The organism is Leptotrichia sp. HMT-225, assembly GCF_030644325.1.
GTDB classification, from domain to species: Bacteria; Fusobacteriota; Fusobacteriia; order Fusobacteriales; family Leptotrichiaceae; genus Leptotrichia; species Leptotrichia massiliensis.
Genome location: NZ_CP130323.1, coordinates 1787810 through 1845480, shown reverse-complemented (window position 1 = coordinate 1845480; position 57671 = coordinate 1787810). Strand labels below are relative to the sequence as shown.

45 protein-coding genes and 1 pseudogene (2 of these 46 running past the window's edge) are annotated in these 57671 nt (G+C 30.8%); 43 read left to right on the top strand and 3 right to left on the bottom strand.

Annotated elements, in window-relative coordinates; all coding sequences use genetic code 11:
* The 9 genes from QU666_RS08945 to QU666_RS08905 form a co-directional block, all read left to right on the top strand.
* On the top strand, positions 1–85 hold the end of the coding sequence (locus QU666_RS08945; RefSeq protein WP_021768287.1) for an SNF2-related protein. Its footprint begins 3443 nt before the window's first position; only the last 85 of its 3528 coding nucleotides appear in the window; its start codon lies off the left edge, out of view; its stop codon occupies positions 83–85.
* Positions 86–180: 95 nt separating this feature from the next.
* Positions 181–402, top strand: coding sequence for an acyl carrier protein (locus QU666_RS08940; protein ID WP_026748316.1), 222 nt, complete (start codon positions 181–183; stop codon positions 400–402).
* 635 nt (positions 403–1037) lie between these two features.
* The gene (gene fabF, locus QU666_RS08935) at positions 1038–2270 is read left to right on the top strand and encodes a beta-ketoacyl-ACP synthase II (protein ID WP_036069873.1); all 1233 of its coding nucleotides are present in this window, start codon (positions 1038–1040) and stop codon (positions 2268–2270) included.
* A 97-nt stretch (positions 2271–2367) separates the two neighbouring features.
* Positions 2368–3081, top strand: a complete 714-nt coding sequence (rnc, locus tag QU666_RS08930) for a ribonuclease III (protein WP_021768290.1) — start codon at positions 2368–2370, stop codon at positions 3079–3081.
* Between the two features lie 15 nt (positions 3082–3096).
* Positions 3097–3600, top strand: coding sequence for a pantetheine-phosphate adenylyltransferase (gene coaD, locus QU666_RS08925; protein ID WP_021768291.1), 504 nt, complete (start codon positions 3097–3099; stop codon positions 3598–3600).
* A 118-nt stretch (positions 3601–3718) separates the two neighbouring features.
* Positions 3719–5083 (top strand): DNA repair protein RadA, encoded by a 1365-nt coding sequence (gene radA / locus QU666_RS08920; RefSeq protein WP_036069875.1) that lies wholly within the window; start codon positions 3719–3721, stop codon positions 5081–5083.
* A gap of 34 nt (positions 5084–5117) precedes the next feature.
* Positions 5118–6191: a DNA integrity scanning diadenylate cyclase DisA gene (disA, locus tag QU666_RS08915; protein WP_021768293.1), complete on the top strand. Its 1074-nt coding sequence runs from the start codon at positions 5118–5120 to the stop codon at positions 6189–6191.
* A 60-nt stretch (positions 6192–6251) separates the two neighbouring features.
* Positions 6252–7160: a DUF1385 domain-containing protein gene (locus QU666_RS08910; RefSeq protein WP_021768294.1), complete on the top strand. Its 909-nt coding sequence runs from the start codon at positions 6252–6254 to the stop codon at positions 7158–7160.
* A 367-nt stretch (positions 7161–7527) separates the two neighbouring features.
* The gene (locus QU666_RS08905; RefSeq protein ID WP_021768296.1) at positions 7528–8037 is read left to right on the top strand and encodes a PD-(D/E)XK nuclease domain-containing protein; all 510 of its coding nucleotides are present in this window, start codon (positions 7528–7530) and stop codon (positions 8035–8037) included.
* A gap of 125 nt (positions 8038–8162) precedes the next feature.
* Here the strand turns inward: QU666_RS08905 and QU666_RS08900 are convergent, their stop codons facing one another.
* Complete coding sequence (locus tag QU666_RS08900) at positions 8163–8585, bottom strand: pyridoxamine 5'-phosphate oxidase family protein (RefSeq protein WP_021743981.1); 423 nt, start codon at positions 8583–8585, stop codon at positions 8163–8165.
* 87 nt (positions 8586–8672) lie between these two features.
* On the opposite strand from QU666_RS08900, the gene QU666_RS08895 reads away from it, so the two are divergent.
* The 30 genes from QU666_RS08895 (at position 8673) to QU666_RS08750 (ending at position 49569) form a co-directional block, all read left to right on the top strand.
* On the top strand, positions 8673–9392 hold the full coding sequence (locus QU666_RS08895; RefSeq protein ID WP_021768297.1) for a YafY family protein: 720 nt from the start codon (positions 8673–8675) through the stop codon (positions 9390–9392).
* A gap of 255 nt (positions 9393–9647) precedes the next feature.
* Complete coding sequence (xseA, locus tag QU666_RS08890) at positions 9648–10988, top strand: exodeoxyribonuclease VII large subunit (RefSeq protein ID WP_036069880.1); 1341 nt, start codon at positions 9648–9650, stop codon at positions 10986–10988.
* An 85-nt stretch (positions 10989–11073) separates the two neighbouring features.
* Positions 11074–12378, top strand: coding sequence for an ATP/GTP-binding protein (locus QU666_RS08885; protein ID WP_304984806.1), 1305 nt, complete (start codon positions 11074–11076; stop codon positions 12376–12378).
* Positions 12379–12387: 9 nt separating this feature from the next.
* Entirely contained in the window at positions 12388–12900 is a 513-nt protein-coding gene (locus QU666_RS08880) for a hypothetical protein (protein ID WP_304984805.1), read from the top strand.
* Positions 12901–12903: 3 nt separating this feature from the next.
* Complete coding sequence (locus QU666_RS08875) at positions 12904–13389, top strand: dCMP deaminase family protein (protein WP_021768170.1); 486 nt, start codon at positions 12904–12906, stop codon at positions 13387–13389.
* Positions 13390–13498: 109 nt separating this feature from the next.
* Positions 13499–14041, top strand: coding sequence for an ECF-type riboflavin transporter substrate-binding protein (locus QU666_RS08870; protein ID WP_021768169.1), 543 nt, complete (start codon positions 13499–13501; stop codon positions 14039–14041).
* Between the two features lie 153 nt (positions 14042–14194).
* Positions 14195–15907, top strand: a complete 1713-nt coding sequence (locus tag QU666_RS08865) for an ABC transporter ATP-binding protein (protein WP_021768168.1) — start codon at positions 14195–14197, stop codon at positions 15905–15907.
* Entirely contained in the window at positions 15908–16744 is an 837-nt protein-coding gene (locus tag QU666_RS08860) for an energy-coupling factor transporter transmembrane protein EcfT (protein ID WP_021768167.1), read from the top strand.
* Between the two features lie 55 nt (positions 16745–16799).
* A complete protein-coding gene (locus QU666_RS08855) occupies positions 16800–17471 on the top strand; it encodes a uracil-DNA glycosylase (protein ID WP_021768166.1) in 672 nt (223 codons plus the stop codon).
* A gap of 144 nt (positions 17472–17615) precedes the next feature.
* Positions 17616–18185, top strand: a complete 570-nt coding sequence (locus QU666_RS08850) for a GNAT family N-acetyltransferase (protein ID WP_021768165.1) — start codon at positions 17616–17618, stop codon at positions 18183–18185.
* Positions 18186–18609: 424 nt separating this feature from the next.
* Positions 18610–19743, top strand: a complete 1134-nt coding sequence (locus tag QU666_RS08845; RefSeq protein ID WP_036069774.1) for a PLP-dependent aspartate aminotransferase family protein — start codon at positions 18610–18612, stop codon at positions 19741–19743.
* A 19-nt stretch (positions 19744–19762) separates the two neighbouring features.
* A complete protein-coding gene (locus QU666_RS08840) occupies positions 19763–20449 on the top strand; it encodes a thermonuclease family protein (RefSeq protein ID WP_021768163.1) in 687 nt (228 codons plus the stop codon).
* 62 nt (positions 20450–20511) lie between these two features.
* Positions 20512–21795 carry a GTPase ObgE gene (obgE, locus tag QU666_RS08835; protein ID WP_021768162.1) on the top strand — a complete coding sequence of 428 codons (1284 nt, stop codon included), beginning with the start codon at positions 20512–20514 and terminating at the stop codon, positions 21793–21795.
* A gap of 79 nt (positions 21796–21874) precedes the next feature.
* Entirely contained in the window at positions 21875–22792 is a 918-nt protein-coding gene (gene miaA, locus QU666_RS08830) for a tRNA (adenosine(37)-N6)-dimethylallyltransferase MiaA (protein ID WP_021768161.1), read from the top strand.
* A gap of 34 nt (positions 22793–22826) precedes the next feature.
* Positions 22827–23282 carry a PTS sugar transporter subunit IIA gene (locus QU666_RS08825; RefSeq protein ID WP_036069776.1) on the top strand — a complete coding sequence of 152 codons (456 nt, stop codon included), beginning with the start codon at positions 22827–22829 and terminating at the stop codon, positions 23280–23282.
* A gap of 209 nt (positions 23283–23491) precedes the next feature.
* Complete coding sequence (locus QU666_RS08820) at positions 23492–23878, top strand: adhesion protein FadA (RefSeq protein WP_021768159.1); 387 nt, start codon at positions 23492–23494, stop codon at positions 23876–23878.
* A 23-nt stretch (positions 23879–23901) separates the two neighbouring features.
* Entirely contained in the window at positions 23902–24288 is a 387-nt protein-coding gene (locus QU666_RS08815) for a hypothetical protein (RefSeq protein ID WP_021768158.1), read from the top strand.
* Between the two features lie 108 nt (positions 24289–24396).
* Positions 24397–24858, top strand: a complete 462-nt coding sequence (locus tag QU666_RS08810; RefSeq protein WP_232218392.1) for a hypothetical protein — start codon at positions 24397–24399, stop codon at positions 24856–24858.
* Between the two features lie 61 nt (positions 24859–24919).
* Positions 24920–25117 (top strand): hypothetical protein, encoded by a 198-nt coding sequence (locus QU666_RS08805; RefSeq protein WP_026748477.1) that lies wholly within the window; start codon positions 24920–24922, stop codon positions 25115–25117.
* Positions 25090–25614: an OmpA family protein gene (locus QU666_RS08800; RefSeq protein ID WP_021768155.1), complete on the top strand. Its 525-nt coding sequence runs from the start codon at positions 25090–25092 to the stop codon at positions 25612–25614. Before QU666_RS08805 ends, QU666_RS08800 begins: the two co-directional genes overlap by 28 nt.
* Before the next feature lie 295 nt (positions 25615–25909).
* Positions 25910–28606, top strand: a complete 2697-nt coding sequence (locus QU666_RS08795; RefSeq protein WP_021768154.1) for a calcium-translocating P-type ATPase, PMCA-type — start codon at positions 25910–25912, stop codon at positions 28604–28606.
* A gap of 104 nt (positions 28607–28710) precedes the next feature.
* Positions 28711–28992 carry an HU family DNA-binding protein gene (locus QU666_RS08790; protein ID WP_021768153.1) on the top strand — a complete coding sequence of 94 codons (282 nt, stop codon included), beginning with the start codon at positions 28711–28713 and terminating at the stop codon, positions 28990–28992.
* 611 nt (positions 28993–29603) lie between these two features.
* On the top strand, positions 29604–30572 hold the full coding sequence (locus tag QU666_RS08785) for an ABC transporter substrate-binding protein (protein ID WP_021768152.1): 969 nt from the start codon (positions 29604–29606) through the stop codon (positions 30570–30572).
* 45 nt (positions 30573–30617) lie between these two features.
* Entirely contained in the window at positions 30618–31595 is a 978-nt protein-coding gene (locus QU666_RS08780; protein WP_021768151.1) for an ABC transporter substrate-binding protein, read from the top strand.
* Between the two features lie 50 nt (positions 31596–31645).
* Positions 31646–32791, top strand: coding sequence for an ABC transporter permease (locus QU666_RS08775; RefSeq protein ID WP_021768150.1), 1146 nt, complete (start codon positions 31646–31648; stop codon positions 32789–32791).
* Complete coding sequence (locus QU666_RS08770) at positions 32791–33576, top strand: ABC transporter ATP-binding protein (protein ID WP_006803559.1); 786 nt, start codon at positions 32791–32793, stop codon at positions 33574–33576. Before QU666_RS08775 ends, QU666_RS08770 begins: the two co-directional genes overlap by 1 nt.
* Before the next feature lie 993 nt (positions 33577–34569).
* The gene (locus QU666_RS08765) at positions 34570–41241 is read left to right on the top strand and encodes an autotransporter-associated N-terminal domain-containing protein (RefSeq protein ID WP_304984804.1); all 6672 of its coding nucleotides are present in this window, start codon (positions 34570–34572) and stop codon (positions 41239–41241) included.
* A 968-nt stretch (positions 41242–42209) separates the two neighbouring features.
* Positions 42210–48518 (top strand): autotransporter-associated N-terminal domain-containing protein, encoded by a 6309-nt coding sequence (locus QU666_RS08760; protein ID WP_304984803.1) that lies wholly within the window; start codon positions 42210–42212, stop codon positions 48516–48518.
* 360 nt (positions 48519–48878) lie between these two features.
* On the top strand, positions 48879–49211 hold the full coding sequence (locus QU666_RS08755; RefSeq protein WP_021770145.1) for a hypothetical protein: 333 nt from the start codon (positions 48879–48881) through the stop codon (positions 49209–49211).
* A complete protein-coding gene (locus QU666_RS08750) occupies positions 49159–49569 on the top strand; it encodes a hypothetical protein (RefSeq protein WP_304984802.1) in 411 nt (136 codons plus the stop codon). The genes QU666_RS08755 and QU666_RS08750 overlap by 53 nt, the downstream gene beginning before the upstream one ends.
* A gap of 75 nt (positions 49570–49644) precedes the next feature.
* Here the strand turns inward: QU666_RS08750 and QU666_RS08745 are convergent.
* Together QU666_RS08745 and QU666_RS08740 are read right to left on the bottom strand one after the other, a co-directional pair.
* Positions 49645–49752 (bottom strand): annotated as a pseudogene (locus tag QU666_RS08745) (type II toxin-antitoxin system YoeB family toxin); the annotation flags it as partial.
* Positions 49752–49931 (bottom strand): hypothetical protein, encoded by a 180-nt coding sequence (locus QU666_RS08740; protein WP_021770142.1) that lies wholly within the window; start codon positions 49929–49931, stop codon positions 49752–49754. The gene QU666_RS08740 and the pseudogene QU666_RS08745, both read right to left, overlap by 1 nt.
* Before the next feature lie 401 nt (positions 49932–50332).
* Here QU666_RS08740 and clpB point away from each other — a divergent pair, with 401 nt between their 5' ends.
* The 4 genes from clpB to QU666_RS08720 all read left to right on the top strand — a co-directional run.
* A complete protein-coding gene (clpB, locus tag QU666_RS08735) occupies positions 50333–52903 on the top strand; it encodes an ATP-dependent chaperone ClpB (protein ID WP_036071885.1) in 2571 nt (856 codons plus the stop codon).
* A gap of 180 nt (positions 52904–53083) precedes the next feature.
* Positions 53084–53251 (top strand): hypothetical protein, encoded by a 168-nt coding sequence (locus QU666_RS08730; RefSeq protein ID WP_021770140.1) that lies wholly within the window; start codon positions 53084–53086, stop codon positions 53249–53251.
* Positions 53252–53789: 538 nt separating this feature from the next.
* Positions 53790–55526, top strand: a complete 1737-nt coding sequence (locus tag QU666_RS08725) for a hypothetical protein (protein WP_021770139.1) — start codon at positions 53790–53792, stop codon at positions 55524–55526.
* A gap of 76 nt (positions 55527–55602) precedes the next feature.
* On the top strand, positions 55603–57671 hold the 5' portion of the coding sequence (locus QU666_RS08720; RefSeq protein ID WP_021770138.1) for a beta-galactosidase. The gene runs 1078 nt beyond the window's last position; only the first 2069 of its 3147 coding nucleotides appear in the window; it begins with the start codon at positions 55603–55605; its stop codon lies beyond the right edge, outside the window.

The following is a 57671-nucleotide window of genomic DNA, read 5'->3' as shown; positions in this document are numbered from 1 at the left end:
AAGTGAGAATCTGTTAGAAAATAAAGACGGGGAAAAAGTCTTGTTTGAGATGAGCGATAAGGAATTAATGGAATTGCTTAGTTAAAGTTGAAAATTTTAATTATTAATAAATTTTAGTTGCATTTTTCAAATTCATTTGGTATAATAATTTTAGAAAATAAATATGGAGGTGGCATTATAATGCTAGATAAAATTAAATCAATAGTAGTAGATCAATTAGGTGTAGATGAGGATCAAGTAACAGAAGATGCGTCTTTTGTTGATGATTTAGGAGCTGATTCATTAGATACAGTTGAATTAATCATGGCTTTTGAAGAAGAATTTGACATTGAAATTCCTGATGAAGATGCACAAAAAATTAAAACAGTTAAAGATGTAATTGAATACATCGAATCTAAATAATAGATAAAACTTTTGGGGGTTTTTACCCCCTTTTTTATTGAAAAAAAAATGAAAAAATGTTAAAATAATCTTATTGTAAAAAAGTTATTATTTAAAATAATAAAATAAATAAGTAGTTGTTTGTAATTTTTATAAAAATAAGATTACTATTAATAAATACTTTTTTTATAATATTTATGTTTTTTCTTTTTTTTAAGCAAAGGGGAACAGTTGCTATCCCCTTTGCAACCCCAGCTCGTCTAAGCATTTTTTGAAAACAAAATCGAAACTCGCTACGTAAAACTACGCTCAAACAGTCGATTTTATTTCCAAAAAATCACGACATTTTTAGTTTAATTAAAACAGTTAATTTAACTAAAACAAATAATAAGCAAAATTTCGTTAGAAGAAAAATAGCTGTTTGAGCTTTTGTAGTAAATTTTAAATTGGATAAAGTTATTTAAATTAAAAATAATCTATGTTCAAAAGCGAGTTCTATTTTTCTTTTATAAGAAAGTTTGCGTAAAGCGGGAGTGCAGAGGTATGGCGTTTGATACCTCTGCTTAAAATAAATAATATAAGGGAAAAATTAAAATATTATCTCAATAAATTAAATATATTTAAAATAAAAAAAATAAAAGATGAGAGGTGTATTAATGAGAAGAGTAGTTATTACAGGAATAGGACTGGTAACACCATTAGGAACTGGAAAAGATAAGGCTTGGAAAAATTTGTTGGCTGGAGAATGTGGAATTGACAAGATTACGCAGTTTGACACTTTGGAGCATTCAGTGCATATTGCGGCAGAAGTGAAGGATTTTGTGCCTGAAAATTACATTGAAAAAAAAGAATTGAAAAAAATAGCCAGATTTTCACAATTTGCGATTGCGGCTTCTAAAGAAGCATTGGAAGATGCGAAATTGGAAATTACTGAAGAAAATGCGGATAGAATAGGAGTAATTATTGGTTCAGGAATAGGTGGGCTGGATGTAATTGAGCAGGAAGTGGAAAAACTTGTTACAAGAGGGCCTAAGAGAGTATCTCCATTTTATATTCCAGCGGCAATTTTGAATATGGCTTCTGGAAATACTTCAATTTATATAGGCGCAAAAGGACCTAATAAGACTGTTGTTACAGCTTGTGCTTCAGGAACAAATTCAATTGGAGATGCTTTTCAGGCAATCTTGTTAGGAAAGGCTGACGCAATGGTAGCTGGAGGAACAGAAGCAACAGTAACTCCATCAGGAATAGCAGGATTTGCAAACTTGAAAGCATTGTCAACTAATCCAGATCCAAAAACTGCATCACGTCCATTTACAGCTGATAGAGATGGATTTGTACTTGGGGAAGGTGCTGGAGTGCTAGTGCTGGAAGAGTTGGAACACGCTAAAAAACGTGGGGCAAAAATTTATGCAGAAGTTGTTGGATATGGGGAAACAGGAGATGCTTTTCACATGACAGCGCCATCTGACGGTGGAGAAGGTGCCGCAAGAGCTTTTAAAATGGCTTTAGAGCAAGGAAATATCAAACCCGAAGAAGTTGGATACATTAATGCGCACGGAACATCTACACCTGCTAATGATAAAAATGAAACTCAGGCAATAAAAACAGCATTTGGAGAACATGCATACAAACTTTCTGTAAGTTCTACAAAAGGTGCGACTGGACATTTATTAGGTGGAGCAGGAGGAATTGAAGCGGCGTTCTTGGCACTTGCAATTTCAGAAGGAATTATGCCTCCAACTATAAATTATGAGAATCCAGATCCATTATGTGATTTGGATTATGTACCGAATAAGCCTGTGGAAAGAGATATTGAAGTAGGAATGTCAAGCTCGCTAGGATTTGGTGGACATAATGCGGTTCTAGCATTTAGAAAATATAAATAATAAAAATATTTTGAAATAACTAAGGGGAGAATAAACATTGATTTTCCCCTTAATTAAAGCGTAAAAAATAAATAATAAAAAGGAAGGAGGTGAAACCATGGAAACGGGTGCAAATAGGGATGCTAAGGAATTGATGCAGAAAATAGGCTATGAATTTAAAAATGAGGAATATTTAGAAGAGGCGTTGACACATAGATCGTATTCTAATGAAACGGAAAAAGATAGAAGATTTAACAATGAAAAACTGGAATTTCTAGGAGATGCAGTTGTAAATCTTATAACAACAGAATATATTTATGAACTTTATGAAAAAAAGACGGAAGGTGAACTTGCAAAATTAAAAAGCCAAATTATAAGTGAACCTGTATTTTCTACTATTGCAAGCGATATTGAACTAGGAGAATATTTGTATTTGAGCAATGGCGAAATTATGTCTGGTGGAAGAAATAGAAGGTCTATTTTAGGCGATGCCTTTGAGGCTTTGATTGGTGCGATTTTTAAAGATTCAGATTATTATACTGCGAAAAATGTGGCATTGAAATTACTGCTTGGAAAAATAAATAAACTTGAGGAAATAGAAGGGACTGGTGATTATAAGACGGTTTTACAGGAATTTGTTCAAGGAAAATATAGAAAAATGCCAGAATATAAGCTGCTTAATACAAAAGGTCCTGACCACGATAAAGTTTTTGAAATTTCTGTAAGCTGGAATGATAAAATTTACGGAGTAGGAACTGGGAAAAGTAAAAAGGAAGCTGAAAAACATGCGGCAAAAGAGGCATTGGCAAAATTAAAAAAACAAAAGCAGTAAAAATAGGAGAACAATATGAAAAAAGTGGCGTTATATCCAGGGAGTTTTGATCCAATAACGAAGGGACATATTGATATTATAAAACGTTCTTCGCATTTATTTGATAAGTTAATAATAGGAATTTTTAAAAATTCTACAAAATCAAAAGCCTGGTTTTCAGATGAAGAAAAAGTTGAGATGATAGAAGAAATCTTGAAAAAAGAAAATATTAATGCTGAAATAAAAATTTTTAACGGATTGTTAGTTGATTTTATGTACGAAGAAAACGTAAATATTTTAATAAGAGGGCTTCGTGCTTTATCAGATTACGAATACGAGTTACAGTTTACGCTTACAAATAAAACACTTTCAAAAAGTGAATTTGAAACAGTGTTTTTAACAGCTTCAAGGGAATATCTGTATTTGAGTTCAAGTCTTGTGAAGGAAGTCTCATTAAATAAAGGTGATTTGAGTTTTTTTGTTACAGAAAATGTTAAAAAGTGTTTAATTAAAAAAGTTGAAGAATTACAAAAAGACTAAATAATTTTAAATGTATTGCTAAATTACTAAAATTCACAGTTAATAAAAAGGGAAAAAACATAATTTTGTTAAAAAAATTTGGTAATATGAATAAGAAATGATAAAAGAGGGACTTAAAATGGCTGTAAAAAAAACGAAGGCAAAATATATATGCTCAGAATGTGGTTATAGTTCATTAAAATGGCTTGGAAAATGTCCTAACTGCGATTCATGGGGAACTTTTGAAGAAGAGATTGATATAAAGAGTACTTTTAGAAATGTAGAATCGGGGGATGTTTCAATTAGTAAGATAACGGATATTGAAATTGAAAAGAAATTTCGGATGGTAACACCATTTGAAGAATTTGATAGGGTTTTAGGAGGCGGACTTATAAAAGGAGAAGTTGTGCTGATTACAGGAAGTCCTGGAATCGGGAAATCAACTTTCTTGCTTCAGTTGTCACAGGAGTATGCAAAAATTGGGAATGTATTTTATGTTTCTGGAGAGGAATCGCCTCGACAGATAAAACAGCGTGCAGAACGTGTTAATGTACAAAGTGAAAATTTGTATATTTTAAATGATACAAATATAGAAAAAATTGAAAGTGTAATTTTAAAAGATAAGCCTAAAGTCGTAGTAATTGACTCAATTCAGACACTTTATTCAGAAAATGTAAATTCTATCCCTGGAAGTGTAACACAAATTCGTGAAACAACTTTAAAAATCATTGAAATTGCTAAAAAGAATGAAATTGCGTTTTATATTGTAGGACACGTTACAAAAGATGGAAAACTAGCAGGACCAAAGTTATTAGAGCATATGGTTGATGCTGTACTGCAGATTGAAGGAGAAGAAAATAACTATTACAGAATTATCCGTTCAATAAAAAACCGTTACGGTTCTACAAATGAAATTTCGATTTTTGATATGAAGGAAAACGGAATTAGTGAAGTGAAAAATCCATCTGAATTTTTTATAAGCGATAGAGACAAGAAAAATGTTGGGAGCATTATTGTACCAATTTTTGAAGGAAGCCGTGTATTTTTATTTGAAGTACAATCGTTACTGGGAACACCAAATTTTGGGATGCCTAGGAGAACAGTTGAGGGGTATGATAAAAATCGTGTGGAAATATTGAGTGCGGTTTTATCTCGGTCATTAAAGGTGGATGTGAACTCTAAAGATATTTATATTAACATTCCAGGTGGAATTGACTTGAACGACAGGAGTTCTGATTTAGCTGTAGTTTTTTCGCTTTTATCTTCAATAAAAGGCATACCCGTAAGTCAAAAAATAGCTGCTATTGGAGAGCTTGGATTACGGGGCGAAGTGAGAAAAGTTTCATTTATCAAAAATAGAGTGAATGAACTGGAAAAACTGGGATTTGTGGGAGTGTACTTACCAAAGAGCCATCAGGCTGATTTTGAAAAAGAAAAAATAAAAACAAAAATAAAGCTTAACTATATAAGCAATATAAGTGAACTTGTCGAGAGGATAAAGTAAGCCAATAAAGCAAAATAGGCGAAAGGATAAGAAAATGTTAAAAAAGGTAGTGAACAAGAAGAAAATATTGGAGCACATATTTGAGAGGATAGCACCAGGAACAGCTTTGAGAGAAGCGGTAGATAAAATTCAGGAAGCAAAGCTAGGTGCATTAATTGTATTGGGAAATCCTAATGATTTGAAAGATGTAATGGGTGGTGGATTTGAGCTAAATACAGTATACTCACCACAAAAAGTTTATGAATTGTCTAAAATGGATGGTGGAATTATTCTGTCAGAAGATATAAAAACAATTTATGGAGCAAATATTCAGTTACAGCCAAATTATTCCATAGAAACAGACGAAAGCGGAACAAGACATCAGGCGGCACACAGAATTGCTCAGCAAAAAGGAAATTTAGTTGTTGCAGTTTCTGAAAGAAGAAATAAAATAACAGTATATTATGGCAAGTTTAGATATTTATTAAATGAAATTGGAGATTTGTTGACAAAATCTTCACAGGCAATAACGGCTCTTGAGAAATATTCCCTTGCGATTGAGAAAAATCATGTTAATTTGTCAATTCTTGAGTTTGACAACATGGTAACACTTTATGATATTGTAGAGTGTGTAAGAATGTATGGATTGCTTTTTAGAATGTCGGAAGAATTAATTGAATACATGGCGGAGCTAGGAAGTGAAGGACGGCTTATAAAGATTCAGTATGAAGAAATAATGTTAAATAAAAACGAAAGTTTTGACGCTCTTATAAAGGATTATAAAATAAGTGAGGAAACAGCAGAAAAAATTGGTTTAAGAGTAAAATCCTTAACAAAAGAGGAATTACTGGATGATGAAAAAATCGTGTGCCTTCTTGGATTTGACACAAATATCATAAATCTTGATGAGAAGATAGAGCCACGTGGTTATGGACTTTTGAGCAATATAACCAAAATAAGCAAAAAGGACAGAGAGATTCTTGTAAAGGAATTTTCAAATGTTCAGTCAATTTTGATGTCAACAGCCTCAGATATTGCTAAAATAAAAGGAGTAAGTAAATATAAGGCTGAGCATATTAATAAATCATTAAAACGTATAAAAAATAGAGCAGTAATTGATAGGGAATAAAATATTAATTGAAATAAGAAAAATTTATAAAAATAGAAGATATTAAGAAAGTAGGTAAAAATGGAAGATAAAAGAGTGACTGTTGGAGGTCAGGCTGTTGTAGAAGGGGTTATGATGAGAGGACCTAAAGCTATTGCAACAGCTGTTCGTAAGCAGGATGGAAGTATCGTTTATAAAAAAATAACGCTTACCGAGAAAAATAATAAATGGTTAAAAGTACCTTTTGTGCGAGGAGTTATAGCACTTTATGATGCAATGGTCGTTGGGACTAAGGAGCTTATTTTTGCGTCAAATCAGGCTGGACTGGAAGAGGAGAAATTGACAGATAAACAGGTTGGGTTTACTGTTATGACATCGGTTTTATTGGGAATAGCGGTGTTTATGTGGCTACCATCTGCTGTTGGAGGCTTTTTCTTTAAAGACAATGTTTTAAAAGCCAATATTGTTGAGGCTGTTATAAAATTGATACTTTTCTTGGGATATATTTACGGAATTTCGTTTTTGAAGGATATACAGCGAGTTTTTGAATATCATGGAGCAGAACATAAAAGTATTATGAATTACGAAATGGAAAAGGAATTAACACCAAAAAATGCAAAAGAATGTACAAGATTTCATCCAAGATGCGGTACAAGCTTTCTTTTACTTGTAATGTTTATTAGTATTTTAGTATTTTCAACAGTTGACTTGTTTTTTAAAGTTCCAACTGGACATTTTACGATGCTTCTTTATAAGTTAGTGACAAGAATACTGTTTGTACCATTTGTTGCTGGACTTTCTTACGAAATACAGCGTTGGACAAGCTACCATCTGGATAATGTTTTTGCCAAAATGATTGCAATTCCTGGAATGTGGCTACAAAAAATAACTACAAGCGAGCCTGATGAAAGCCAATTGGAAGTGGCAATTGTAGCTTTGAATGTGGCGTTAGGGAATGAAGTTACGAATGCGACGGAAGTTTTTGAATAAAAAATAAAAATATATTGCACTCTTATAAGGGGGTGCTTTTTTTGTGTTTTAACTTTTTAAGATTTAACTTGATTTATTATCATTAAAAAAGAAAGTTTTATATTTTATATCATAAATTTTACATAATCTATTTATATCTTCCATTAGTAAATACCAGTATTCTTTTTTATTCTTTGTATAGATATCATGATATAGCTGATTATACTCGGGAAAATTTTTTGAAATAAAATTTAAAATAATTTTTTTGTATCTTCCTCTTAGATTTAAATTTTCAAAATAAATAAAATCGACTGTATCTTTACAGGTAGCAATAATTTCTTCCAATTGTGTAAGCATCGAAAAGAAGCTTGAAAGAAACGTTTACGACTTGAAAATTCCAAATGAGGAACTGTTTGATTTTTTCAGAATCAGATTTTTGTATAGGACTTATCGGGGACATTACAGATTTTATGGACTTGGAGAGCATTTGATTAATGGAAATTATGAAAAATTCATATTGGAAATAAGGGAACTTTTAAAAAATGCGATAAGTTTTAGAGACTTGAAGGAAGAAAATTCTTATCATCTGTTTGTAATTGGGTTAGTCTCAATAATGTCAGAAAATTATCTTGTAAAATCAAATGTAGAAAGTGGAGATGGAATTCCTGATTTGGTATTGAAGCCAAAAAATAAAACTAAAAAAGCATTTATATTTCAATTTAAGTATTCAAGAGCAAAAGATAGCAAAAATTTGAAAAGAACTGCAAGAAGTGCCTTGAAGCAAATAAATGACAGGAATTATTCTGAAGGGTTAAAATATGAAGGTTATAAAGAAATTGTGAAAATTGGGATGGGATTTAGGAAAAAGGATGTGGAGGTTGTAGTAGAGGAAGAATAATTTATTATTAAAAAGGGTATGCTGAGTGATACCCTTTTAACTTATATTCAAATCTATTTTTAGAAAATTAAATAAAATAGAAATTTGAAAAATAATCATAAATTTTAAGTTTATTTTATGATTGATTATAAAATCTCAAATTCCTTAGTATTTTTAACATCAAGAGTAACAGTTGCTTTTGTAAAAGATACTTCATATAATTCCATAAAGTTTTCTCCTTCATCAATATTCTTTTTTACTTCTGGTATTTTTTCTATAAATTTGTTTTTTAAATCTTGAACAGATTTTTGGCTTTTTCTTATAATTCCTTTAGCTTTAATGTGTTTTAGACCATCTATAGGGATTGTTGTAAAAGCTACTTTGTTATTTTGTTCAAATTCTACTGTTTTTTGACTATTCTTTAGTGTTAAAAAATATAAAATTTTCTCATCTGAATTATAATAAAATCTTACAATTCTTACATTAGGCTGATTACTTGAGTCTGAAGAAGCTATTGCCATATCAGTAGTTTTTTCCATAATTTCTAAAAAGTTATTTGTTATATCCATAATTTCCTCCTTAAATTTATATTTTAAATTATACTTCAAAATGATATCAAAATATGATACTATTAAAATAAAAAAATTGGGAGAAAAATGAAAAAATCAGAACGGATTAATGATATGATGATGTATCTTAATAATAAAGAGACTTTTAATTTAAAAGATATTATGGAAAAATACAGTATTTCCAAAAATACGGCTTTAAGAGACATAAGATCTCTTGAGGAAATTGGGATGCCGATTTATTCTTTCAGCGGGAGAAATGGAAGATATAAAATTTTAAAAAATAAACTGCTCTCTCCTGTCTTGTTCAATGTAAATGAAATATATGCGTTATACTTCACTATGCTTACGTTAAAAGGATACAAAACAACACCTTTTCATTTAGATATTGAAAAATTGAAAGAAAAATTTAAAAACTGTCTTCCGCAGAGACAAGTGGAGGAAATTAACAAAATGGAGACAATATTAAATTTTGAAGTTTCAAAGCATCAAAAGGAAAGTCCGTTTTTAAAGAAAATTCTTGAAAATTCAATAGAAGAAAAAGTTTGTAAAATTTTGTATAAAGAAGAAAAGAAAGAGAAATATTATTTTGTTCAGTTTTTCAAAATATCATCTGTTTATGGACAGTGGCTTGCTTCGGGATATGATTTTGAGGATAAGGAAATTAAAAATTTTCAATGTGATAAAATTATCTACTTAGCAGAAGAGAATAAATTTCAATCAATATCTTTTGAAAAGTTTGTTAATTTAAATTCAGATATGTATAAAATTCATGATTGCAATATGATAAATTTTGAGCTTGAAATATAGTTTAAGTAAAGAATCATAGTTTTGTAGTTATATATGGTAAGGTAGTTTTAAAATTAAGCTCAAAAGTTATGAATATTTTACTTAAACCTTAAATTTATATAATTTTAGTAGTTTAATTCAAAATAGGTTTGAGCATATATTATAGAAATTTCAGAAAATATTTAAATTAATTGTGTAAAAAAATTTCATCAGTTGAGAAAAGATATGAAATATGTTATTATTAAAGAACAAAAAATGTAAGAAATGGGTGAAATTATGGAACAGACAGTATTTTCCGTAAGTGATATAAATAGAGAAGTTAAAATGTTTTTGGAGGGGACAAATACTTTTAAGAACATTTTTATTGAAGGGGAGCTTTCTAATATTACGTATTATCGTTCGGGACATTTGTATTTTACATTAAAAGATGCAAGTGCAAGTGTGAAATGTGCTATTTTTCGTTATAAGTATAGAGGAGTGCCTGAAGACTTGAAGGAAGGGGATTTGGTAAAAATTCGGGGTAGTGTTACGCTTTATGAAGCAAATGGAAGTTATCAGATTGTAGCAGATTTTCTTGAAAAAAGTAATTCTCTTGGGCTGCTTTATGAGAAAATGGAAATGCTTAAAAAGTTGTACTTTGAAAAGGGGTATTTTTCTGATGAAATAAAAAAACATTTACCGAAATTACCTATAAATATTGGTGTTGTAACAGCTTATACAGGAGCAGCAATCAGAGATATTATAAACACGACACACAAAAGGTTTCCAAATGTGAATATTTACCTTTATCCAGCAAAAGTTCAGGGAGAAGGCTCAGCACGGGAAGTTTCGGCAGGAATTGAGTTTTTTAATAGAATGAATGAAGAGAAACAGTTTGAAATAGATACACTTATTGTTGGACGTGGTGGAGGAAGCATTGAGGATTTGTGGGCATTTAATGAGGAAGCTGTGATAGAAGCCATTTATAAGTCTGAGATTCCTGTAATTTCAGCGGTAGGTCACGAAATTGACAACTTGCTTTCAGACTTGGTTGCAGATAAACGGGCGGCTACACCAACTCAGGCAGCAGAAATCTTGATTCCTGAAAAAGATAAATTAACAGACGAACTGGAAAGTAAAAAGAATCTTTTGAGTAAATTACTTTTAAATAAAGTTACAATGATGAAAAAAGAGCTGGAATACAGAAAAAATAACTATTATATAAAGAATTTTGCGAATATTCTGGATAACAAGAAATTTGAATTAATGGAAAAAGAACAGAAATTATCAAGAGAACTTAGAAGAATTGTACAAAAATCAAGAGAACAGTTAGATTACCGAAAACAGAGATTTGATAGAATTAATTTACAAAAAATAATTTTAAGTGAAAAAGAAAATTTAAAGAAAAAATCAACTGAACTTAACCAAATAATACTGAAATTTTTTGAAAATCGAAAAAAGGAACTGAAATACAAAAAAGCACAGCTATCTAAATATTCTGTAAGTGATATTTTAAAACAAGGGTATACGATAACTCGAAAAAATGGGAAGATTGTTAAGAGAGGAATTGAGCTTAGCAAGGAAGATAAATTGGAGATAGAGTTTTCGGATGTTAAGAAAAAAGTGGTTGTTAAGTAATTATTATTAAAGAAAAATATTGATTTTTTTAACCTTTTGTATTAAAATATACAAAATGTATATTTTTTAAAAGGAGTGGTTTAAGATGGAATTTTATCTTTTAGAATTTAGATTAAATGGAATAAAAAACATTGAAAAAACGATTGAAATTAGTTTTTATAAGCAGGATATTCGGAAGTTTAACAGGGAAAATTATAATGTTAAGGGAATTTTTGGAAGAAATGGAATTGGGAAAACTGCTGTTATAAAAGGAATTGAAATTTTAAGAAATATTGTATTAGATAGTGATTATTTAATTTTAAAAAGTGGTTTGTTAAATGAAATAATAAATAAAAAACTTAAAGAATGTTATTTATCTGCTGAGTTTTTAGTTGTTGATAAAAATAATAAAAAACATATTTTTGAACATTCAATAAATTTGAAAATAGAAAATGGGAAAATTATTATTACAAAAGAAATAATAAATAAAAAAAAGCTAGATAGAAAAGAGATATTAAAAACATTAATTATAGAAAATGGAAAGATAAACAAAGAGAAGTCAAATTATTTTAAAAATTTAGATGAAATAGAAAAGTTATCAATGAATTTATTAGAAAGAAAAAGTATAATAAGTTTGATTATTAATGATATTGCGAAAGATAGAGAAGATAAATTAGAATCTGAGAAATTTGAATTTGCATATTTGTATATGTTGTATTCCAAAATTAATATTTTTACTCATTTCGAAGACAGTTATTATAAAATGTTTTCTGTTAATATTGAAAATCAAAATTGGCTTTATAAAATATATTTTGATTATGTAAATCAAGAAGCTAAAAAGAGAAATATCTTATCTAAAACAAAAGAAGAAATTGAAAATTTGAATAAAAGTCTAGAAAGAAAAGAAAGATTTTTGAAATTATTTAATCCTGAACTAAATAAAATAGAGTTTGAAAAGAAAGATTTTGATGAAAATTATTATGAAATTGAATATGTTTTCAACTACAAGGATTATAAGATAAATTTTGAATATGAAAGTATGGGAATGAAATCACTGTTTAGATTATTTGATGTTTTGGATACGATTAATAATGGTGGAATTGTATTTGTTGATGAAATAGATATGAGTATTCATGATTTATATTTGAATAGGTTAATTGAGTTTTTTGCTGAAAATGGGAAAGGACAGTTTACGTTTACGGCTCATAATACAAGTATTTTGGATACTTTAAAAAAATATAAAAATTCGATAGATTTTATAACTGAATATCAGGAAATAAAGCCTTGGATAAAAAATGGAAATTATTCTCCAAGAAAGCAGTATTTGGAGGGGATGTTACCAAATATGCCATATAATATTGAATATTATGATTTTTTTGAGATATTTAATACGTTTGAAGAGGAGAATTAAGGGGGAGTTATGAAACTGTGGCTGTTTTTAGTTGAGGGAAATTCCGATAAAATATATGTTGATAAAATTGTCAAGTATTATGTGGAATCTGAAAAATTGAAAAAAGAAATTAAATTAGAATGGATTATTCTTGACGGGAAATATAATTATAATAAAAAAGATAAACAAATTAAGCAGAAAATAGATAAATTTAAAAATCAAAATAGAAATTCTGATTACGAGATTATCTATGTGATTGATTTGGATAAATACCGAGATGACAATAAAGATATAATATTTTTAATTGATATAAAGAAATTTGTTAAAAGAAATAAATATAAATTAATAAAAAATAATGAAAATATTGAAATGATTTTAAAAATTGATAATAAGTCTAAAAATAAAAAGGAAAAAGTTAAAATTGCTGAAAAATTTATAATGAAAGAATCAATTGAAAAATATTTAAGGATTGAAGAACCTGAAAATGTAAGTATTGGAAGTAATATTTTTAAAATGTTGGATATTTTAGAAAGTGGGGTATGAAGAATGCCTAAAAGAGATAATTATTTATCATGGGATGAATATTTTATGGGAATAGCGTTTTTGTCAGGAATGAGAAGTAAGGATCCGTCTACACAGGTCGGGGCTTGTATTATTGATGAAGATAAAAAAATAATAGGAATTGGATATAACGGGTTTCCTATGGGAAGTTCGGATGACAGTATGCCTTGGGATAAGGACGGGGAGTTTTTGGATACGAAATATCCTTATGTTGTGCATGCTGAACTGAATGCTATTCTTAATAGTATAAAATCATTGAAGAACTGTACTATTTATGTAACGCATTTTCCATGCAATGAATGTGCAAAAGCAATCGTACAGTCAGGAATAAAAAAGGTAATATATTTTTCTGATAAGCACAAGTCGCTTGATTCTACAAAGGCTTCAAGAAGGATTTTTGAAAATGCACAGATAGAAACGATACATCTTGGTATTGAGAAAGAAGCCATAAATATCCAGTTTAAAGATTAAATATAATTTAATAAAATTTATTAAAAGTATTGTTATTTTTAGTTGAGAAAAAAGTAATATTAGTATATAATGTATTTAAACTTTTGAAAATTTAAAAGAGGTGAGACTAATGGAAGCAACAACAATTAAAAAAGTGGTAGCAATGGGAATCGGTGCAGCGATTTATATTGTATTATCAAGATTTGTAGCAATTCCGACACCAATTCCTAATACGACACTACAAGTGACATTTGCTTTTGTAGCGTTGATGGCATTTATATATGGTCCTGCAGTTGGTCTAGGAATTGGATTTATTGGGCATACGCTTAATGATATTTCAGGATATGGAAATGTATGGTTCAGCTGGGTTGCAGCGGCGGCATTTTTTGGACTGGCAACTGGATTTTTAGGAAAAATTGTTAAAATCGAGAATTTTAATGGAGCAAAAATTGTAAAATTTATAGTGGGAGAAGTAATTATAAGCTTGATAAGCTGGGTAGTTCTAGCTCCAATTATTGATATTGCAATATATAAGGAACCGCAGGCAAAAGCATTTGCACAAGGAGTTACAGCGGCACTTGGAAATATGATAGTTGTAGCAATTTTAGGTACAGTTTTAATATTTGCATTTTCAAAAACAATAGTAAGCAAAGGAAGCTTAAAACAGGAATAATACAAATAACCCGCATTTTTCAAAATAGTTTTAGATGGCTATGAGAAGATTAGGCGGGTATTTTGTTTAATCTTTATAAAATAAAAAGTTTACAATTTAGATTACTGAATAGATTTAAATAAAAATATATTTTCAACTCGAAAGGAGGAGAGTTTGGACAAAAATAGAAAAATTGCTGTAAATTTTGAAAATTTTACATTTAAGTACGAAAGTCAGTCGGAACCTACATTACATAATATAAATTTGAAAATTTATGAAGGGGAGAAAGTCGTTATAATAGGGCCGTCAGGCTCTGGGAAAAGTACTTTGGGACATTGTATAAATGGACTTGTTCCTTATTTTTACAAGGGGGAAATAACAGGAAAGTTTGAGATTTATGGGAAAAAGTGTAAGGAAGTATTTGAACATTCTAAATATGTGGGAACTGTTCTTCAGGATTCGGATGCACAGTTTGTGGGGCTTACTGTTGCGGAAGATATAGCGTTTGCTCTGGAAAATGATGAAGTAAAGACACAGATTATGAAAGAGAAGGTAAAGGAAATAGCAAAATTTGTAAAAATTGAAACACTGCTTGACTTGAAGCCACATGATTTATCTGGGGGACAGAAGCAGAAAGTGTCACTTGCTGGAATAATGGTGGACGATACCAATATTGTTCTTTACGATGAACCACTTGCAAATCTTGATCCTTTGAGTGGAAAATACGCTATTGAACTGATAGACGAACTTCATAATAATAAAAAACTAACTACAATAATTATAGAGCATAGGCTTGAAGATGTGCTGCACAGGGGAATTGACAGGATTATTGTTGTGAATGAAGGCAGAATTATTGCTGACGATAGACCAGATAATATTTTAACTGGAAATTTGTTAAGTAAGATGAATATAAGAGAGCCTTTGTATATTTCCTTGCTAAAATACAGTAATGCCAACCTTGAAAAATATAGCAGTATTTCTAATATTGAAAAGATTGACTTTTCCGAAGCAGAAGACGGCATTTTAAATTGGATAAAATATAATTCTCCCAAGGCAAGGGAAAAATCTGAAGAAACATTATTAAAACTTGAAAATATCTCATTTTCATACAATGAGAAAAGAAAAATATTAAAAAACATAGATATAGATGTAAAAAAAGGTGAAATGATAAGCATAGTTGGTTCAAATGGAGCGGGAAAATCGACGCTGTCAAAGGTTATCGCAGGATTTGAAAAGCAGGACGAAGGAAAGATTTTTTATAAAAATTTGGACATAAGTGATGAAAATATAACAAAAAGAGCTGAGAAAATAGGTTTTGTGCTGCAAAATCCGAATGCGATGATTTCAAAAGTTACAGTTTTTGATGAAGTAGCATTAGGTCTAAAAACTAGAGGAGTTTCAGAAGATGAAATAGAAAAAAGAGTTATTGAAATTCTGGAAATATGTAAATTAAAGCCTTTTAGGAAATGGCCTATAAAAGCACTTAGCTATGGGCAGAAAAAAAGGGTTACAATAGCATCTGTCCTTGTATTACAGCCTGAGATGATAATAGTGGATGAGCCGACAGCAGGGCAGGATTTATTTCATTACAGGGAAATAATGGAATTTTTGAAACAGCTGAATGAATTTGGGATTACAATTTTATTTATAACGCATGATATGCATTTGATGCTAGAGTATACTGACAAGGCATACGTTTTTAATGAAGGTAAAATTATAAAATCAGGAAATCCAGCACAGATTTTGGCAGACAGGAATGTGTTGGAACAGGCAAATTTGAAGGAAACTTCACTTCACTATGTGGCGGAAAAGGCTGGGATAAATTCGGAAGAGCTTATAAGAACGTTTGTGCATTATGAAAAAGAGCAGAAAAAGGCGGGTGATTAGATGGCAGGTACATTTTTACTGGAATATATCGAAAAGGATTCTGTGATTCATAGACTAAATGGAGCGGCAAAGCTGATTTGTTTCATATTGTGGACTGTTGCAATTATGTTTACTTACGATACGAGACTTCTTTTAGCTTTGACATTTTTAGGATTTGTACTTTTCAGAATTTCCAAAATAAAGTTTAATGAAATAAAAATTGTATTTTATCTAATTACTATTTTTCTTTTATTAAATTTAATTATGATTTTTTTATTCTCTCCTCTTGAAGGAACAAAAATTTATGGAACAAGGCATGATATTTTGAAAATTTTTGGAAATTATGTAATAACGAAGGAACAGCTGTTTTATGAGTTTAATATATTTGTCAAGTATTTCTCAGTTATTCCTGTCGCTTTACTGTTTATAATTACAACAAATCCAAGTGAATTCGCCTCTTCATTAAACAGGATAGGTGTGCCGTACAAATTTTCTTATGCAGTTTCGATCGCACTAAGATATATTCCAACTGTGCAAGAGGACTTTGTTACAATTAGCAAGGCACAGCAGGCAAAAGGAATAGATATTTCCAAAAACGTAAAATTAATAACAAGAATAAAAAATATATCCTATACATTAATGCCGTTAATATTTTCAAGCATTGAAAAAATAGATATTATAAGCAATGCAATGATTTTAAGAGGATTTGGAAAAAGAAAAAAGAGAACGTGGTATCAGGCAAGAAAAATGAAAATGCCAGATGTTATAGCAATCTTTGTAACAGCAATATTCGTAATTATTTCAATTGCACTTATAAAAATAAATGGTGGAAGATTTTATAATCCTTTTGTAAATTAAGAAAATTTGACTGTGAAATAAGATTTGAATTTTTAAGGAGAGGAATGATGGGAAAATGGTTAATATCGGAAATGACTGGGATGAAATTTTTAAAAAAGAAAAAGAATTTGAAAAAGATTATTATTTGGATTTGAGAAAATTTTTAGTAAAAGAATATAAGACGAAAACAATTTATCCTGATAAAAATGAGATTTTTTCTTCGTTTAAGTTGACTAGTTATAAGGATTGCAAAGTTGTAATTCTAGGACAAGATCCGTATCATGGCGAAAATCAGGCACATGGACTGGCATTTTCTGTAAAGCAGGGAGTTGCCTTGCCACCTTCCCTAAAAAATATTTATAAAGAAATTGAAAATGAATTTGGCTACAAAATGAGTAAAAATGGATTTCTTGAAAAATGGGCAAAACAGGGAGTCCTGCTTTTAAATACAGCACTTACTGTAGTTGCTGGAAATGCCAACTCACATTCAAAAATCGGATGGGAAATTTTTACAGATAATGTGATAAAATATTTAGATAGACGTGAAGACCCAATAATTTTCATACTTTGGGGAAATAACGCCAAAAGCAAGAAAGCCTTTATTGATACAAATAAACATTATATTCTGGAAAGTGTTCATCCAAGCCCATTATCTGCAAGCCGTGGATTTTTTGACTGTGGACACTTTAAGAAAGTTAATGATATTTTGAAAGAACTAGGGAAAGAGGAAATTGACTGGCAAATATAAAAATAAAAAAATTATAAAAATTTAGTAATATTGCTATCTAGAGGTCAAGTTCTCTTGTCCAAAAATAGAAAGTTACTGTATTAACAAAATTCCAAAGAATTTTTTAAAATGATTATTTAAATTTTATGAAAGGGAGGAGTTTTTGTGAATTTTAGAAAATCAACTTTTGATGATGTGGACAGAATTTTAGAAATCATCGAAAAAGCAAAAATTGAACTAAGGAAACTTGGTTTAGATCAATGGCAAAATGGATATCCAAATAGGGAAGTTATTGAAAATGATATAAAGTTGGGAATTAGTTATGTTCTTGAAGATATTGAAAAAAATAGAAATGAATTAGAATCAGAAAATTTAAAAAAAATTTTAGGAACAATTGTTTTATCGCCTGAAAAGGAAGAACCGTATTCCAAGATTGAAGGGAAATGGATATCAGATGATGATTATATCGTAATCCACAGGCTGGCAGTTAATTCTGAAATAAAGAATAAAGGAATTGCAACAAAGATATTAGAATTTTCAGAAAAAGAGTGTATAAAAAATAAAATACTCAGTATAAAAGCAGATACAAATGAAAATAATGAGCCTATGAAAAGGTTTCTTGAAAAAAACGGATTTAGTTATTGTGGTGTGATTTATTTGGATAGAGAGCCTGATGTTGGGGAAAAGAGAATTGCTTATGAGAAAATAATAAAAATACCACATAAATTATTTTAACTATTTGTTTTTAAACCTTCAAATGAAACATTTTTTATATTTTTTGATATATTCAATCTATAAAATAAAAGTCGTAGTCTAGCCATAGGTTCAGGATTTGCGGCAATGAGCAATCCTCCGAAAAAAATAATAAAAATAGTAAAACTATTATTAAATAAACTAACATTTAAAATATAAACTATATTGAGGACAATAAGTTTTAATTCCTTGCTAAACAGTATGAGATGGAGTGTTTTTTTGAAATAAAAAGATATTAAAAGAGATAAAAAAACAAATAATTAATAAAAACAACTTATAACATAAGAAGTATAAAAAATTATTAATTTGTATAATAAAAAATAAAAATTAAATATTTTAAGATTAGAACAGCGTCAAAAGTTTAGATGGTAAAATAGTAAAAAAAGAAATGGAGTGTGATAGTGTTATGAGATTTGAAACAAAAACGATACATGGGATAAGAAAAGAAAAGAAGAAGGAATTATGGGGAACAAATGTTAATTTTGCTTCAACTTTTCCTGTTGCGGAATTTGGAGTAACGCAGGAATTTGAATATTCAAGAGTTTCGGCTCCTACGAGAAACGAACTGGAAGAAATACTTGCTGCATTGGAAAATGGGAAATATGGGTATGCATTTTCATCGGGAATGGCGACTACAACGTCTGTATTTACAATGTTTGAAGCGGGAGATCATATTATTTTAGGTCAGGATATTTATGGTGGGACTTATAGGATTGTTCATGATATTTATTCAAAATTTGGATTAGAATATACTTTTGTCGATACAACTGATTTGGATAATATTAGAAATGCTATTAAAGAGAATACAAAGGCTATTTTTATTGAAACACCATCAAATCCATTGCTTGATGTTACGGATATGAGAGGAGTTGTAGAGATTGCAAAAGAGCATAACTTGATAACAATTGCAGACAATACTTTTATGACTCCGTATTTGCAAAAACCACTTGATTTTGGGATTGATATTGTAATTCATAGTGCAACTAAATTTTTATCTGGGCATCATGATTTGCTGGCTGGAGTTGCGATTACAAATGATGAGGAACTTGCGGAAAAAATTAAATTTTCACAAGTTGCGGCTGGAGCTTTAATTTCTCCATTTGACAGCTGGCTTTTGATGAGAAGTCTTAAAACATTAAAACTTAGAGTGGAAGCGGCACAAACGAATGCGGAAAAACTAATAGAATTTTTTCAAAGCCATGATGCAGTTGATAAAATTTACTATCCGACTTTGAATACAAATAAAGGTAAAAAAATTCATGAAAGTCAAGCAACAGGCGGAGGTTCAGTATTCTCATTTACTTTAAAGGACGATTCAAAAGTAAAAACGTTTTTTGAAAGCTTGAAAGTGGCGCTATTTGCAGCGAGTCTTGGTGGAGCAGAGACTTTGGTAACTCATCCAAGTACGATTACGCACGCCGAAATGCCTGATGAAGAAAAAGAGGCTAGAGGATTTACAAACTCATTGATAAGAATTGCAGTTGGATTTGAGAATATTGATGATTTGATTGAAGATTTTAAACAGGCATTGGAAAAATAAAGAATAAAGGAAAAAATAAATGGCAACAAAAAGAAGAAGAAAAACTGGAAGAAGTTCAAAAGTTGGAAATGAAAAATTAATTGCTGCGATAATTACTGTATTATTAGCAATATTTGGATTTGCATACAATGGAGTTAATTCAAAATCGAGTAAAAAAAGAGCAAAAACAATCAATTCCAAAAAAAGTACAGCTGCAAAAAGTACAAAAAATAATTCTTCAAATGCTAAAGTTGTGCAAAATCGAACTATTCTGAAAGGTTATCAAGCTATAAAAGTAAGTGATGGAGATACCATGAACATTCAGAAAGTGGAAAATGGAAAATTTACTGGAGAAGTTATAAAAATTAGAATGTTTGGAATTGATGCTCCTGAAAAGACGCAGGATTATGGTAACGAAAGCAAGCAGGCACTGGAAAAGCTGGTAAGTGGAAAAATACTTGAAATTGAGGAGAAAAACAGGGATAGATACGGCAGAACAGTTGCTGTAGTCTATGCTGATGGAAAAAATATAAATGAGGAAATGGTAAAGACTGGGAATGCGTGGTGGTATCAGGAATACGATAAAAATGATACTAGGATGCAGGCTTACCAGGAAAATGCCAAAAAGAATAAACTTGGACTGTTTGGGAAAAGAGGATATATAGAGCCGTGGAATTACAGAAGAGAGAAAAAAGCGGCATCAACGGGCAGAACTAAAAGTAAATAATGAGTTTAAGTAATTTTGTTAAATGAATAAAAAGAAGTGAAATTAAAGAAAAGGATGATAAGATGTTTATAGATGAAAGTGTAATTACGGTAATTTCCGGAAATGGAGGAGATGGAGCGGCTACATTTAGACGTGAAAAATTTGTTCAGTTTGGAGGGCCTGACGGTGGAGATGGCGGAAAAGGTGGAGATATCGTCTTTATCGCTGATCCAAATATTAACACGCTTGTAGATTTTAAGAGCAGTAAAAAATTTAAGGCACAAGACGGAACAAAAGGGGCTGCTGCACGTTCTACTGGGAAATCAGGGGAAGACTTGATTATAAAAGTTCCAGTTGGAACAATGATTAGAGATTTTGAAACAAATAAACTGCTGCTTGACTTGGACAATCCAAATGAAAAAGTAATATTTCTAAAAGGTGGAGATGGTGGACGTGGAAATATTCATTTCAAATCATCAGTGAAAAAAGCTCCAAGAATAGCGGAAAGTGGGCGTGAAGGTGTAGAGTTAAAAATAAAGCTGGAATTAAAACTGCTTGCTGATGTGGCTCTTGTGGGCTATCCAAGCGTAGGAAAATCAAGTTTTATTAATAAAGTGTCAGCTGCCAAATCAAAAGTTGCAAGTTACCATTTTACAACATTAAAGCCTAAATTAGGAGTTGTCAGAATGGGAGATGAGGAAAGTTTCGTAGTGGCGGATGTGCCAGGACTTATTGAAGGTGCTCACGAAGGAGTGGGACTTGGAGATAGATTTTTAAAGCATATTGAAAGATGTAAACTGATTATTCATATTGTGGATATTTCAGGACTTGATGGACGTGACCCTAAGGAAGATTTTGTAAAAATAAATCACGAATTAAAAAATTACAGCGAAAAGTTATCTCAAAAGAGGCAGATTGTAGTAGCAAATAAAATTGATATGCTCTATGAAGATAAAAAATACGATGAATTTGAAAAATTTGTGAAGGAAAATGGAGCAGAATACGTGTATCCAGTTTCTGTAATTGCAAATGATGGATTAAAGCCAGTTTTATCAAAGGCGTGGGAATTAATTCAAGAAATACCTAGAGAAGAGTTAGAAGAAGTTTATTCGGTTGAGGAACTAATTCAGGAAAATAACAAGAAAGAAGACTGGATTATTAAGAAAACAGCAGATAATGTATTTGAAATTGATGGGCGTATTGTGGATGATGTGCTGAGAAAATATGTATTTATAGGAGAAGAGGGGATAATAAATTTCCTTCAGAAAATGAGAAGTCTTGGAATGGAGACAGAGCTTGAAAAGGCTGGGGTTGAAGAAGGAGATATTATAATTATTGCTGGATATGAATTTGAATATGTGATTTAGTAATAAATTTTTATAAAAATATTTACAAAGAAAGAAAAATGTGGTTTACTTATAATGAGGGAGGATAAAAAATTAGAAAATGCAAAAAAAATTAAAAGGAATTGTTATTGCAGGTGCGACGGGAGTGGGGAAAACAGATTTGTCAATAAAACTTGCAAAACAATTAAATGCAGTGATTATATCGGCAGATGCATCTCAAGTTTATAAGGAACTAGATATTGGAACAGCAAAGATAACTCATGAAGAAATGCAGAGAATACCGCATTATATGATTGACATTGTAAATCCTGATGAAGATTATTCTGTGGGAGATTTTGAAAAAGCTGTAAATGCTATTTTGAATGAAAATTGTCAAAATACTGAAAAAAATATTATTATTGTAGGTGGAACAGGACTTTATATAAAATCAATTACAGATGGATTTGCACAGTTGCCGTCAAAAGATGAAAAAATTAGAGTTGATTTAGAAAGCAGGAATATAGAAGAATTACAGGAGATTTTAAAAAGTCTCGATAAAAAGTCTTATGATGAGATTGATTTATCCAACAAATTACGATTAGTCAGGGCTATTGAAGTTTGTCTTTTGACTGGCGGAAAATTTAGCGAATTGCGTGTTCAAAATGTCAAGAATAATAACTACGAATTTCTTAAAATCTTTCTTACACGGGATAGAAAAGAACTTTATGAGCGTATTAACAAGCGAGTGGAAATTATGATTTCAAAGGGGCTTGTTGAAGAAGCACACAAAATATATACGAAATATAACAAAAGTTGTTTCAAAATATCGTCAATAGGCTACAAGGAATTATTTTGCTATTTTGATGGGAAAATAACGTTAGAGGAAGCGATTGAAGAAATAAAAAAGGAAAGTCGAAGATATGCAAAAAGACAAATGACATGGTTCAAAAAAGAAAAAAACTATATTACTTATAATTTGTCAGAATTAACTGAAGATGAAGTAATAAAAGACATTTTTGAAAAATGGAAAAAATTTTAGAAAGGAGATTACAGGCTGTGTCCTGTATAAAATCATGAAGATATTAGAATATTTGACACCAGAAAGAGTAAAATTACATTTGACAGGAGAAACTAAAAAGGAAATTATTAAGGAAATGGCACAATTATTTGTGGAAAGCGGAGTGCTTGATTCAGAAGATCTGGAAGAATTTGTAAAAGAAATAAATGAAAGAGAAAAATTGACACCTACAGGAATGCAGGATGGAATAGCAATTCCGCATGCAAGAACACCGTTTGTAAAAAAACTTTCCCTTGCCTTAGGAATCTCTAATAAAGGTGTGGATTTTGAAAGTATGGATGGAGAACCTTCAAAATTAATTTTTATGATTGCAGCTCCAGAAGAAACAAAAAAACAACATTTAGATTTGTTAGCTGAAATTTCAAAACTAACATATGAAGAAGAATTAATTGAGCAAATGGAAAATGTAGATACAATAGAAGAAATTTTTGAAAAATTAAAAAATATTTAAAAACAATATTAATAAAGTATGTATATTTACTGATTTTATTTGATATTTTAAAATTAAAAAAAAATATTTTTGTATTTTATTTGAAAAATTAATTGTATTTTTTTATATAATTTGGTATAATATTAAATAAGTGATGATAGGTAAGTGATTTAACAGTGATTTCATATTCATTTATTGTTATGAAATTAAATAATTAGGAGGAAAATCGAATGAAAAAGACAATATTCTTTTTAGTTGGAATAATGATGGTTTCGTCAATAGGTTTCTCTGCTGAAAAAAAGACATTAGAAAGCAGCTTAAATTCAATTGAAAGTCAATTCAATGAATTAATGAAAAAAGAAGAAGCACAAAAAGAAAGCTATAGACAACAAAAAGCACAATTAGAAGCTGAAGTTGAAGATTTAAAATCTAAACAAGCTAATAGAGAAAAATTATTAGAAAAATTAAGAGTGGATTCAGAAGTTAGATGGCACAGAGACAAATATAAAAAAATACTGAATAATTCCGAAACTCTTTATAAAAATATAAACAAATCAATTGCAGCAAAAGAACAAAAAATTGCAGAATTGGATACATTATTATCAGTAATGAATTAATTGAAAGGAATGGTAATTAAAAGATGAAAGCAAAAAAATTATTATTGTGTGGAATAGTAGCAGTATTATCTGTGCCTATGATGGCAGCTTCTCCACAAGAAATATTAAAGCAAGCTAGAGATGATTACTACAAAAGTATAAAAGCACCTAAAGAACCAAAAATGACAACTGAAAAATTAGTTACAATTGATGAAGATGGTGTTGTAGAAGAAAAAGAAGTAGTTAAAAGAAAATCTCCAATTGAAAAATTAGAATACAACGCAGCTAAAGCAGCAGATAGAGTAGACTTTTATGAAAGAGTAGTAAGAAGTGTACAAAGAGAAGAAAAAGAATTAGGAGAATTTGATAGCGTTCTTGGAAGAGATGGCGTAAAAAATGCTCCAAAAAAATCTAGAAGAACAACTAAATAAGAATTAAAAAATCAAAAATTTAGTTATTTTGAAAGACAATATTTTTAATATAAAATATTATTCAGGAAAGGAAAATCGATGAAAAAAATATTAGGATTAGTAGCTGTAATGGTGTTAGCGATGAGTCAATTATCATTTTCAGCTCCAACAAATACTGATGCCGCTGTGCAAAGATTAGTTAAAGTAGCTAAACAAAGACAAGCACAACAAGCTAAACAAGCAGCAAAAGGTGTTGTGGAAGAAGAAGTTGTTGTTGTTCCAGTTGAAGAAGTAGTTGAAACAACTTCAGGTGTTAGCCAAGATGCACGTCAAAAAGCAGAAGCAGCAAGAGCACAAGCTGAAGCAAGAGCAGCAAAAGCTAAAGAAGCAGCTCAAAGAAGAGCAGAAACAAGAAACTTAAGAGCTCAAAGAAAAAATATGTCTGAAAGTAAAATGATGGATGTAGAAATTCAGAGAATTAGAAAAAGAGTAGATCAAATCAACAGTAATATTGAAAAATTTCATAAAACAAACGAAATGTTAGATCAAATGGAACAAAGATTAGATACTATTCAAAATAGAATGAACTAAGAGTTAAAACAAAGAGAGAAAATAAAAAATAAATTAGATGTTTAGAAAGGAAATGAAAAATATGAAAAAGTTAGCATTATTATTCGTAGGATTAGGAGCTTTGTCTTGTACAAACGCAAAATTAGTAGATTACAACACAACTAGATTGAATCATATTGAAGATTATTTAAAAGAAAACAAACCAAATCCAGGTAGCCAAAAATATAGATCATTAGAAAGAGAGGCTGAAACATGGTTAGACGAACAACAACAACAATAATTGCATTAGGGTTGTTAGTTGCTTCACCATTGATGGCAAGAAGGCTGACAACTACTCAAATGAGAGAAAATACAATTAGAATTAATGCTCTTGAGTTAGAAGAGCCAGCTCCAGAACCAATCCCAGAACCAGTACCAGAACCACCAAAAGAAGAAACATTTGTATTTGATTCTGGAAGATTGAACTTTGACTTCGATAAATCAGTAGTAAAACCACAATACTTTGAATTATTGAGAAACGTTAAAGACTATGCTGAACAAAATGACTTAAGATTAACAATTATAGGACATACAGATTCTAAAGGTACTGATGCTTATAATATGGCTTTAGGTATGAGAAGGGCAGTAGCAGTTAGAGATAAATTGATAGAATTTGGATTAGATCCTGCAAGAATCTTAAGTGTAGAATCAAGAGGAGAATCTGAACCAATCGCTCCAAATGATACTGAACAAGGAAGATTTGAAAACAGAAGAATTGAGTTCAAAGCTACAAAATAGTAAATATTAAATGGGAAGTATTTTATAAATTGTCTAGTTATTTCTTTATTGAAACAATTAGACAATTTTTTTGTAAAAAATTTTAGAATTATAGTGAAATAAAATTTATTTTAGTGTATAATATACCAAAATACTTTTAAAATTGAACTAATAATACTAAGCTCTATTTAAAAATAAAAATAATATTTTATTTATTTTGTGACAAGGAGTCTTGGCACTTGCGTAGTAGAAATTATAGTAAATATATTATTTTAATTGGGAATAGTATAAAATTAGAGAAAGAGGTGTAAAAATTATGTGGTTTACAAAATCACAAAATGATGTGTTAAAGGAGCTGAATGTTGATCCTAAAGTTGGTTTGACAACTGATGAGGTTAATGCTAGGCTTCAAAAATATGGACAAAATAAATTGAAAGGAAAACCTAAAAAGACATTATTACAGCTATTTATTGCACAGCTTCAGGATATGTTAATTTATGTATTAATTGCTGCGGCTGTAATAAACTTGATTGTGGATATTAAACATGGCTGGACGGATGCTTTGATTATAATGGCAGTAGTACTTATAAATGCGGTAGTTGGAGTGGTTCAGGAATCTAAGGCTGAAAAGGCACTTGAGGCACTACAGCAAATGACAACTCCTAAGAGCCTAGTTCGTAGGAATGGAGAAGTTATAGAGGTTAATTCGGAAGATTTAGTTCCAGGAGATATTTTGGTAATTGATGCAGGGAGATATATTCCAGCTGATGTAAGGCTTATAGAAAGTGCCAATTTACAAATTGAAGAGTCGGCACTTACAGGAGAATCTGTACCGAGTGAAAAAAATGCTGATTTTATTACAAAAGATGAAAAAATTCCTGTTGGAGATAAGGAGAATATGGCATTTATGTCAACCATGGCTACTTATGGACGTGGTGAAGGTGTCGTAGTTGCAACAGGAATGGAAACTGAAATTGGTAAAATTGCGAAAATACTTGATGAAGATGAAAGTACATTGACTCCGCTTCAAATAAAATTAGATGAATTGGGTAAAACACTTGGTTATATTGCAATGGGAATTTGTGCTGTGATATTTATTGTAGGGATTATTCAGAAACGTCCTATTTTGCAAATGTTTATGACTTCAATAAGTTTGGCAGTTGCTGCGATTCCTGAAGGACTTGTTGCAATTGTTGCAATTGTTCTTGCAATGGGTGTAAATAAAATGTCAAAGAAAAATGCGATTGTAAGAAAATTGCCTGCAGTTGAAACATTGGGAGCAGTAAATATAATCTGTTCTGATAAAACAGGAACACTGACGCAAAATAAAATGACAGTTGTAAAAACTTATACACTTGATAATTTGAGAGATATACCGTCAGAAGGCAGAGATTTTGTGGCAAATAAGGATGAAACTGAGTTAATCCGTTCGTTTGTTCTTTGTTCAGACGCTTCAATTGACAGCGGACAGGATATCGGAGATCCGACAGAAGTGGCACTGGTTGTACTGGGAGACAGGTTTAATCTTGAAAAAAATACTTTGAATGCAGAGTATAAAAGAGTTAGTGAAAATCCATTTGATTCAGACAGAAAATTAATGTCAACATTAAATGAAGAAGGAAGTGGAAAGTATAGAGTTCATACAAAAGGTGCTATTGACAATATTCTAGTAAGAGCAGATAAAATTTTAGTAGATGGAAAAATTGTTGCATTGACTGAGGAAATGAAAGAAAAAATATTAAAAGTTGCAACAGAAATGTCTGATGATGCACTTCGTGTGCTTGGAGTAGCTTTTAAAGATGTAGATGATGTAATTGCTCCTGAAGAAATGGAAAAAGAACTGGTTGTAGTTGGAATTGTTGGAATGATTGATCCGCCAAGAACAGAAGTTAAAGATTCAATAATGGAAGCAAAAAGTGCTGGAATTACTCCAATTATGATTACAGGAGATCACAAGAATACGGCAGTTGCTATTGCAAAAGAATTAGGAATTGCAACAGATATAAGCCAAAGTTTGACTGGTGCTGAGATTGATGAAATTTCAGATAAGGAATTTTCTAAAAATATTGGTAAATATAAAGTTTTTGCAAGGGTTTCCCCTGAACATAAGGTAAAAATTGTAAGAGCATTTAAGGAAAAAGGTAATATCGTTTCAATGACAGGAGATGGAGTAAATGATGCACCGTCGCTTAAATTTGCCGATATTGGTGTTGCTATGGGAATTACAGGAACTGATGTTTCCAAAGGTGCAAGTGATATGATTTTAACAGATGATAATTTTACTACAATTGTTCATGCAATTGAAGAAGGAAGAAACATTTATAACAATATCAAAAAAACGATAATTTTCTTGCTTTCATGTAATTTGGGAGAAATAATCTGTATTTTTCTTTCAACATTGCTAAATTGGGATTTGCCACTTGTTGCAACACAATTATTATGGGTAAACTTAGTTACTGATACTTTACCAGCGTTAGCACTTGGAATTGATCCAGGGGATAAGGATGTAATGAAACGTCAGCCAAGAAATCCTAAGGAAAGTTTCTTTTCTGAAGGTGCAGGAATGCGAGCAGTAATTGGTGGGACATTAATTGGTCTATTGACATTAATTGCATTTTATATCGGAATTAACGAAACTGGAATGATTGGGAACTTAGGGCAGTTGGAAGCAATGGCAAAAGCTGGAGATGCAGCTGCAAAACATGCCTTGACACAAGGTAGAACAATGGCATTTATCGTGCTTACGGTATCACAATTATTCTATTCGTTGACAATGAGAAACAGCCAAAAAACAATATTTGAAATTGGAATTTTCAAAAATAAATATTTAATTTATTCGATTATAATCGGAATTGCATTACAAATAGGATTAACTTCATTTGCACCAATTGCAAAAATATTTAAAGTAACAAACATTTCATTTGGAAATTGGGATGTAGTGCTAATATTTGCATTAATACCGTTTGCTGTAAATGAAATTATAAAATTAATTTCAAGAAAAAAAGCCAATTAAAAATCCATATAAACTTAACTTTTAATTTTTATAAAGTCTTGACAAATACTGAAAATGTGGTAACATATAGTAAATGATGTAATAAAAAGTTTGGAGGAGATATAATGTCAAAAAAAGAATTTGTAGATGCTTATGCAAAAGCAACTGGAGAAACTAAGAAAAGAGCTGAAGAGTTAGTAAATGCTTTTTTAGGAACAGCAGAAGAATTCTTAGTAAAAGGTGAAAGTATCCAATTTGTAGGTTGGGGAACTTTTGAAGTAAAAGAAAGAGCTGCTAGAGAAGGAAGAAATCCATCAACTGGAAAACCAATCAAAATAAAAGCTAAAAAAGTTGTAAAATTCAAAGTTGGGAAAAAATTAGCTGATAAAGTTGCTGACGCTAAATAATAAAATATTCTATTTTTAATAAATTAAAGCTATCTTGAAGATTGTTTATTTTTTCAAGATAGTTTTTTTTGTTTTATTTTTAATTATTTAGATAAACATTTATTGTAATTTTAAGTTTTAATGATAAAAAAATGTTTTTCATAATTTTTTAGTTTTTCTTTGTTTTAAAGCAAAGGGGAACAGTCGCCATCCCCTTTGCAATCCCGGCTTGTCTAAGAATTTTCTGGAAATAAAAATTAAACTCGCTTTGCTCAAACAGAAATTTTTATTTCCAAAAAATCACGACATTTTTAGTTTAATTAAAACAATTGATTTAACTAAAACAAAAAATAAAATCAAGAAAAAATATTTATTAATCAAATAAAATAAAAATTAAAGAAGATTTTATTTAATTTAAAAATGAAAAAATAAATCAAAAAAGTTATTAAAAGGAAATAATAATATTGCTTTAAAGAGAAAAAAATGTTATTATTTTATAGTAGGAAAAAATATTATCTAATTTTGCTGAAAGGATAATATTTTATTAACTCAAAACTTTAAAATAGATTTTAAAAATTATTTTGAATGTTCTGAGAAAATTTGTAGGATAGTAGGAAAGAGAGGAAAAATTGATGAGAAAATTATTGATTTTAATTAGTGCGTTGACACTTATGGTTTTAAGCTGTGGAAATTCAGGTAGTGAGAATAAAGGTAGCAGTGGAGCTGGGACAGGCTCTAAGAAGTATAGAATTGGAATTACACAGATTGCATCACATCCAGCACTTGACAGTGCAAGGGAAGGATTTAAGGCTGCTTTTAAGGAAGCAGGAATTGAAGCTGATTTTGATGAGAAAAATGCAAATGGAGAAACAGCTAATGCAAATTTGATTGCTAATAACTTTGTTAGTTCAAAAGAAGATTTAATATTTGCAATTGCGACAAATGCAGCTCAGCCGGCGGCACAGGCTACAAATGATATACCTGTTGTATTTGCAGCAATTACAGATCCGCAATCAGCTGGAATTTTGAAAGATAATGTAACGGGTGTAAGTGACAGAATGGATGTAAAACAGCAATTGGGATTACTGTTAAAATTAGATTCAAAAATAAAGACAGTTGGAGTACTTTACAATTCTTCGGAACAAAATTCAAAGGTTCAAGTGGAAGATTTGAAAAATGCGGCAAAGGAACTAGGAATAAATATTGTTGAAAAAAGTATTGTTCAAGCAAATGAAATACCTCAGGCGGTAGATAATCTAGTTAGGGAAACAGATGCAATTTATTTGCCAACAGATAATCTTGTGGCATCTGTTGTAAGCTTGATTACAGATAAAGCAACCGCAGCTAAAAAAATAGTATTTGGTGGGGAAGCGGCTCATGTAAAAGGCGGAGCTTTGATTACACAAGGTGTAAGTTATTATGAAATAGGAAAAGAAGCTGGTAAAATGGCAATTGAAATTTTGAAAAATGGTAAAAAACCAGCTGAAATACAGTTTAAGACAATGCCTTTAAATGAAATTGTGGTAAATGGAAATACTCTTAAGACGCTTGGAATTTCGTTGCCTGAAGATGTAAAAGCCAAAGCACAGATTGTTCAATAAAATTTTGATAAAAAGATTTAGCGAGATAATAGGAAAGGAAGAGAAATGAAAAAAATATTATTAGTAGTTATAAGTTTATTAATGGTATTGGCATGTGGAAACAACGAAAGCAATACTGTCAGCGGAAATAAAGGTTCACAGTCAGCTGATAATAAACAAGTTTATAAAATTGGTGTAACACAGTTCATGGAACATCCATCACTTAATTTGGCAAAAAAAGGATTTGAGGATGCATTCAAGGAAGCTGGTATAAATGCAGATTTTGATGAAAAAAATGCAAATGGGGAAGTAACAAATGCAAATTTGATAGCTTCAAATTACAAGGCAGATAAAAAAGACCTAGTATTTGGGATTGCAACACCATCTGCACAGGCGTTGGTAAATAATATTTCAGATACTCCAGTGCTATTTTCAGCTGTTACAGATCCAGCAAGTGCAAAACTTTTGAATCCAAATGTAACAGGAACAAGTGATAAAGTAGAAAATATTGCAGTACAATTGGATTTACTTTTGAAAATAAAGCCTGATGTAAAAAAAGTTGGAGTTCTCTATAATCCATCAGAACAAAATTCGGCCATTCAAGTTCAGGAAATTCAAAAAATTGCCAAGGAAAAAAATATAGAAGTTGTGTTGCAGGGAATAAGCAATTTTGGTGAACTGGCACAGGCTACTAAAAATTTATTGGGAGTAACTGATGCATTGTATTTACCAACAGATAATCTTGTTGTATCAGGGGCAAACTTTGTCGCTTCCGAAGCGATTGCAGCTAAAAAACCTGTAATTGCAAGTGAAAACTCTTCTGTGGAACTGGGAGCATTGTTTACAATGGGACTGGACTATTATGCATTAGGAAAACGTACTGGAGAAATGGCAATCGAAATTCTTAAAGGGAAACCTGTTTCTAAAATTCCTTTTGAAACTTCAAAACAAATGAAACTGTACGTAAACCAAAAAACAGCACAGGCATTAGGACTGGATATAAAGAATCCTATGTTTAATGGAGCTGAATTTGTAGGTAAATAAATAACAAATCAGAGAAAACAGAACAGAAAAGAAAGAGAGAAAAAAGTTAAATGAATGAATTATTAGTATTTTTACAAAGTCTTCCAGAGGCTTTTAAAACAGGGTTTATATATTCGATAATGGTTATGGGAGTGTATTTGACTTATAAGATACTGGATTTTCCTGATATGTCGGTGGATGGAACATTTCCGCTTGGAGGATTTGTATTTGCGGCATTTGCACTTTCTAAAAATGGTTTTTTTGGAATAACAAGTCCGATTATGGGTCTTATTTTGGCAGTAGTGTGCGGAATGATTGCAGGATATATTACAGGAGCATTGCATGTTTATTTAAAAATTAATGGATTGCTTTCAGGAATTTTGGTAATGACGGGACTTTACAGTATAAATTCCAGAATTGTTGGAATGCCTAATGTGTTTATCTCACCAGAAAGAAGTATTTATGAAATAATTTCTTATGAAAAGAATTTTATACCTTTTATAATTATATTTGTTATTTTACTTATTTTAAAAGGTCTTTATGATTATAAAATAAAAGAAAATAAATATATGATCAGAAGTCTTATTGTTTATATAGTTTTTGTAATTGGATTGATAATTTATGTTGCGAATACAAAAGATGTAAAACTTATGCTTACAATACTCATTGCATTTGTTATAAAAATGATTGTTGATTATATCTTGACATCAAAATTTGGATTTGCATTGAGAGCATTGGGAAATAATGAACAGCTTGTAGTAAGTCTTGGAGTAAATGAAAAGAGATTGAAAATATTTGGATTAATGCTGGCAAATGGAGTTGTGGCATTAGCAGGTGCGTTATTTGCACAAAATATTAAAGTTGCAGATTTGCAGTCTGGAGTAGGAACAATTGTTATTGGGCTTGCGGCAATCATTTTAGGACTTGGGGTATTGAAAAAATCACAAGTAATAAATGAAATTTCGATTGTTACAATCGGTTCTTTAATGTATTATTTCATAATAAATCTAGCTCTAATGTCAAATAGCTGGACAAGAAATATGTACGAAGGGCTTCATTTCAGTGATAATGTTATAAAGATACTGGAAGTCAAGCCAACAGATGTAAAAGTTATAACAGCGATAATTCTTGCAGTAATTTTATGGAATGAGTTGATTCAGAAAACTAAAAAAGGTAAGAAAAAAGTAAAATTGATTGAGAAGGGAGAGGCAAATTAATGATAGAGTTAAAAAATTTACATAAAACTTTCTTCTCTGAGCTGGGAACAGAAAAACAAGTATTTAAAGGCTTGAATTTTACAATAAATGATGGTGATTTTATAACAATTATTGGAAGTAATGGTGCTGGGAAGTCTACACTTTTGAATGTATTAAATGGACAGATTATTCCAGATGGCGGGAATGTTGTTTTAAACGGAAATGATATAACAAATGTAGAACAGCATAAAAGAGCAAAATGGATTTCGCAAGTTTATCAAAACCCAACAATGGGAACAGCTCCATCAATGACAGTGCTTGAAAATTTGTCAATGGCTAAAAATAAAGGAAAGCGTTTTAACTTTACCTTTGGATTAGATGTAAAAAATATTGAATTTTATAAAAAGCAATTGGCAAGTCTGGGACTTGGATTGGAAAATCAATTGTTTACACAGGTAGGGCTTTTATCTGGTGGACAAAGACAATGTTTATCATTAATAATGGCAACTTTGAACCGTCCAGATATATTATTATTAGATGAACATACAGCAGCGCTTGACCCTCAAACTTCAGAAATAATTTTGGAAAAAACAAAGGAAATTATTGAAAAAAATAATATAACAAGCCTTATGATAACACATAATATGCAAGATGCCATAACTTATGGAAATAGGCTTATCATGCTTCATGCAGGAGAAGTAATTTTTGACATAAAAGGTGAAGAAAAGAAAAAACTGACGGTGGAAAAGCTGCTTGAAATGTTTAAAACAAAAGATGCGAAGTTATCTGATAAAGATATATTTTAAACATAGAATAGCATTAAAACATAATCTAAGGAACTGGATGATAAAATCAAAAGTTTTTGGATTATGTTTTTTTTATAATTGTTTTGTATAAAAATATTATTTAATATTTGATAAAAAAGTATTTAAAAATTTCTATAATTTGAATATTTTAAATGAAGAAATATTTGACTTTTCCCAAATTAAATTTTTATTCAAAACTTATAGAAAAAATTATAATTTTTGATTTCTTAAAAAATATTTTATAAAAAAAATTATGAAAAATTCAAGAATTAAGTTATTATTCTATTAAAAAATATAGTTATCATAAGTAATTTTGAAGAGTAAATGCGTCGGATTTTTTGCTCTGAAAATTGTTGTTACTAATGTATAAGGAATATTAAATCAAGTCAAGTAGTGAAAGTGAAAATTGATTATCTATTTTATATTAAAAGTTAAAAATAAGAAAAATTGTCTATTTTGTCTTTGAATTTAAAAATACAGTAAGAACTAGAATAAAGTATCACGAAAATATTCTGAAATAGCTAAATATTAAGAATTATGGGTATAAATAAAATACAAAAAATATAAGAATGTTGTATGAATTGGGATGAGTTTTAAAATAAAGAATATAGAGATTATAAGTGAATAAGGAGCAAAATCCTTTGAAAAAAATTAAAAACAATTAATAAAAAAAGTGTTGACAATTTTTGAAAATACATTTAAAATGTTACAATAAATTATTTTTTTAAAATAGTATATTTCAAATTTTTGTATTTAAAACTAATAATGTAGTATTTAAGTAAAGTGGAAAATTATAATAAGTATATTTTAAAAGCTGAAATTCACTTAAAATCACTAAAATCACACTTTTTTAAAATTTTTTTCAATATCTATGCTTAAATATTATAAATATCAAAACTTTTCCTAATTTCTTATGAATAGTAATTTTGAATATGTTTTTACAATACAAATTATAAAAATATTTTTTAATAAAGAAAAGGAGAAAAAGAGTTAATGAAAAACAATCTTAGAAAAATTTCACAAGAACTACGTGCATTTGCAAAAAGAACAAAAGATTTTAAATATACAAACTCTGCATTAATTGCATTTTTAATGACAGGAATGCTTTTTGTGTCAGCTAATATATTTGCAGAAAATGCGGATACAGGAATTAAAAATCAAGTTAATCAAATAAACACGTCTATAAATCAAATACGAACTGATTTTAAAAGAGCGAGAAAAGAAAATAATAAATTAATGAAAAATACAACATTGGAACTGACTCAACTAATGGAGCAAGGAGATCATGTAACAAAATCACCTTGGAGCAGCTGGCAATATGGAATGAATTATTTTTATAATGACTGGCATGGAAGTTTTAAAGGAAAAGGAAATAAAGTTGACAATGTCATTTACAAAAGAGATCAAACTTTAAATAGATATATCGCAAAACCAATAAGTGAAGGAAGTGCAAACAACACAACAACATTAGGATTTGCTTACGAGCCAAATGCAGCAATTCCAATAAGTGCTTCAATCACACCAAAATCAATAACAAAAACTAATCCAAATATTCAAAAGAATGTGGCAATTGCAAGTTTGCCGTCGTTTGAGCCAAGAGTTGTAGAAGCACCAACAGCACCAACAGTACTACCGCCAGATCCAAGTATTACTATAAATTTAGTGCTTAATGCTGAATCAAAGGGAAGTGGAGCAAAAACATTAGCTGTAAACAATGGAAGTGGTTCGAATAATAATGGTGTCTTTGAAGGTGTGACAGTCTTAGATGGGACAATTAGAGCAGTTAGAACTCAAACTAATTATTCAACTTGGAGTTATACAATAGATGGTCTTAAAGTAGTGAATACCTCTGCTATAAATATTGCTTCTTCAGTACCAGAGTTAAATGGTAAAGGTCCAGGAACAACTACAACAGTAACAAATCAAATTACTGGTTCTGAAACTAGGAAAAATGGTTTTTTTCAAACATCTGGAAATGGAAATTATCCTAGCTCATTTATACTAAATAATGCAACTGTTAATTATATTAGTCAAACTCCGTCAACTCAAACGGAAGAATTAGTTCATCAGGATGTGCATCATGGAATAAATGCTGCTACTGTTAGAACAGCAATAACAACTTCTACATTAACAGACTTTACTGCAGATTTTAATGATATTGTTGCTACAAACATTTTTGATAGTAAAGGAACTACACTAGATGAATATAATGTGTTTGGTAATAGTGGTACAGTTACTATGACAGGTCCGTCTGCTTCTTTTTCTAATAGTTATATTCATGAAGACAATAGTAACGGAGTAATTATTAATAGAGGTAAAATAGAATTAAATTCTACTGATGCTGATGGTCATGGGATTTTTGTAGTATCACCCCATGTTTATTCAACGAAAGGACATCAGTATTATTATAACGGGAGCACTGGGAATATAACTTCAAATACTGAAAAAACAGCAATTTTATTTATAAATAATAGTATGGCAAAAAGATACATAGGTTTTACAAATAAAGGAACAATAAAAATAACTAAACCTGAATCAGTAGGAATATATTTAAAAGTTGATAACGGAACGGCAGTTCATTTGAATTTCTCTGATGATACTTCAGATGGAAAACAAGAAACAGTAGGTGCTGCTCTTCCAGGAACTGCGACACGTACGATGACTTATGTAACAGGGAATACTGGAAAAACTTACAATAAATTAACTGGTGTAATTACAGATGGAGCAACTGCGGAATCTCATGCAAAACCAATAGAAATTAGTGGAGATAAAAGTGCGGGATTATATGTTCCAGTAACAAACAGTTTCTTTAATGGTGTTTTTGCGGCAAAATTAACTAATACAGGAAATGAAGGAGAAGATCCGACTACAAAGAAATTGATAAAATCTGGATCAGCAGGTATATATACAGCTTCATCTATGGATTTGCAAGGGCATTATATATTCTTAGAAAATGGTTCAAATAATGTTGGAGTTTATCCGACTGATAGTAATGCGATAGTAAATTTAGGACTTGGTAGAGTTCGAATGGATGAAGGTATCAGAAATACTGGTATAGCTGTTAAGGGTAATGGTAGTGTGTATTCTGAAAGTGAAATGCTTTTAAATGGAGGAGTAGGAAATACTGCTATATTCGCACAAGGGACATCATCAAATGTTGTGTCAGCAAAAAGTATAGAAACTGGAAGTACTCCGACAACAGATGCAATATATATTTATGCTGATGGAACTAAAGTAAAAACTCATGAAGATAAAGGTGGATTGAAAGTAAAAAGTCAAATTAGTACTATAAATCCAATTGTAGCATACGATGCTTCAAATCCGGAAAAAACTGGACAAACAACAGGAGCTGTTTATGCTGTAAATGGGGCAGAAGTTGATATTAGTCGTAGTTCAGCAAATACTTTTGGAAGTGGAGCAAATGTAGATATAACTGGAGCAAATGTAACTGAATATGATTCAGCAACTGCTACATATAAACCAACAAAGAATTATACTGGATTTGGTTTATTTGCATCTGATGCAAATACTAAAATAAAAGCCAAAAATAACACTATTAAAGTTACAAATGGATCTACAGCAGTAGCTTCAATAAAAGGAGCTGATGTAAATTTAGAAGACGGTAAAGTATCTTATACTGGAGAAGGTTATGCTCTTTACACAGGAAATCCAGATATATCAGGAAATACAGGAACAATTGATTTGACAAATGGAACTTTAGAATTAGGTGGAAAATCTATTGGTTTTGTAAAAGACGTTTCAGGGCTTAATAATTGGGTAATTTTAACAAATGCAACAGTAAATGTATTATCGGATGATGTTATAATAGCTGATTTGAAAGATACTTCAGGTTCTGGAATGGTATTAAATGCGACTAATAGTACACCAAGTTTGAAAGATCAAGTTCTTGGTTCAGGTGTAACTGTAACTGCTGCAAGTGGTATTACAAAATATAAATATGCTTTAGTTGATGGAGCTACTATAAATATTAAAGGAGATATTGATAAAGCTGATACAACAACAGGTTCAGATAGTGAAGTATTTACAAGAAGATTGCAAGTACAAAACTCTATAATTAATGTGGATTCTGGACATCAATTAAAGGCTCACCTTGACACTACAGAATTATCTTCAATTAATACAAGTTTAACAGTACCTGTAGGACTTGATGTAAGTGCCAGCGGAAACTCTACAAGTAGAGCTACAACTGGAGTAAATGTTGCAAATGGTGCTACAATCACTGTAGACAGAACAGATAGTGGAAATGGTGGAGTAGGTGCGTATGTAAACTACGGAACTATCTCTAATGACGGAAAAATTGAAGTTGAAAAGACAACACCAAATGATTTTGCAGTAGGACTTTATGCTACAAATGGAACACAAGTCGATAATAAAACTAACGGAACTATTGAAGTTGGTGGTAAAGATAGTATTGGTATTCTTGGACTTTCATATAGAATAGACAGTAAAGGTAATGTTGTGTATGAAAAATTCGGAACGACTGGTCCATCTTCACCTATAAATAAATTAGGAACTGTAGATATTACAAGTAGTGGTAAAATTACTCTTGATGGAGATAATTCTTTAGGAATTTATGCTAAGAATAATAGCTTAAATGCTACTGGAACGAATATGGATTACGCTAAAATAGGAAATGCTTATACTCAAGCTACTAATAAAGGCGAAATTACAATGTCAGGTAAGAATGCTATCGGTATGATTACTGAAGGTGGAGTACTTACAAATGATACAGCAGGTAAGATTACAATAAGTGGACAAGAGGGAGTTGCAATGTATGGAACTTATGGTTCAATTGATCCTGCTATTGTGGCAGCACAAGGATTAACAACTGATAGATTAAGTGCAGCTCTTGTAAATAAAGGAACACTAGAACTTGCTGATACAACAGGAGCTACACCAATAATCGGTATGTTTACAAATGATGCTGATACAGAAATAGAAACTTCAGGAACATTAAATATTGGTAAGAAATCTTACGGTATTTATGGAGTTTCAAATAGTGTAACTATGTCAGGCGGAACAATCAATGTTGGAGAAGACGGAGTAGGTATCTTTGCAACAGGTTCATCTGATAAAAAATTAACATCAAGTTCAGACGTAGTATTACAAGGTGGAACAATTAATGTAGGAGATAATCAAGCAGTAGGAGTATTTATTGCAGATGATGCTACAAATCCTTTGAAAACAACAGTTACAAATACAGGAACTAATATGACTGTTGGAACAAATGCATTTGGTTATGTTGTGGATTCTACAACAGGAACTGATTTATTACTTGGTACAGCAACAAATAAATTAACAGCTTCACTTGGACCAGATTCAGTTTATGCTTATTCAAATGATAAAAACGGATATGTTTACAGTAATACTGATATTACAACTACTGGTGGAAAATCATATGGATTGTATACTGCTGGAAGAACTGAAAATTATGGAAATATTGATTTAACTGGTGGAAATGGAAATGTTGGTATTTATTCAACAGGAAGAAGTTCGGCTGGATTAGGTGCAATTAACTACGGAACAATAACAGTTGGTGGAACTGACTTAGTTGCTAAAGAATACGGTATTGGTATGGCAACAGGATACTACAATGAAACAACTGGAGCGATTTCAAATGAAGGGCTTATTGAAAATAGAGGAACAATTAATGTAGGTAAAGATAATTCAATAGGTATGTACGCTGTAGGAGCAGGTTCAAAGGCTATCAATCACGGTATAATTGATATTTCTGGTAAAAATGCAACTGGTATGTATATTGACCAAGGAGCTGAAGGGGTAAACTATGGAACTATTAAATCTACTGGAACAGCTTCAGGAATTAAAGGAGTTGCGACAGTAAATGGTGGATATATTAAGAACTACGGTACTATCTCAATTACCTCTCCTGGAGGAATAGGAATATATCAAGATGCATTGTCAGCATTAAGTCAAAAGAATGAGCCAACAGCTGGTACAGGAACAGTAAATGGAACAAAAGCGGCTGTATATTCTGCAACTTCAACTGATCAGAAATATATAGTAACGCCAAAAGGAAGTTTACTTATCCAAAATCCTCCAAAAGCACCAAGATTGACAATTAATGGAAAAGAAGTAGCACTTACAGGAGTGGATACAAATATAGCAAACCCAACGCCTGCATATGTAACAGCAGGTTCAACAACACTTGATTTATCACTGCCATTGTATGCAAATACAACTTCAAATGCACAAGTAACCGAAATTGGAATGTATGTTGATACTTCAGGAGTAAACTATACAAATCCTATTCAAGGATTAAATAACTTAATTGGACTTGAAAATATTAATCTTATTATTGGTACAGAAGCGGCTAAATATACTAATGCAAAAGCAATTGAAATTGGTCAAAATATCTTGAGTCCATATAATGATGCTATATCTTCATTGACTACAACAGGAACAACATTGAATATTAATTCAGCAGGATTAACTTGGCTTGCACAACCTGTACAAGGTACAACAAAACCTATTGAAACATTGTATATGGTAAAAATACCTTATACATTCTTCACAAGTGCAAAAGATGAAAATTCATATAATTTCCTTGATGGATTGGAACAAAGATACGGTGTTGAACCACTAGGATCAAGAGAAAGATTAATCTTTGATAAACTTAATGGAATTGGTAAAGGTGAAACTCATATCTTTACACAAGCTGTGGATGAAATGAAAGGGCATCAATATGCAAATCTTCAACAAAGAATTAATGCAACTGGAAATACTTTGGATAAAGAATTTAAATATTTGAGAGATGAGTGGAGAAACCCATCTAAACAAAATAATAAAATTAAAGTATTTGGTGCAAGAGATGAATATAGTACTGACACAGCAGGAATCATTAATTATAAAAATAACGCCTATGGTGTAGCTTATGTTCATGAAGATGAAAAAGTACGAATGGGTAACTCAAGTGGATGGTATGCTGGAGCTGTAACAAATAGATTTAGATTTAAAGATATTGGACATTCAAGAGAAGATCAAACAATGCTTAAACTTGGAGTATTCAAGACAATGTCACCAAAAGGAGATCATAATGGTGCATTGCAATGGACAGTTTCAGGAGATGTGTTTGCAGGAGTTAATAATATGAAACGTAGATTCTGGGTAGTTGACGATACTTTTGAGGCTAAATCAACTTACCATTCTTATGGAGCAGCTATTAAAAATGAGCTAGGTTATGATATAAGAATGAGTGAAAAAACACATTTACGTCCATATGGAGCATTAAAAATGGAATATGGTAAATTTAATGACATAAAAGAGAAAACAGGACAAATGAGATTGCAAGTTAAAGGAAATGACTACTTCTCAGTAAAACCTGAAGTTGGAATGGAATTTAAATTTGTTCAACCATTAGCAGTAAAAACTAATTTATCAGTAGGATTGACAGCAGCTTACGAAAATGAAATCGGAAAACTTCAAGAAAGAAATCAAGCAAGAGTAGGATATACAACAGCTGGATGGTATAACTTAGAGAAAGAAAAAGAAGATAGACGTGGAAATGGTAAGTTTGACTTAAATATCGGAGTGGATAACACAAGATTTGGAGTTACTGTAAATGCTGGATATGATACTAAAGGAAATAACGTAAGGGCAGGAATAGGATTCAGAGCTATTTACTAATTTTAATTGTTAATAAAAGTTATTGTAAGTCAATAATTTTATTTAAAAATCTATAAAAATGAAAATTAGTAGGACAATATTCCTTGTAAAAATATAAAAAATAAAGAGCAGTGAGATTTTAAGTTTCACTGTTCTTTTTTGATAAAAATTTTATTTGTAATAGAAGTTCTTTTATTATAGTATTAAAACTTAAATTTTTTTTAGTTTAGAGTAGTTATAATTTGAGTATTGATACAACTAAAAAAAAACATAAATTTTTAAAAAATTTAATATAAGAAAATTATTATGAAATACACAAAAATATAGCTTTTAATAAAAAAAAATTTAATTAGACACTTAGTAATAAAAAAGTTTAAATTTTTAAAAGGATATTTTTCGTTTTTTATTAAATCAAATTTTAACTATATAATAAAAAGTAATAAAATTAAAAAATAAAAATAGATAAAATTGAAGAAAAAATAATTGACTTTTTTGATTTCTATGGTAAAATGGGAGTGTGATAAATTTATTTTGAAAATTTTTATTTCATCATTTATAAAATCATATTTTTAAAGTTCAACTTTACTTAGAAATATTAATAATAAATAATGTGTTATTTATTAAATAATAAAGTATACAGAATATTTTATATTAAATTCTAAATTAATTTGATTGTCCAGTATATTTTTTAAAAATTCAATTTAGGTAATTTTAAAAATATAAATTTATAATATAATGTTTGAACTAAAATAAAATATTTTAAGAAACGAATCGCTTATAATCACTAAAAAAATCACTTATATCAAAAATTGTTTTACAAAGTATATAAATATTTTTTGTATTTACCTTAATAATAATTATAATTTGAAACAATTTTATTCATTTTTAAAATATTTTTTTTATAACATTTCATATAATAATAGATTTTATAATTTGTGAGTGAAAAATTTAATTATCACAAAAATTTTCTTACAAGGAGATGTGTTAAAATGACAAATAACCTCAGAAAAGTAAAGCAGGATTTACGTTCCTATGCAAAAAGATGTAAGGATGTACATTATACCGAAAGCTTATTGATAAGATTCCTAATAACAGGAATCCTTTTCGCAACAAATAATCTGTTCTCAGCTTCAAAAGACACAAATATCGAGAATCAAAGACAAACAATTTCTACGTCAATAAAAAATTTATATCAGCAAGTTAAAGCGACACGAAAAGAAAATGACAAATTATTAAAACAAACAAATCTTGAGTTGATTCAATTAATGGAACAAGGAGATCATGTAGTTAAATCACCTTGGAGTAGCTGGCAGTACGGAATAAACTATTTTAATAATAATTGGAATGGAACATATAAAGGACGTGGAGATAAGAAAACAAAATATCCATACGAAGGAGTATTTGAAAGAAGTTCAGATATTTATGAAAGAACAATCTCACCAGATAGTGAAAATTATGGATTGTTAAGTAGAAACAGAAGAGCAAACTTTGCTTCAGGTTCAGCTGCTGGATACGGTATAGCGAGTTTCAAACCAGTAAGAGAGCCAATTATACCATTTGAAGTAAATGCTGGAATACGTCCAAGAAGTATAAACAAATCAGCAATTACAATAGCTGATAAAACAGCTGTTATCCCTACTTTGCCAGAGGCAATTAGCTTTACACCGCCAAGTCCAGTTATAAGTATACCATCGTTACCAGAATTACCACCTCCACCAACTTTTAATATTCAGTTAGGTTCTTATTGTAATAGTATGACGGGTTGTAATACTGCTACAAATGGTGGTCCATATAATGCAATGTACCAAGGAAGAGCGAGATCAATCTCACTTGGAGATGATTTAAATATTACTACAAATGATCCTTCTTTAAGACATGGTTGGGCTAATGCTTCTGGTGGAAATAGTGCATTACTATTTTCTTATTTTGATGCTACAGGGGGAATAGATGGAGGAACATCTGTACTAACTGGAAATTTAACAGTTTCTTCAGTAAATCCAGTTAAGAATGATGCTGGAAATACAATTTCCTATAATAAACAGAATTTCCTTGTTGGAGGTTCTCGGGTAGCAACACTTGATAATGCTGCAAATGCCACATTGGAAAATAATGCGACAGTTAACTTAGCAGGGCCTTTAACAGTAGGATTTGAAGCCCAAACAGATACTTTGTTACGACCGGGAACATCACAAGGTAGCCGTACAATAATAAATGGAGCTTCAGGGACAATTACAGATGAACTGGAAGCTACAAATGCAGATGTACAATCACTGCTTCCTGTGGGTCAATCAGATTTATTGAACCTTGCAAACTTTGGAACATCGTCTTCTCCCATTACAGTAAAAAATAAAGCTGGGTATCTTGGATATAAAATAGGATTAATATTAACTCTTGAAAATGCTGATGTGTATGCTGATTCAGATTACCGTTTAATAAATAACGGAATAATAAAAATTAATGGAGAAAAATCAATAGGAATACAAATATTTGCACCTACTTCTCCTTCAAAAGTTACTGTATCTAATACTAATGGTATTACTATGGGCGGAATTGAAAGTTACGGTATGAAGTGGTCTTCACGTGTTTCAAATGATAGCACAATGGAAAATACTGGAACTATCAAAGTAACTGGAGACGGAGGTGCAACAACTGATTCTAAAGGTAATCTTGTTGTTGGAGATTCATTATCTTCTGGAATCGCTGTCGTAGAAAATAAATCTTATACAGGTTCGGATGCAATAAGAGCCTATACAGGAAAAGTTAAAAACAACGGAACTATTGAAGTATCAGGAGGTAAAGGTAACACTGGTATGGTGCTGATTGCAAATGCCGCTGATGATATAACTAACGATACAAATGGAACAATTACTGTTAGCAGTACTAAAAAAAGACAAAACATAGCTATGAGGGTCGATAAAGGTTCAGTCGCAACAGATGATACAAGTGGAAATCCTCCTAAGGCAATAAATAATGGTACAATCAATTTAGACGGCGACTCTTCGATAGGTATCGTTGGAACAAATGCAAATGTTGTTAATAATAAAAATAAAACAATAGGGACAACTACTGGAAAGACAATAATTAACGGAATTGGAATGGCAACTAGTGGCGGAAATCTTGAAAATGATGGTATCATTGACCTTCAGGGGACAGGGGCTTCAACGAATGTTGGTGTTTACATGGAAAAAAATACTACAAGCGGAAATGCTCCATCAGGGACTCTTGGTGCAAACAGTACTGTCAAAGTAAAAGGGGACAATTCAACAGGTGTATTAGTTAAGAATGGCACATTGAATTATGGAGGAAGCACATCTGCTACTGGAAATGGAGTAACAGGGTTAATCATAGGAGACAATACGGCTGCAAATACTGCTGTCGTGACAGCTAAAGAAAACGGAACTGTGACTGTAAATAATGGCACATCAACAGCCGCTGGAATTTATACATATCTACAAGGTAAAAATACAGTTAAAAAAGGCTCTTATGGTATCGTTGTAGGAAAGAATTCGAAGCTTGTGAGCGACGGGACTCATAATGTTGATGCTGATATAAACGTGACGGGAGAAGAGTCAATAGGGCTTTATTCTGGTGAAGGTGCCGAGCTGGAAGTTAAAGACCATACAGTAAAAGCGGCTGAAGGTGCTGTAAACTATGACGCTGATAAAGGTAAGATAACGTTAAAAGGTACAGGTACAGCGACAACTGGACAAAAATCATTGTTATTCTATCTAGGACAAGATGGTTCTGGAAAAGTTTCGATAGATGGTGCTATGACTGCCACTATTGAAGGAGGAACAACACCTAATGAGAGAGGTAATGCATTCTACTATGTAGGAAATGGTGGAGACTTTGGAAAATCTCAAATTCAAGGATGGGCAAAGAATAACTTTGGAGATGGAACAAAGACAACTTTAGGAAATTTAACATTGAATATGAATAAAGGTTCAAGACTATTTATTGCTCAAAATGTTGGAATGGATTTATCTGATACAACAGGAGATACTGTTTCAAAGGCTACAGGAGCAAATATAAACGGAACTGACTACAAAACATTCATGTTGTATTTAAGTAAATTGACAATTAACCAGGATGTAAACTTAGATAATGCTAACGATGCATACAATCAGCTTGAAATTTCAAACTCATCAATAACAAATGCGAATACTAAGACTATCACAGGAACAAAAGCTGATCAGGTTGCAATGGCTCAAGAAAATGATAGTAAGTTGTATGCAAGAAACAAAGTTACACTATCAAATGAAGGAACAATTAACTTAAGTGGTACAGGCTCTACAGGAATTTACGCTAAATACGGAGAATTGTATAACAAAGCAACAGGTGTAATGTCAATGGGTGACAAATCAACTGCCATTTATGGAATTGAAGATTCATTGATTGAAAATGCAGGAAAAATTACGATAGGTTCAAATTCAACTGGACTGTATTCAGAAGGATCTAAGACACAAACAATAAAAAATACAGGAGAGATAGAATCAGCAGGAAATGATTCAGTTGCAATATCTTACAAACCAGATGCAGCACTTACTCCAGGAACAGTTCTTGAAAATACAGGTAAAATCACAATGACAGGTGACAGAAATACAGCAATGTATGCAACAGGTACGCCTGGATACACGGCTAAGAACAGTGGAACAATCACATTGGGAGATTCAGCATCAATTACGAGTCCTAACGTTGGACTTTATACGGATCATAACACTGTAATATTACAAAATACAGGTAAAATAGAGTCTGGAAACAACACAATTGGAATATATGGACATGCTGTAGAAAATTCAGGTGACTTGAAGATAGGAAATGCAGCAATTGGAATTTATTCTCAAAGTGGAAATGTTAATCTGACAGGAGGAACAATTACAACTGGAACTGATGAGGCAGTTGGAGTTTATACAGTAGGAAGTGGACAAACAGTTACAAATAGTGGTACATCATTTAACATTGGAAACAATTCATTTGGATTTGTAAACGTTGGAACTGGAAACACAATAACTTCAAGTATTTCAAATGTAGGTCTTGGAGATAACAATGTGTACATGTATTCAAATGATAAAGCAGGTACAGTAACAAACTTTACAAACATAACTTCTACTGGAGAACAAAATTATGGAATTTATTCAGCAGGTACAGTAACAAATAATGGAAACATTGACTTGTCAAGTGGAAAAGGAAGTGTAGCAATTTACAGTATTAAAGGAGGAACTGCGACAAATAATGCAACAATCACTGTAGGACCATCTGATGTTACAAGTAGCCTTTACTCAATAGGTATGGGAGCAGGATATGATACGATTGATACAGGAAACATTGTGAACAAGGGAACAATTAATGTAAATGGTAAATACAGTATAGGAATGTATGCAAGTGGAGCAGGAAGTACTGCAACAAATGATGGGGATATTTTCTTGAACGAAAGCAACACAACAGGTATTTATGCTGACAATGGAGCGACAGCAATAAATAACAAAAATATTACAACAGGTTCAGGAACTTATACGAATACGGTTGGAGTATATCTAGGAAAAGATTCTAAACTGATAAATAATCCTGGAGCATCAATTAACATAAATGCCAAGAACGGTGTAGGAGTCTACTTAAAAGGAGGAATAGTAGAAAACTACGGAACTATAACAGTAAATGGTGTTTCTAAAACAAATAACAGTGAGACAGATGGTAAACTGATATATGAATTTACAGTTCCTGACACAGGAAAAGGAATAGGAGGAGTAGCAATTGATGCACCTGCAGGAGCTCAGACTGCTACAATCACTGTAAATGGAGTACCACAAATACCAACAGTTGTAAATACGACAGGAAGAAATCCAATATCAGTATCAGCTTCAAGTATTGGTCTATATGTAAATACATCAGGAGTTAATTACACAAGATCAATAGATGGATTGCAAAACTTGACAAGTGAAGCAGACTTAATCATTGGTAATGAGGCAGCTGAATCAACAAACAGTAAATATATATTAGTAAATGACCCTAATATAATAAATCCGTATAAAACAGCAATGCTAAGTAATCCAAACATTAAATGGAATGTGTATTCAGGATCAATAGGATGGATTGCAACTCCAACACTGGATCCAAATGATGGTTCAATAACAAGCCTATACATGGCAAAAGTGCCGTATACAGAATGGGCTGGAAGAAAAGCAACACCAATAAACAGTTTAGACACATATAACTTTGCAGATGGATTGGAGCAAAGATATGGAGTAAAAGATTTAGGAACTAGGGAAAGATTAATATTTACAAAACTGAATGGAATTGGAAACAACGAAGAAGTATTGTTGTATCAAGCATTTGATGAAATGATGGGACATCAGTATGGAAACTTACAGCAAAGAATCAATGCTACAGGAAACTTACTTGACAAAGAGTTTAAATACTTAAAACACAACTGGAGAAATCCATCTAAACAAAACAACAAGATTAAAGTGTTTGGTATGAGAGATGAATACAACACTGATACAGCAGGAATCATCAACTATACAAGCAATGCCTATGGTGTAGCTTATGTTCATGAAGATGAAAAGATTAAGATGGGTAACTCAAGCGGATGGTATGCAGGAGCAGTAACAAATAGATTTAAGTTCAAGGATATTGGAAGCTCAAGAGAAGATCAGACAATACTTAAAGCAGGAGTATTTAAAACTATGTCACCAAAAGGAGACCATAATGGAGCATTGCAATGGACAATTGGTGGAGATGCATTTGTAGGTATTAATGCAATGAAACGTAGATACTTGGTTGTAGATGAAGTGTTCCAGGCTAAATCAGACTATCATTCTTATGGAGCGGCAGTTAAGACAGATTTAGGATATGACATTAGAATGAGTGAAAGAACACATTTACGTCCATATGGAGCGTTGAAGATGGAATATGGTAAATTCAATGACATCAAAGAAGATAGAGGGGAAATGAGACTGGAAGTAAAAGGAAACGACTATTTCTCAGTTAAACCTGAAGTTGGAATGGAATTCAGATATGTACAGCCACTTGCAGTAAGAACAAACTTAACAGTAGGAGTAACAGCTGCGTATGAAAATGAGCTAGGAAAAGTTGGAGATGTGAACAATAAGGGAAGAGTAAGATATACGACAGCAGACTGGTTTGGAATCAGAGGAGAAAAAGAGGACAGACGAGGGAATGGTAAGTTTGACTTAAATATTGGAGTGGATAACACAAGATTCGGAGTTACAGTAAATGGAGGATATGACACTAAAGGAAATAACGTAAGGGCAGGAATAGGATTTAGAGCTATTTACTAGAACAAAGACAGAAGACAGAATAAAGAAAGAGAGGGCAGCGGAACTTAGGTTTTGCTGTTCTTTTTTAGAAAATAAGTATATTTTGTTTTTATGATTTTTAGAGATTTATGAATAAATTATTGAAATGATTAATAAATGTTTTTTCTTATTTTATTTATATATTTTTTTAACGTAAAGGGATCAGACGCCATGCCCTTTTTGTATAATAATCCTTATAATTTAATATAGAATATCGTGATTTTCCTTGCTTATATAAAAAGAAAAAACATAGGATTATAAAAAATATTTATTAAACATTTGCTATCTAAATGGGGAATAGTATAAATAGAAATTATTACATATTTTTTAGGAGAAGATATTATGAAAAAAGTATTTTTAAGAATAAATATAATTTTATTGTGGATTACGATTTGGCATTTTTATAGATTTCCAATAACTGAAAATATGAGTTTGTCTTTGCACAATAAAAAAATTTATAGAAGGCTGATATTTAATACAATTGATTCGCTTGTTAAAGATAAAAATGACTTATTATTTAATATTAATTTTGGCGGGGAAGAGCAGGATGATGTAGGAAGAGCGTATGTGAAAGGATTGATGAAAAATCGAGATGCATGGATAGGTTATGTTTACTCTTTTGATGAAATTATGGAAGAAAGTCCAGCTTATGCTAAATCCACCAAATGGAGATGAATTGGCAGTGAAAGAATATGTAAATAAACATTCAGGATATTTTTATGTAACTTCAAATGAAACGAAATATCATTTGACAAAAGAAGAAATAATGAGAAAATTTAATTTAAAAAAATTAAGTTTAAAAAATCCTAGATTTTTTGTAGATAAGATTGGGACGGACAGAGAATTGTCAAATTGGAATAAATATACTTATAAACTGCCACAGAGTAAATTAAAGGATGAGAAAGATATAAAGGACGCAAAGAATATCGAAAAAAGAATAAAAAAGAAAAGAATTTTTTGGGTATTGAGTTTAATTCTTTGTTTAATATTGCAAATATTATATTTAACAAAAAATAAAAAGAATACAAAATAATTTTATCAGAATAATGTAAATAAGTGGCAATCATATTCAAAATTTGTAATTTTTTACGTAAATATGGAGTATTTTCCTGTCTATATCTTTAATTAAATTATTTATTTTTCTTATAATTTTTTTGTCCTGAGTTTGCCAATAGAGATATTCTTCCCATGCTTCATCAGACCATACTTTTTTCACTATTCCACCTCAATTAATTCGTGTTCTTTTAATGTAGTTTTTCCCTCTTTTACATTTTGGATTGATTGATTTAGATGTTCCATATTTTGTTTGCTATAAAATGGATCTGCGGTTATTTCAAATGGTATCCGTCTTTCAGAACCTAATTTTTTTATAGTGGCTGATAAAGAAAATCCCATGTCAGAGTATGCCTGTTCAGCATTTTTCTTGATGGTATCATCAATTCGTAAATTAATTTGTGCATAAAACCGTCTTTTTCAAATATAGTATACTATGTAACAATTATAAAGCAAATTTATATAATTTGCTATACGAAAAAGTTCAGATAGCTAGTAATTTAGCTATAATTTTTTATTATTATAAATTTTAAAAATATTTTTTAGGCTCCAAATACTTTAATTAAAGCCTTTGATGAATATATAAATAAATTTTTGAGTAAAATGTAAAAAAAATTTAAAAAAATGTTGACAAAAATATTAAATAGTGATATATTATATTTATTAGCAATCATACAAGAAGAGTGCTAATAAAATAAAAATAATTTTAATTAGAAAAATTTAAAAAGAAAAAGGTGATGGATATGGAACAGAACTTTACGCAAAAAAGTTTTGAGGCTATTTCAGAGGCTAATAACTTTGCGATTAGATACAGACATTCTGATATAAAGGTGGAACATTTACTGCTTGCACTTGTGGGACAGATGGATGGATTGATTCCTAGCGTGCTTAAGAAAATGGGAATTGATACGACTGATATGATTAGGAAGATTGAGAGCAAACTAGAAAGTTTTCCTAAGATTGAAGGTGGAAATAGCGAGCCAAGAGCGAATAGTGAATTAAATAGAGTTCTCGTTGGAGCAAGAGATACTGCAAAGAAAATGGGAGACAGCTATATTAGTACAGAACATTTGTTTTTGGCAAGTTATGATAATAACAGTTTTTTGAAACATTACGGAATAAACAAGAAACAGTTTGAAACTGTACTTGAAAATGTAAGAGGAGGTAGAAAAATTATGACAGATAATCCAGAAAGTACATACGAAGCATTAGATAAATTTGGAAAAGATTTGGTTGAACTGGCTCGAAAAGGTAAACTTGATCCGATTATCGGAAGAGATAATGAAATCCGACGGGCTATACAGATTTTATCAAGAAGAAATAAAAATAATCCAATTCTGATTGGAGAACCAGGAGTTGGAAAAACAGCCATTGCAGAAGGGATTGCACAGAGAATACTAAAAGGCGATGTACCTGAAAACTTGAAGGACAAGACGATTTTCTCGCTTGATATGGGTGCCTTGGTTGCAGGAGCGAAATATCGTGGGGAATTTGAGGAAAGATTAAAAGCGGTATTGGAAGAAATTGAAAAAAGTGAAGGAAGAATAATTCTTTTCATTGATGAAGTACATAATATTGTGGGTGCTGGGAAAACAGAAGGATCTATGGACGCTGGAAACCTTTTGAAGCCAATGCTTGCACGTGGGGAAATAAAGGTTATTGGAGCTACTACGATTGATGAATATAGAAAATATATCGAAAAGGATGCGGCACTTGAGCGTAGATTTCAGCCTGTAATGGTAGATGAGCCGACTGTGGAAGATACTATTTCAATTTTACGTGGATTGAAAGAAAAATTTGAAATTTTCCATGGAATCAGAATTACGGATAATGCGATAGTTACAGCGGCTACAATGAGTGACAGATATATAAATGACAGATTTTTACCAGATAAAGCGATAGACTTGATTGATGAGGCAGCTGCAAAAGTAAAGACTGAAATTAATTCAATGCCGACAGAGCTTGACGAAGTGACAAGACGTGTTATGCAGCTTGAAATTGAAAAAGTGGCACTTGAGAAGGAAAAAGATCAGGCTTCTAAGGATAGACTTGTTACATTAGAAAAAGAATTGGCAGAACTTAACGAGAAAAAAGCCGCATTTAAGGCACAATGGGAAAGTGAAAAGCAGGAAGTTGAAAAAATACAAAATATTAATACAGAAATTGAAAAAGTTAAACTTCAAATTGCCGATGCGCAAAGAAAAAATGACTACAACAAACTGGCTGAACTGCAATACGGTAAATTGCCAGCACTGGAAAAACAAAGGGCAGATGAAGAAGAAAAAGCCAAAAATCAAAATCCAGATACAAATAAATTATTAAAACAGGAAATTGACAGTGAAGAAATAGCAGAAATTGTTGGAAAATGGACTGGAATACCAGTTTCAAAATTGTTACAGGGAGAACGTGAAAAAATCTTACACCTTGCAGAACAAATGATGAAAAGAGTAATCGGACAAGATGAAGCAATCACAACAATAAGCGACACAATAATTCGTTCACGTGCTGGATTAAAAGATCCAAACCGTCCAATTGGTTCATTTATTTTCTTAGGACCAACAGGGGTAGGTAAGACTTATTTGACAAAAACTCTTGCATTTAACCTGTTTGACGATGAAAGCAATATTATTAGAATTGATATGAGTGAATATATGGATAAATTCAGCACCACAAGGTTAATCGGAGCCCCTCCAGGGTATGTAGGATATGAAGAAGGTGGTCAGTTGACAGAAGCTGTGAGAAGAAAACCTTATTCAGTAATCCTGTTTGACGAAATTGAAAAGGCTCATCCAGATGTATTTAATATTCTGTTGCAACTACTTGATGATGGAAGGCTTACAGATGGAAAAGGGAAAGTTGTAGACTTTAAGAATACAATTATCATTATGACTTCAAATATCGGAAGTGAAATTATATTGGAAGATCCGCAAGTTTCCGAGCCAACAAAAGAAGCTGTATTAAATGAAATGAAACATAGATTCAAGCCAGAATTCTTGAACAGAATTGACGATATTATCGTATTTAAAGCATTAGGAAAAGAAAGTGTGAAAAATATTATCTCGCTTATCCTTGATGAAATAAATGATAAATTAAAAGAACAATATATAAAAATTGAATTTACAGACAAAGCTCTAGATTATATTGTAAACGAAGCTTATGACCCAGCTTATGGAGCAAGACCTCTAAAACGTTTTGTTCAAAAAGATATAGAAACCAACTTATCAAAAATGATTTTGAGCAACGAAGTACCTGAAAATAGTACAGTTGTGCTGGATAGCGATGGGAATAAATTGATTTATGATGTGAAGAAATAAATTAGGAATTGAATAAAACTTTAAAGTATTTTTTGAAGTGAGTTTTTAGGAAATAGAGAAGTATCAGAAATGGTACTTCTTTTTTTTCAGAAAAGATGTAAAAACAAACATATTGTTTGACAATTTTTTATAAAATAAATATAATGTATTTACAAAAATAATATTATTTTAAGTGGATAAATGAGTGAAATAAAAAATAGTCTAAAGTTTTGGGGACACTCCAATGCCGGAGCAGAATTAGACAGCATACTGCCACCAACTTCACGTAGAAAGGGAGCAAGAGAGGCAAAAAAACAGACTGTATTACAGAAAATAAGAAATATAGTGGAAATTTTTATTGGAATTTAGCTATACATTCAAACCTATTTAAAATTAATTATATAAATTTAAGGATTGAGTAAAATAGTTATAGTTTTTTAGTTCGGTTTTAAAGAAGTTTTACTATAGATTATAATAATTTTAAAAATAAAAAGTGATATTGTAAATTTTTTTTATAAAATCTATCAGTATCACTTTTTTATTCTAATAATTTTTAATTTTTTCTATTTCTTTCAATTTTCTTCTTTAAAGCCTTAAAAGGTAATTTTTTTAATATTTTCTCGAATCATAGTATAAATCGCCTTCCTCTTTCTTTCACGGATTATCTGTAATAACAATACCTTATAAAAGTTCAAATATCAATAAAATCGACAGTGTTAATATATAAAAAACTTAAAAATGATATTTTTTTTATTGAAAAATCCTAAGAAATTTAGTAAAATGTACTTAGTAAGAAAGGTGTATTTTAGTCAGAACATGATAATTTTTATTTTTTTATAATTTTTTCTAAATGTTCGGATATTAAATTATAAAAAAGAGATTTGCAAAATTAAGGGAGAACAGAATTATGAAAAAATTACATATTTTAAGTACAATGATGCTGTCAGCAGCAACTGCAATGGCTCAGGAAATAAAGATAAATGGGGGCTGGGACTTTGACAGGGCATATAAAAATGATTTAACTAAACATCAGAAAGGTTTGTCGAATACTATTTATGACTATAAATTTAAAAATGGTCCTGTTGCAGGAATAGAGTGGCTGTTTGACAATCAGGGAAGACTTGAATTAGGAATTGGTGCGGAACGTAAGTTTTCTGTAAAATCTTCAGCTTTAAAAGATAAGAATGAAATGAAAATGTATGAAATAACACCAATGTACTTAACAAGTAAATATAATTTAATAACTTCTAAAAAAGGAAATGATCTCGTTTACATTATTGGAAGAGTAGGATATGCTCAGGCTAAAGCTGGAAGGGACAATAAAGAAGATTTGAACGATAAAAATTTTCGTGGTGGACTTTATTATGCGGGTGGTCTAGGTACTCAAGTTGGTCCCATTTCAATTGAAGCATTATATGAAAGATCAAATTTACGATATGACAAAGTAAATTTAGGTAATATAAATAGAAATAATATAAGTACTCTAAATAATTTTAAAAAGACGAAAGACAATATAAATACTGTTGGTATAAGAATAGGATATAGTATCGGAAATACAAAAAATTTACCAAAGAAAAAAAATGAAACTGTACCTTTTGATCCTTTTAGAACTGATATTTTTGCTAAAACAGGAGATATGCAATACACTACGGATAAAATTCAGAAAAGAAAATGGAATGGCGGAGAACTTAGATTAAATGCAGGATATAATTTTAAAAACAGATATAATGTCCAGCCAGAGAAATTTTTGGGAACAGGAATGAAAAATAACAAATGGCAATCTGCAAAATCTGATTTTGATATAAAAAAAATGCCTGTTGTTGGCTTGGAATATTTATTTGATAATCAAGGAGTTGTTGAATTAGGTCTAGGTGTTGAACAAAAATTTTATGATATTACTGCTTTTTTTAATGATAAAAATCAAAAACATGTTTTAAGAACATATCCCGCTTATGCTACAACAAAAATTAACTTAGTAAATAATAAAGGAGATAATCTTATTTACGCTGTTGGACGAATAGGATATGTACATGGTGAAATAAAGGAAGAAAACTTTAATAAGAAAGATCTTCGTGGCGGTCTTTACTACGCTGGAGGATTAGGTACAGAATTAGGGCCAGTTTCTATAGAAGCCCTTTACGAAAGGTCAAATTTTAAATATCAGCCAAAAGATACAGTCAGTCCTATAAAAACTAAAGGTAAAATTGATACATTTGGTATAAGAGTAGGATATAGAATAGGAAGTATAAAAAATAAACCGAAAATAAAAGAAGTTAAAACAGCAGTATATACCTATAATATACCAGAAGAAGACAGAATAAATATAGCCGGCAATTTGAAAAACAAAAGTAATGAAGTTTTAACTTTTAAAAGAAGTTCTACCAAAAGGCTGCAAATTTTGGAAAATGAAATAAAGGAAGCTAGAGTGAAAGGTCATAATATTTATAATGATATACCAGAAGAAGATAGGATAGATATAGCTGGTAATTTGAAAGAAAAAAGTAATACTGATTCAACTTTAAAAAAAGGTACTGTAAAAAGGGAAAAATACTTTGAAGATGAGATGAAAAAAGAAAACACTAAAACTGTATCTGAAGAAGATTCCATAGATATAATCAATAATTTAAGTTTTAACAGATTATAAATTATAGGTTTTCTAAAAAGAAAAAATTTGACTACAACATGAAGTTGAAACATTAATTTGGGAAAGGTGATAGAAAATGAAAAGATTTATAATTGCTGTACTGATCTTAATTTTTATGAGTTTTTTGATAATGGCTGAAAATATAGGTAATGTATCTTCTTCAGTAAGCGAAATAAAATCGAATAACGATATATTATTAAAATGTTCAAATATGGCGGGAGAAAGTACACAAGTAACTGGAATAAATGAAAATAATGGGAATAATATATTTTTAAAATGTATGAATTTTGAAAATATAAATGAAAGTATAGTTACAACAAATAAAATTAATTCCAAAGATATATTATTGGAATGTTTAAATCCAAGTGAAAAAACAGCAGGTGAAACAGAGAAAGTTGGAAATTCTAATGAAAAAATATTAAAATGTTCAAATATAGTTAAAATAATTAATGCGAGTGAATTACTTCAAACAGATAAAATTGGGGATGTCAAAGGAATACAGTTAAAATGTTCAAATCCAGTAAAAAATGTAAATACAGCTGAAAACCCACTATCTGAAAGCAACAGTTCAAAAGATATAGTTTTAAAATGTTCAAGTACATCTGAAAATCTTTTGAAAAACGAAACAACGATAAATAGTGAAAGAGTAACTACAACTGAAATAACATTAAAATGTTCAAATGTAGTTAAAGTTATTGATGGAAATAAAGTCTTTTCGAATAATTTAGAAAATTATGATGCAGTAATATTAAACTGTACAGAGAAAACAGAAAATAACAACAATATTATTGGTAATATAGGACAACCAAAAGGGAATATTGGGTCGTTAGGAAGCAATATAGATGGAAAAGTTCCTATTGGACCTATTATTGGGGGAGCAGTAGGAATTCCTGCTGTTGGAGCGATTGTCGGAGGAATTGGACATCATGGTGGTAAAGGAAAAGATGACTCTCCCAAAGCTCAAAATGGTGGTAACAATGGTTCAAATAATAGTGGAAAAAATGATATTGGAAAACCCAAAAAAGATGATTCAAAAATACATAATGTAAAAGGAATTGGGATTCAGCCAGTTAATCCTTTTTGGAGAAGTAATCTTCAAGAAGCGGAAGACTCTTATTCAAAAATAGCAAGGGTAGGATTTCAGTGGGTAAGAATTACAGCTTCGTGGCATAGAATTCAATCTTCAAAAAACGGAGGATATGACTGGCAGGACATAGATGATGCTATTGCTCTTGCAAAAAAATATAACTTAAAAGTTTTGATGCAAATAAGTGGTGCTCCCGAATGGGCAACAGGAGTAGACAAACTTTCAGCTGCTGAAAAAAATGCGTTAAATGCAAGAAAAATTTGGGTAGCATCATTTGCTCCGCTTCCGCAGTATGATAATGATTTTTCAAATTTTGTAAGTGCATTAGTAAATAGATATGCTCGGCAAGGAGTAATTGACTATGAATTTTGGAATGAACCAGGAAATCCAGAATTTTGGCATGACACGATTCAAAATCCTAAACCTAATCCTGAACATTATACTCATTTATTGAAAATAGCCTATACAGCAGCACATAATGCACATAATGATGTAAATGTTATGGCTGGTGGAATGACAGTAGGAGGGAGTAATAATTCAACAGGGTATATTGGACCTATGGAATTTTTAGAGAGAATGTACAGAGCTGGAGCAAAAGAATATTTTGACGGTGTATCACATCATCCTTATGGAATTTATGCTAGAGCTTTTCGGGATAATGGATGGGCAAATATGATAGATGATGTTGTAAAACCTGGAGGCGGAGAAAAAACATTATATCAGATAATGTTAGAGAATGGTGATGGAAATAAAAAAATATGGCCGTCAGAAGTAGGACTAGATGCCGCTTATCCTGGAGTCGATGAAACAAAACAAGCCAATGTAATAAGCCAAATTTTAGGATGGTATCAAAAATCAAATATATTTGGGCCTCTTATTCTATATCAAGCAAAAGACAGAAAGCCTTATATTACTTCAGGAGTAGTTGATAGAGATAGTAATGGCGATGGGTGGCTTGATGTAAATATTGATACAAATGGCGATGGTATTCCTGATGCAAATATTGACGCAGATAATAATGGACGGCCTGATATACTGGATGCTGCAGACCCTGCAAA

Excerpts from the sequence above, each read along its gene's own strand:
- QU666_RS08940 (WP_026748316.1), top strand. The coding sequence starts at position 181 with ATGCTAGATAAAATTAAATCAATAGTAGTAGATCAATTAGGTGTAGAT.
- fabF (WP_036069873.1), top strand. The coding sequence starts at position 1,038 with ATGAGAAGAGTAGTTATTACAGGAATAGGACTGGTAACACCATTAGGA.
- rnc (WP_021768290.1), top strand. The coding sequence starts at position 2,368 with ATGGAAACGGGTGCAAATAGGGATGCTAAGGAATTGATGCAGAAAATA.
- coaD (WP_021768291.1), top strand. The coding sequence starts at position 3,097 with ATGAAAAAAGTGGCGTTATATCCAGGGAGTTTTGATCCAATAACGAAG.
- radA (WP_036069875.1), top strand. The coding sequence starts at position 3,719 with ATGGCTGTAAAAAAAACGAAGGCAAAATATATATGCTCAGAATGTGGT.
- disA (WP_021768293.1), top strand. The coding sequence starts at position 5,118 with ATGTTAAAAAAGGTAGTGAACAAGAAGAAAATATTGGAGCACATATTT.
- QU666_RS08910 (WP_021768294.1), top strand. The coding sequence starts at position 6,252 with ATGGAAGATAAAAGAGTGACTGTTGGAGGTCAGGCTGTTGTAGAAGGG.
- QU666_RS08900 (WP_021743981.1), bottom strand. The coding sequence starts at position 8,585 with ATGGATATAACAAATAACTTTTTAGAAATTATGGAAAAAACTACTGAT.
- QU666_RS08895 (WP_021768297.1), top strand. The coding sequence starts at position 8,673 with ATGAAAAAATCAGAACGGATTAATGATATGATGATGTATCTTAATAAT.
- xseA (WP_036069880.1), top strand. The coding sequence starts at position 9,648 with ATGGAACAGACAGTATTTTCCGTAAGTGATATAAATAGAGAAGTTAAA.
- QU666_RS08885 (WP_304984806.1), top strand. The coding sequence starts at position 11,074 with ATGGAATTTTATCTTTTAGAATTTAGATTAAATGGAATAAAAAACATT.
- QU666_RS08880 (WP_304984805.1), top strand. The coding sequence starts at position 12,388 with ATGAAACTGTGGCTGTTTTTAGTTGAGGGAAATTCCGATAAAATATAT.
- QU666_RS08875 (WP_021768170.1), top strand. The coding sequence starts at position 12,904 with ATGCCTAAAAGAGATAATTATTTATCATGGGATGAATATTTTATGGGA.
- QU666_RS08870 (WP_021768169.1), top strand. The coding sequence starts at position 13,499 with ATGGAAGCAACAACAATTAAAAAAGTGGTAGCAATGGGAATCGGTGCA.
- QU666_RS08860 (WP_021768167.1), top strand. The coding sequence starts at position 15,908 with ATGGCAGGTACATTTTTACTGGAATATATCGAAAAGGATTCTGTGATT.
- QU666_RS08855 (WP_021768166.1), top strand. The coding sequence starts at position 16,800 with ATGGTTAATATCGGAAATGACTGGGATGAAATTTTTAAAAAAGAAAAA.
- QU666_RS08845 (WP_036069774.1), top strand. The coding sequence starts at position 18,610 with ATGAGATTTGAAACAAAAACGATACATGGGATAAGAAAAGAAAAGAAG.
- QU666_RS08840 (WP_021768163.1), top strand. The coding sequence starts at position 19,763 with ATGGCAACAAAAAGAAGAAGAAAAACTGGAAGAAGTTCAAAAGTTGGA.
- obgE (WP_021768162.1), top strand. The coding sequence starts at position 20,512 with ATGTTTATAGATGAAAGTGTAATTACGGTAATTTCCGGAAATGGAGGA.
- miaA (WP_021768161.1), top strand. The coding sequence starts at position 21,875 with ATGCAAAAAAAATTAAAAGGAATTGTTATTGCAGGTGCGACGGGAGTG.
- QU666_RS08825 (WP_036069776.1), top strand. The coding sequence starts at position 22,827 with ATGAAGATATTAGAATATTTGACACCAGAAAGAGTAAAATTACATTTG.
- QU666_RS08820 (WP_021768159.1), top strand. The coding sequence starts at position 23,492 with ATGAAAAAGACAATATTCTTTTTAGTTGGAATAATGATGGTTTCGTCA.
- QU666_RS08815 (WP_021768158.1), top strand. The coding sequence starts at position 23,902 with ATGAAAGCAAAAAAATTATTATTGTGTGGAATAGTAGCAGTATTATCT.
- QU666_RS08810 (WP_232218392.1), top strand. The coding sequence starts at position 24,397 with ATGGTGTTAGCGATGAGTCAATTATCATTTTCAGCTCCAACAAATACT.
- QU666_RS08805 (WP_026748477.1), top strand. The coding sequence starts at position 24,920 with ATGAAAAAGTTAGCATTATTATTCGTAGGATTAGGAGCTTTGTCTTGT.
- QU666_RS08800 (WP_021768155.1), top strand. The coding sequence starts at position 25,090 with ATGGTTAGACGAACAACAACAACAATAATTGCATTAGGGTTGTTAGTT.
- QU666_RS08795 (WP_021768154.1), top strand. The coding sequence starts at position 25,910 with ATGTGGTTTACAAAATCACAAAATGATGTGTTAAAGGAGCTGAATGTT.
- QU666_RS08790 (WP_021768153.1), top strand. The coding sequence starts at position 28,711 with ATGTCAAAAAAAGAATTTGTAGATGCTTATGCAAAAGCAACTGGAGAA.
- QU666_RS08785 (WP_021768152.1), top strand. The coding sequence starts at position 29,604 with ATGAGAAAATTATTGATTTTAATTAGTGCGTTGACACTTATGGTTTTA.
- QU666_RS08780 (WP_021768151.1), top strand. The coding sequence starts at position 30,618 with ATGAAAAAAATATTATTAGTAGTTATAAGTTTATTAATGGTATTGGCA.
- QU666_RS08775 (WP_021768150.1), top strand. The coding sequence starts at position 31,646 with ATGAATGAATTATTAGTATTTTTACAAAGTCTTCCAGAGGCTTTTAAA.
- QU666_RS08770 (WP_006803559.1), top strand. The coding sequence starts at position 32,791 with ATGATAGAGTTAAAAAATTTACATAAAACTTTCTTCTCTGAGCTGGGA.
- QU666_RS08765 (WP_304984804.1), top strand. The coding sequence starts at position 34,570 with ATGAAAAACAATCTTAGAAAAATTTCACAAGAACTACGTGCATTTGCA.
- QU666_RS08760 (WP_304984803.1), top strand. The coding sequence starts at position 42,210 with ATGACAAATAACCTCAGAAAAGTAAAGCAGGATTTACGTTCCTATGCA.
- QU666_RS08755 (WP_021770145.1), top strand. The coding sequence starts at position 48,879 with ATGAAAAAAGTATTTTTAAGAATAAATATAATTTTATTGTGGATTACG.
- QU666_RS08750 (WP_304984802.1), top strand. The coding sequence starts at position 49,159 with ATGAAATTATGGAAGAAAGTCCAGCTTATGCTAAATCCACCAAATGGA.
- QU666_RS08740 (WP_021770142.1), bottom strand. The coding sequence starts at position 49,931 with ATGGGATTTTCTTTATCAGCCACTATAAAAAAATTAGGTTCTGAAAGA.
- clpB (WP_036071885.1), top strand. The coding sequence starts at position 50,333 with ATGGAACAGAACTTTACGCAAAAAAGTTTTGAGGCTATTTCAGAGGCT.
- QU666_RS08730 (WP_021770140.1), top strand. The coding sequence starts at position 53,084 with ATGAGTGAAATAAAAAATAGTCTAAAGTTTTGGGGACACTCCAATGCC.
- QU666_RS08725 (WP_021770139.1), top strand. The coding sequence starts at position 53,790 with ATGAAAAAATTACATATTTTAAGTACAATGATGCTGTCAGCAGCAACT.